This is a genomic window from Bifidobacteriaceae bacterium (assembly GCA_031281585.1).
Lineage (GTDB): Bacteria > Actinomycetota > Actinomycetes > Actinomycetales > WQXJ01 > JAIRTF01.
Window position 1 is genome coordinate 1 of sequence record JAITFE010000012.1, and the last position, 46378, is coordinate 46378.

Annotated in this window: 42 protein-coding genes and 1 pseudogene; 28 read left to right on the forward strand and 15 right to left on the reverse strand. The window is 69.2% G+C overall.

The genetic code is table 11. The features are described from left to right. Positions 1–65: 65 nt before the first annotated feature. Entirely contained in the window at positions 66–890 is an 825-nt protein-coding gene (locus LBC97_00640) for an RDD family protein (protein MDR2564567.1), read from the reverse strand. 105 nt (positions 891–995) lie between these two features. Here LBC97_00640 and LBC97_00645 point away from each other — a divergent pair, with 105 nt between their 5' ends. Next, positions 996–1967 carry a stage II sporulation protein M gene (locus tag LBC97_00645; GenBank protein ID MDR2564568.1) on the forward strand — a complete coding sequence of 324 codons (972 nt, stop codon included), beginning with the start codon at positions 996–998 and terminating at the stop codon, positions 1965–1967. Here the strand turns inward: LBC97_00645 and LBC97_00650 are convergent. From LBC97_00650 to LBC97_00670, 5 genes and pseudogenes are all read right to left on the reverse strand, one after another. After that, positions 1964–3256, reverse strand: coding sequence for a DUF58 domain-containing protein (locus LBC97_00650; protein ID MDR2564569.1), 1293 nt, complete (start codon positions 3254–3256; stop codon positions 1964–1966). The genes LBC97_00645 and LBC97_00650 overlap by 4 nt on opposite strands. Positions 3257–3261: 5 nt before the next feature. Next, positions 3262–4278, reverse strand: a complete 1017-nt coding sequence (locus LBC97_00655) for a MoxR family ATPase (protein MDR2564570.1) — start codon at positions 4276–4278, stop codon at positions 3262–3264. Next, on the reverse strand, positions 4275–5351 hold the full coding sequence (locus LBC97_00660; GenBank protein MDR2564571.1) for a DUF4350 domain-containing protein: 1077 nt from the start codon (positions 5349–5351) through the stop codon (positions 4275–4277). Before LBC97_00660 ends, LBC97_00655 begins: the two co-directional genes overlap by 4 nt. Continuing rightward, positions 5348–5980 (reverse strand): DUF4129 domain-containing protein, encoded by a 633-nt coding sequence (locus LBC97_00665; protein MDR2564572.1) that lies wholly within the window; start codon positions 5978–5980, stop codon positions 5348–5350. The genes LBC97_00660 and LBC97_00665 overlap by 4 nt, the downstream gene beginning before the upstream one ends. A gap of 980 nt (positions 5981–6960) precedes the next feature. After that, positions 6961–7050, reverse strand: a pseudogene (locus LBC97_00670) (TM2 domain-containing protein). A 285-nt stretch (positions 7051–7335) separates the two neighbouring features. Between LBC97_00670 and LBC97_00675 the strand changes: the two are divergent. The 12 genes from LBC97_00675 (at position 7336) to LBC97_00730 (ending at position 17034) form a co-directional block, all read left to right on the forward strand. Beyond that, the gene (locus LBC97_00675) at positions 7336–7977 is read left to right on the forward strand and encodes a threonylcarbamoyl-AMP synthase (protein ID MDR2564573.1); all 642 of its coding nucleotides are present in this window, start codon (positions 7336–7338) and stop codon (positions 7975–7977) included. Further along, positions 7974–9143, forward strand: a complete 1170-nt coding sequence (locus LBC97_00680) for an undecaprenyl/decaprenyl-phosphate alpha-N-acetylglucosaminyl 1-phosphate transferase (protein MDR2564574.1) — start codon at positions 7974–7976, stop codon at positions 9141–9143. Before LBC97_00675 ends, LBC97_00680 begins: the two co-directional genes overlap by 4 nt. Beyond that, positions 9127–9606 (forward strand): hypothetical protein, encoded by a 480-nt coding sequence (locus LBC97_00685; GenBank protein ID MDR2564575.1) that lies wholly within the window; start codon positions 9127–9129, stop codon positions 9604–9606. Before LBC97_00680 ends, LBC97_00685 begins: the two co-directional genes overlap by 17 nt. A gap of 122 nt (positions 9607–9728) precedes the next feature. After that, entirely contained in the window at positions 9729–10556 is an 828-nt protein-coding gene (atpB, locus tag LBC97_00690) for a F0F1 ATP synthase subunit A (protein MDR2564576.1), read from the forward strand. 52 nt (positions 10557–10608) lie between these two features. Continuing rightward, positions 10609–10839, forward strand: a complete 231-nt coding sequence (gene atpE / locus LBC97_00695) for a F0F1 ATP synthase subunit C (GenBank protein MDR2564577.1) — start codon at positions 10609–10611, stop codon at positions 10837–10839. A 2-nt stretch (positions 10840–10841) separates the two neighbouring features. Further along, positions 10842–11387: a F0F1 ATP synthase subunit B gene (locus tag LBC97_00700; GenBank protein ID MDR2564578.1), complete on the forward strand. Its 546-nt coding sequence runs from the start codon at positions 10842–10844 to the stop codon at positions 11385–11387. Then, positions 11387–12199 carry a F0F1 ATP synthase subunit delta gene (locus LBC97_00705; GenBank protein MDR2564579.1) on the forward strand — a complete coding sequence of 271 codons (813 nt, stop codon included), beginning with the start codon at positions 11387–11389 and terminating at the stop codon, positions 12197–12199. Before LBC97_00700 ends, LBC97_00705 begins: the two co-directional genes overlap by 1 nt. A 28-nt stretch (positions 12200–12227) precedes the next feature. Then, on the forward strand, positions 12228–13856 hold the full coding sequence (atpA, locus tag LBC97_00710; protein MDR2564580.1) for a F0F1 ATP synthase subunit alpha: 1629 nt from the start codon (positions 12228–12230) through the stop codon (positions 13854–13856). Positions 13857–13860: 4 nt separating this feature from the next. After that, positions 13861–14811, forward strand: coding sequence for a F0F1 ATP synthase subunit gamma (locus tag LBC97_00715; GenBank protein ID MDR2564581.1), 951 nt, complete (start codon positions 13861–13863; stop codon positions 14809–14811). Positions 14812–14849: 38 nt separating this feature from the next. Beyond that, complete coding sequence (atpD, locus tag LBC97_00720; protein MDR2564582.1) at positions 14850–16328, forward strand: F0F1 ATP synthase subunit beta; 1479 nt, start codon at positions 14850–14852, stop codon at positions 16326–16328. 1 nt (position 16329) lies between these two features. Continuing rightward, positions 16330–16602 carry a F0F1 ATP synthase subunit epsilon gene (locus tag LBC97_00725; protein MDR2564583.1) on the forward strand — a complete coding sequence of 91 codons (273 nt, stop codon included), beginning with the start codon at positions 16330–16332 and terminating at the stop codon, positions 16600–16602. Between the two features lie 15 nt (positions 16603–16617). Then, positions 16618–17034, forward strand: a complete 417-nt coding sequence (locus LBC97_00730) for a DUF2550 domain-containing protein (protein MDR2564584.1) — start codon at positions 16618–16620, stop codon at positions 17032–17034. On the opposite strand, the gene LBC97_00735 is transcribed toward LBC97_00730, so the two are convergent. Further along, on the reverse strand, positions 16963–17613 hold the full coding sequence (locus tag LBC97_00735; GenBank protein ID MDR2564585.1) for a cob(I)yrinic acid a,c-diamide adenosyltransferase: 651 nt from the start codon (positions 17611–17613) through the stop codon (positions 16963–16965). The genes LBC97_00730 and LBC97_00735 overlap by 72 nt on opposite strands. Positions 17614–17661: 48 nt before the next feature. On the opposite strand from LBC97_00735, the gene LBC97_00740 reads away from it, so the two are divergent. From LBC97_00740 to LBC97_00755, 4 genes are all read left to right on the forward strand, one after another. Then, entirely contained in the window at positions 17662–18822 is a 1161-nt protein-coding gene (locus tag LBC97_00740) for a beta-glucosidase (GenBank protein MDR2564586.1), read from the forward strand. Further along, positions 18822–19517 carry an endonuclease NucS gene (nucS, locus tag LBC97_00745; protein ID MDR2564587.1) on the forward strand — a complete coding sequence of 232 codons (696 nt, stop codon included), beginning with the start codon at positions 18822–18824 and terminating at the stop codon, positions 19515–19517. The genes LBC97_00740 and nucS overlap by 1 nt, the downstream gene beginning before the upstream one ends. Before the next feature lie 98 nt (positions 19518–19615). After that, positions 19616–20269 carry a hypothetical protein gene (locus LBC97_00750; GenBank protein ID MDR2564588.1) on the forward strand — a complete coding sequence of 218 codons (654 nt, stop codon included), beginning with the start codon at positions 19616–19618 and terminating at the stop codon, positions 20267–20269. Between the two features lie 56 nt (positions 20270–20325). Next, complete coding sequence (locus LBC97_00755) at positions 20326–20625, forward strand: hypothetical protein (protein ID MDR2564589.1); 300 nt, start codon at positions 20326–20328, stop codon at positions 20623–20625. Here the strand turns inward: LBC97_00755 and LBC97_00760 are convergent. From LBC97_00760 to LBC97_00770, 3 genes are all read right to left on the reverse strand, one after another. After that, positions 20622–22244, reverse strand: a complete 1623-nt coding sequence (locus LBC97_00760; GenBank protein MDR2564590.1) for a carbohydrate-binding domain-containing protein — start codon at positions 22242–22244, stop codon at positions 20622–20624. The two genes, LBC97_00755 and LBC97_00760, sit on opposite strands and share 4 nt — an antisense overlap. Then, complete coding sequence (locus LBC97_00765; GenBank protein ID MDR2564591.1) at positions 22241–22852, reverse strand: DUF4956 domain-containing protein; 612 nt, start codon at positions 22850–22852, stop codon at positions 22241–22243. Before LBC97_00765 ends, LBC97_00760 begins: the two co-directional genes overlap by 4 nt. Before the next feature lie 93 nt (positions 22853–22945). Next, positions 22946–24292 (reverse strand): glycosyltransferase, encoded by a 1347-nt coding sequence (locus LBC97_00770; GenBank protein ID MDR2564592.1) that lies wholly within the window; start codon positions 24290–24292, stop codon positions 22946–22948. Positions 24293–24401: 109 nt separating this feature from the next. Here LBC97_00770 and LBC97_00775 point away from each other — a divergent pair, with 109 nt between their 5' ends. From LBC97_00775 to LBC97_00790, 4 genes are all read left to right on the forward strand, one after another. Further along, a complete protein-coding gene (locus tag LBC97_00775; protein ID MDR2564593.1) occupies positions 24402–25664 on the forward strand; it encodes a glycosyltransferase family 4 protein in 1263 nt (420 codons plus the stop codon). A gap of 384 nt (positions 25665–26048) precedes the next feature. After that, complete coding sequence (locus LBC97_00780; GenBank protein MDR2564594.1) at positions 26049–27335, forward strand: alpha-glucosidase; 1287 nt, start codon at positions 26049–26051, stop codon at positions 27333–27335. A gap of 281 nt (positions 27336–27616) precedes the next feature. Next, positions 27617–29143 carry a transposase gene (locus LBC97_00785; GenBank protein MDR2564595.1) on the forward strand — a complete coding sequence of 509 codons (1527 nt, stop codon included), beginning with the start codon at positions 27617–27619 and terminating at the stop codon, positions 29141–29143. A 41-nt stretch (positions 29144–29184) separates the two neighbouring features. Continuing rightward, a complete protein-coding gene (locus LBC97_00790) occupies positions 29185–29622 on the forward strand; it encodes a DUF3459 domain-containing protein (GenBank protein MDR2564596.1) in 438 nt (145 codons plus the stop codon). A 20-nt stretch (positions 29623–29642) separates the two neighbouring features. Here LBC97_00790 and LBC97_00795 read toward each other — a convergent pair whose 3' ends face one another. Then, on the reverse strand, positions 29643–31736 hold the full coding sequence (locus LBC97_00795; GenBank protein ID MDR2564597.1) for a hypothetical protein: 2094 nt from the start codon (positions 31734–31736) through the stop codon (positions 29643–29645). Positions 31737–31834: 98 nt separating this feature from the next. On the opposite strand from LBC97_00795, the gene LBC97_00800 reads away from it, so the two are divergent. From LBC97_00800 to LBC97_00820, 5 genes are all read left to right on the forward strand, one after another. Then, positions 31835–35191, forward strand: coding sequence for a hypothetical protein (locus LBC97_00800; protein MDR2564598.1), 3357 nt, complete (start codon positions 31835–31837; stop codon positions 35189–35191). Positions 35192–35308: 117 nt separating this feature from the next. Beyond that, positions 35309–35905 carry an acetyltransferase gene (locus LBC97_00805; GenBank protein ID MDR2564599.1) on the forward strand — a complete coding sequence of 199 codons (597 nt, stop codon included), beginning with the start codon at positions 35309–35311 and terminating at the stop codon, positions 35903–35905. Next, the gene (locus tag LBC97_00810) at positions 35902–37002 is read left to right on the forward strand and encodes a DegT/DnrJ/EryC1/StrS family aminotransferase (GenBank protein MDR2564600.1); all 1101 of its coding nucleotides are present in this window, start codon (positions 35902–35904) and stop codon (positions 37000–37002) included. Before LBC97_00805 ends, LBC97_00810 begins: the two co-directional genes overlap by 4 nt. Before the next feature lies 1 nt (position 37003). Then, positions 37004–37990, forward strand: a complete 987-nt coding sequence (locus LBC97_00815) for a Gfo/Idh/MocA family oxidoreductase (GenBank protein MDR2564601.1) — start codon at positions 37004–37006, stop codon at positions 37988–37990. Continuing rightward, positions 37987–40725: a hypothetical protein gene (locus LBC97_00820; protein ID MDR2564602.1), complete on the forward strand. Its 2739-nt coding sequence runs from the start codon at positions 37987–37989 to the stop codon at positions 40723–40725. Before LBC97_00815 ends, LBC97_00820 begins: the two co-directional genes overlap by 4 nt. Here the strand turns inward: LBC97_00820 and LBC97_00825 are convergent. Further along, entirely contained in the window at positions 40710–41486 is a 777-nt protein-coding gene (locus LBC97_00825; protein MDR2564603.1) for a polyprenol monophosphomannose synthase, read from the reverse strand. The two genes, LBC97_00820 and LBC97_00825, sit on opposite strands and share 16 nt — an antisense overlap. Positions 41487–41560: 74 nt before the next feature. Between LBC97_00825 and LBC97_00830 the strand changes: the two genes are divergently transcribed. Together LBC97_00830 and LBC97_00835 are read left to right on the forward strand one after the other, a co-directional pair. Continuing rightward, positions 41561–42496, forward strand: a complete 936-nt coding sequence (locus tag LBC97_00830; protein MDR2564604.1) for a glycosyltransferase family 2 protein — start codon at positions 41561–41563, stop codon at positions 42494–42496. Positions 42497–42500: 4 nt separating this feature from the next. Beyond that, entirely contained in the window at positions 42501–42980 is a 480-nt protein-coding gene (locus tag LBC97_00835) for a GtrA family protein (protein MDR2564605.1), read from the forward strand. Here LBC97_00835 and LBC97_00840 read toward each other — a convergent pair. The 3 genes from LBC97_00840 to LBC97_00850 form a co-directional block, all read right to left on the reverse strand. Then, positions 42977–44707: a ubiquinone-dependent pyruvate dehydrogenase gene (locus tag LBC97_00840; GenBank protein MDR2564606.1), complete on the reverse strand. Its 1731-nt coding sequence runs from the start codon at positions 44705–44707 to the stop codon at positions 42977–42979. The genes LBC97_00835 and LBC97_00840 overlap by 4 nt on opposite strands. 110 nt (positions 44708–44817) lie before the next feature. Continuing rightward, the gene (locus LBC97_00845) at positions 44818–45996 is read right to left on the reverse strand and encodes an ATP-binding protein (GenBank protein MDR2564607.1); all 1179 of its coding nucleotides are present in this window, start codon (positions 45994–45996) and stop codon (positions 44818–44820) included. A 43-nt stretch (positions 45997–46039) separates the two neighbouring features. Then, positions 46040–46378 (reverse strand): YbfB/YjiJ family MFS transporter (locus LBC97_00850; protein ID MDR2564608.1); only part of this gene is annotated, 339 nt, incomplete at its 5' end.

A 46378-nucleotide genomic window follows, 5' to 3' on the forward strand; every position in this document is an offset into this window, starting at 1 on the left:
CCCCTCGTCCGAATCCCCCGCCGCCCGATGCCGTCCGCCCAGGTCTTGGGAACCGTGGCGGCAGGTCAGTTGGCTGGGTCGGGGATGTTGTACGGGAGGCGGCGGACGGCATCGGACAACGACTGGGCACGAGCCGACCGCGCGGGCGCCGAGGCGAGTTCGCGGTTGCGACGCTCGCAGAGGACCGCGGCCAGGTACCGTTCGGGGTGGGTGCCGGGCGGCGGCGGGGGAGCGGTCTGGGCGCCGACCTCGGCGGCCAGGGACGCGCCCAGCTGGTGGCGCGACTGCGGGGACAGCGAACCGGCTCGCAGCAAGAACTGCCGGGCCCTCAAAGCCAGCCCGTCGCTCAGGGCGCCGATGTCCGCGATCTGGGCCCACGGCGCCAACTCGGGGGGCATGGGCAGGGAAAGCACCTGCATGCGAACCCCTCGGGTGCGCATCGCGTAGGTTCCCGCCAAGAAGTCGCCGATCCGCTTGCCCCGGTCGTTGAACAGCATGGTCAAGAAGGCTGGAATCCCGGAGGTGACCCAAGTCTCGAAGACGGCGGCCAAAGCGCGCGTGAGCGCCTGCCGAAGCCTGATGGGACTGCCGTCGTCTTGGACAATGCGGATGCCCGTCGCCAACTTGCCGACCGACCGCCCCCGGCTGAGCGTCTCCACGGCGGTGGGGATCACCACGAAGAGGAGCGCCACCCCAATGGAAATGGCGGCGGCCTGGGCGGCCCCGTCCCAAGAGCCAATGCCAAGCAGATCCGCCAGCATGGCCAACAAGAAGCCCCCGGCCACCAGGACGCACAGGTCAAGAAGAAAGCCCAGCAGACGGATGCCGAACGAGGCGGGCCGCAATTCCAGCTTGACGGCCTCGCCGATCACGATCTCATCGCCGCGCATGGCTGCCTGCCGCTAGGGCTTGGCCCGCCCGCCAAGGCCGACTGCGGGGCCAGCCGCACAGCCAAGATGGGCTAAGGGAGCAGGACACTCCACTAGGGTAGCGGCGTGGACATTGAGGCGTTCGCCGCAGAGCGGGGGGCTGCGTGGGACCGGCTGCGCGCCCTGGCGGGCGAACGCAGGCTCACGGGCGCCCAGGCCGACGAACTGGTTTGGCTGTACGAACGGGTCGCCACCGACTTGTCGCAGTTGCGGTCCGAGGCCCCCGACCCGTCCTTGATCTCTGAGCTTTCGGCCCGCCTGGCGGACGCGCGGGCCAGGATCCTGGGCGCGCATGACACCTCCACCGGCGCCCTGCGCCGGTTCGTCGAGTTGACCATGCCGGAAGCCCTTTACCGCCTACGGTGGTGGGCGCTCGCCTGCACCGTCCTCAGCGTCGCGGTGGCCGTCGCCGCCGGCGTCTGGGTGGTGGTCCACCCGTCGGCGCTGGCGATCATGGGCACGCCCGAAGAGCAGGAGGAGTACGTCAACTCGGCCTTCGCCAACTACTACTCCGAATACGCGCACTCCAGCTTCGCCGCGTCGGTGTGGACCAACAACGCCCGGATCGCGGCGCTGTGCGTGGCGGGCGGCATCACCGGCATCTTCCCGGCGTTTGTGCTGTTCCAGAACGCAGTGTTGGTGGGCGCCACAGGCGGCATGATGGCGACCCACGGCGCGGCGGGCGTCTTCTTCAGCCTCATCCTGCCTCACGGACTGCTGGAGCTGACCTGCGTTTTTGTCGCCGGAGCGGTGGGTCTGCGCCTGTTCTGGTCCTGGGTGGCGCCCGGCCTGAGGACGCGGGCGCAGTCGCTGGCGAACGAGGGCAAGGCGGCCGCTGCGGCTGTGGTGGCTCTCAGCGTGGCCCTGGCCGTCAGCGGCCTGGTCGAGGGCTTCGTGACGCCGTCCGCGCTGCCCAGCGGGGTCAAGATCGCCATCGGCGCGCTGGTTTTGGCCGCCTTCCTCGCCTACATGCTGCTGGCCGGCCGCCGCGCGGCGGCCGTCTTGGCGGCGGAACGCGACTATTCGGCTCCCGTCTAGAGCCGGCCGGCCGCCTTCAGCGCCAGGTAGCGGTCAGCCACGGCGGGGGCCAGTGCCTCCGGCAAACCGGCCACCAACTGCGCGCCCACCGCCCGCAACCGGGTCTCCATGGCCCCGACCGCCAACTCCCTCCGTTCGGCGGCGGCCGCGTCGAACACCGCGTCCACGTCCTGACGGCCCGCGAGCATTTCGGCCGTCTGCGGGTCCCGAACCGTGGCGATCATCACCACGTGGCGGCGCAGCAGCGTGTCCAAGACGGGCGTGAGGCCCACCTCGACCAGCGCCGGGTCGGTGCTGGTGATGAGCACCACCAATGCGCGCTGGCGGACCCGGGCGCGAATCTGCCCGGCGATCAGCGTCCAGTTCGCCTCCACCAGCGCGGGTTCCACCAGGGCGAGTTGGTTGGCCAGTTCGGCCAACGCGGCCGAGCCGACAGCGGGCGCCATCCGCCCGCGCACCACCCTGTCCGCCGCCAGCAACTCAACCCGGTCGCCGCCGGCCGCCGCCAAGGCGCCCAGCAGCAGTGCCGCCTCGATCCCCGCGTCCAGCCTGGTCTGGTCGCCAACCCGCCCGGCCGCCCATCGGGAGGTGTCCAGGAAGATCAGCACCCGCCGGTCCCGTTCCGGCCGCCACGTGCGCACCATGACGTGCTCCGCGCGCGCTGTGGCGCGCCAGTCGATCGACCGCACGTCGTCCCCCAGGGCGTAGTCCCGCAGCGAGTCGAACTCGGTGCCCTCGCCCCGCACCTGCGAGGCCGCCCGCCCGTCCAGGTCCCGCAGCCGGGCCAGACGCGACGGCAGGTGGCGCCGCGACCGGAACTCGGGCAGCACCCGCACCCGCCCCGGCACCGCCACCGACCGCTGCCGCCCGGCCAGTCCCAACGGCCCAAAGCTGCGCGTCGTCACCCGGTCGGCTTCGAAGTCGCCCCGCCGCCGTGGCCGCAAGACCACGTCCATGCGCCGAGCCTCGCCCGCCGGCACCGCCAGGTCCTGGATCTCCCGTTCCGCCCCCGCCGATGCCGTCCACGCGTCCCGCACTTTCAGCCGCGCCTTCCGCCCGCTTGAGTTGGCCACCGTCAGGGTCGAGGTGGCCATCTCCGTCAAGCGGACCGCGCCGATCGGCTCGCGCGTGACACGCAACGCCTTGGGACTGGCGGCCAACGCCAGGTCGGCCAACGCCAGCGCGACCACCATAGCCGTCCACGCCAGCACCAGGACGGGCGCGGGCGCGAGCACGAGCGGGACAACGCCCAAAGCGAGCGCCGCGGGAAACCGCCAGGTGACCGCCATGCCGGTCAGCGGGGGACCGGAACCGTGGCCAGAATGGAGCCCAGGATGGTCTCCGCGCTGGCCCCCTCCGTCTCCGCCTCGACCCGCAGTTGGATGCGGTGGCGCAAGGCGGGCAAGGCGAGCGCTTTGACGTCATCGGGCGTGACGAAGGCCCGGCCCGCCAGCCAGGCCCAGGCGCGGGAGGCGGCCATCAAAGCGGTCGCGCCGCGGGGCGAAACACCCAACGCGACCGACGGCGCGGTCCGGCTTGCCCGGCAGATGTCGACTATGTAGCCCAGGACCTCCGGGTCCACCCGCACGCTGGCGGCGGCGGCGCGGGCTGCGGCCAGGGAGTCCGGGCCGGCGACAGCCCTGAGGCCCGCCCCCGCGAGGTTCCTGGGGTCGAAGCCCAGCGCGTGGCGCCCGACCACTTCGATCTCCTGGTCGCGGGGCGGCAGCGGCAACGTCAGCTTGAGCAGGAACCGGTCCAACTGGGCCTCGGGCAGCGGATAGGTGCCCTCGTATTCCACGGGGTTCTGCGTGGCGATCACCATGAACGGGCTGGGCAGCGGCCGGGGCTCGCCTTCGACGGAGACCTGGCGCTCCTCCATGGCCTCCAGCAGCGACGCCTGGGTCTTGGGAGGCGTGCGGTTGATCTCGTCGGCCAGCAGCAGGTTGGTGAACACCGGACCCGGCCGGAACTCGAACCGCGCGGTCCGCGAGTCGTAGATCAGCGATCCGGTGACGTCGCCGGGCATCAGGTCCGGCGTGAACTGGATCCGCTTGGCTTCCAGGTCCAGCGCCGCCGCGAGCGAGCGCACCAAGAGCGTCTTGGCAACTCCAGGCACGCCCTCAAGCAAAACGTGGCCGCCCGCCAACAGGCCGATCAGCAGGCCGGTCACGGCCGCGTCCTGACCCACCACGGCCTTGGCGACCTCGCCTCTGACCAGCCCCAACGCCGCGCGCGGGTCGGCTACGGCAGACCCTGGGAAGGGCGGGTTCGGCGGGGCGGGCCAGGCCGCCTGGGGGATCGGTTCGCTCATGGCGAGAGCACCTCTTTCTCCAATTGGTCCAAGTCCCGAGCCAAGGCGGCCAGTTGGCCGGCGGAAACCGGCGCGGGACCGTACAACAACTCGCGCACGTTCGCCTCGGGGCGGCTGGTGGCCTGCGCTATGCCGGCCACCAGCGTAGCGGGCTCGCTGCTCCAGCCCAGACCCAGAGCGGCGCCGGCGCGGGTGGCGGCGCCGGCCCGCAGCGCGGCTGCGGCGTGGCCCACCGCTTGGCTGCGCCGGTAGAGGCGTCCCAGGCCCACCGTCACCTCCGAGGCGGGCACCGTCACAGGCAGTTCGTCCGGCACGATCCGTCCCATGCGACGGCCGCGCCAAAGCGCGGCCCCGGCCGCGGCGATCACCAGTTGCAGCGTCGCCAGCTCCGCCCACGGCGGGAGCAAGCCCCACATGCCGGTCGGGGTTCCGGAGTCGTCTTCCCACCCGGCCACGTTCCAAACCAGGCGGCGGTGCCCGCCCAGGGCGCGCAAGGCGGTCGCCGCCCGGTCCCCGTCGGTGATGCCGCCGTTGGTGAACACCTCGGCGTCCTCGTAAACCCTCAAGCGCTCCTCAGGGATGCTCGACTCCAGGTATTCGCGCAGATACGGGTCGGGTTCTATAAGGACCACGTCGCATTCCGCGGTCGCGTACAACTCCTGTTGGGTGTCGCTGACCTCCGCCGAGCCGGCGATCGCCAACGTGGTGTCGCCAAAGGACTGCGCCACCGCCTCAGCGGTCGAGGGGGCCGCGATCACCGTGACGCCGTTCCGGCCGAGCACCTGGGCGACGGCCCTGGCCCCGTCCGGCGCCGGGTTGCCCACGCTCAGCCAGGTGTCATCCGTGGGGACCGTCAACAGCGCCGTCATGGTCAGCGCCAGTCCCAACGGGATGCCCAGGCCGAGGATCCAGGCGACGGCGGCGCGCCCCTTGCGGGGCCGGCCGGGATGGCGGCGGGCCCCCGGCGGCACGGGGAAACCGTTTGGGCCGGGTACTGCGCCCGCCGCCGGGGACGGAGGCGCGGCGAACGGGTCGGTGGCGTACGGATTGGCCGGCGCGGGCGAACCGGTCACGCCGCCACGACCTCGGCCAGCGGCTTGGCGGCGTCCGCCTGCGCGTCCAGATCGACGAAGAACTGGTACACGCGCTCGTCGCCGCGGGCGTTCCCGTAGGCGATCGCGTCGAACTGGTCGGCCGCGCTCCCCAAAGAGGCGGCCAAGGCTGGGAGGAGGCGAGCGGCATCGGCGGCCAACTCGTCGGCGGTGCGTCCCGGCCGGCGGTCCAAGATGACCCGGTCCTCCAAACGGCGGGCCATCGCCTGGAAGGCGAGAATCGAAGCCGCGCGCCAGTCGCCGGCGGCGGCCCGCTCACGGGCGGCGGCCCGCAACTCCTGGGCGCTGCGCTGTTCTTCGCCCAAGACCGGACCGGGGGCACGGGCGGCGATCCGGCGGCGCATCGGCCCGGCCACCCGCCACGCGATCAGCACGATCACCGCCACCGCGGCCAGCCCGACGGCGAACGCCTGCCACGGCGGGAGCGCCCCGAAACCCGGCATTTGGTCGAACAACCCCTGGACCCAATCTATGAGCCGTTCCAGCAGCGAGGGCTGACGGTGGTAGATGTTCTTGGACAACTCGTCCTCCAGCCAGCGCCGGGCCTCGGATGGGTCCGGGTCGAGGGGCGGGACCGCGAACAGCCTCATTGGGGCGGTTCCTCGGCGGCGCGCATCAGCGCCAGGTCCAGGCCCTCGGTGCGAATCCGGGCGTCAATGTAAAGCAGCGCCACAACGGAGGCGGTGAAAGGAGTGGTGATCAGCCCGGACAGGGCGGTCGCCAGCGCCAAGATCACCGCGGACAGCGCCGGGTTGTCCATTGCGAAGAAGACCGAGATGAAGGACGCGGGCGTGGCGAGAATCCCGGAGATGACCCCCACAATCAGGGAGGCGAGCAGGTAGATGCCAAGGCTCCGCCAGAACCGACCGCGCGTGAGTCGCCAGCCACGTTTCAGCGACGCGATGACGCCTTGCCCCTCCAGCACCAGCGTGGCGGGCGCGAGCAGGGTCCGGATGGCGATCCAGCCGACAGCGGCCACCATGCCCAGCCCGCCAAAGAAGATGAGGAGGAGTCCCACCGGTCCCATGGCGTCTTCGGCGATCGCGACCCCGGCCCCGACAATCATCGCGATCGGAATGATCATCGCCCCGAGCATCATCAACGCGATCAGCAAGGTCAGCCCGATCAGCCTGGGCACCCGCCCGCCAATCGCCCGCCAGGCCGAGGCGATGGTCACCTTCCGGCCGATCGCGCCTTGGGCCACGGCCTGGGTCAGCATGCCGCTCAGGATGGTGGTCCCCAGGAAGCTCACAATGTAGCCGATCCCGCTGCCGAGCACCGCGTTGAGCTCGTACGCGAAGGCGTTGCCGTAGCCGCTGGTCGGCGCCATCGACACGAAATAGGTCGGCACCGCCTGCGCGGCGGCCGCGATGATCACCACCACGGCGGTCAGGCCAAACATGACCGAGGGGGCGAACCGGATGGAGCGGAACGCGCCGTCGAAGATGTCGGCCAGGCGCAGCGGCCGCAGCGGAATGGTGCCGGGTCGGCTCACAAATGGGGCAGGCGCGCCATAGGGCGGCGGCGCGAACGGCGGCTGCCCGTACTGCGGGGCCCCATATTGCGGCGGGCCGTATTGGGGTTGCCCGTACTGCGGTTGCCCGAATTGGGGCGCCCCATACTGAGGCGGCCCGTACTGCGGGGCCCCATATTGCGGTTGCCCGTACTGCGGCTGGGTGTATTGGGGCTGGGCGTACTGAGGCGCGTCGTACTGAGGCTGCGCGGCGGGCGGCGGATACGGCGTGGGCGGAGGATCGCCAAAAGTGCCGAACGGCCCTTGCTGATAGGGCCCTTGCTGCGGGTTGCTCGGTTCGCTCATGTTTCCAAACTCCGGTGCCGGTGTCTGGACCCACCATAGCCGCCGCGACCGCTCCCAAGCACCCGCCGGGGCAGGTACACGGCTTCGACGAGGAGTCCCGAAGGGCCAGGCCGTAGAATCACCTCGATGCTTGTTACCTCGACCGATACCCCCGCGACCGGAGACTTGAGCGATGCCGCCGCCGCCGTCGCGCGGGGCGAGTTGATCGTGATCCCGACGGACACGGTCTACGGTCTTGGGGCCAATCCCTTTGACGCGGCCGCGACGGCCCGTTTGTTCGCGGCCAAGGCGCGGCCCACGGACATGCCGCTGCCCGTGCTGGTGGCGGACCTGGCGGCGGCGCGGACCCTGGCGGCCGAGTGGCCGCAAGCCGCCGAGCGCCTCGCCCAGGCTTTCTGGCCGGGTCCCCTGACCATCATCGTGGCGGCCGCGCCGTCGGCCGGCCTGCGGCTGGGCGGGTCCGGCCGGACCGTCGGCCTGCGCCAACCGGACCACCCGACCGCGTTGGCGTTGCTCAAAGCGACGGGCCCGCTCGCGGTCACCTCGGCGAACCGCTCGGGGGAGCCCCCGGCCACCACCGCCGCCGATGCCGTGCGTCAGCTTGGCCCCGCAGTCGCCGTCTGCGTTGACGCCGGCCGGGCGCCGGGAGAAGTCCCGTCAACGGTCGTGGACCTGAGCGGTCCGGAGCCGCTGGTGCTGCGGGAAGGCGGGATCGGGCAAGCCGAATTGCGCGGGGCGCTGGGCGGCCGGGCTGGGCGGCCGGCGTGAGGACCTACCTGATTCTGGCCGGGATCGCGGCGGTGGTGACGGCTTTAATGGTGCCGTTGGTGCGGCGCCTGGCGTTGGCCACGCGCGCGGTCACGCCTGTGCGCGCGCGAGACATCCACACGGTCCCAACGCCTCGGCTGGGCGGCTTGGCCATGCTGGTCGGCATAGCCGTGGGCCTGGCCACAGCCTCGCAGGTGCCGTTCTTGGGCCCGGTTTTCACGGACTCCGCGCCCTGGGGGGTGGTCGCGGCCGCGGCTTGCGTGTGCCTGCTGGGGGCGCTTGACGACTGGTTTGAACTGTCCTGGCCCACTAAACTGGCGGGCCAGGTGCTGGCGGCCGGGTTCTTGGCCTGGCAGGGCGTGCAGTTGATCACACTGCCGGTGGCGGGTCTGACGATCGTCTCTTTTCGGGTCAGCTTGGTGGTCACCATCATCGTGGTGGTCGCCACCATCAACGCGATCAATTTCGTGGACGGGTTGGACGGCCTGGCGGCGGGCATGGTGGCGATCGGCGGCGGCGCCTTCTTCATCTACTCCTACCTGTTGTCCCGCCAGTCCGGCGCGGCCAACTACGCGACTCTGGCGGCTCTGATCCTGGCCTTGACCGTGGGGGCCTGCATCGGCTTTTTGCCCCACAACCTCAACCCGGCCCGGATTTTCATGGGCGATTCGGGCTCAATGCTGTTGGGCCTGCTTTTCGCCGCCGCCACGATCTCCGTGACGGGCCAGATCGACCCCGGGGCGGCCAAGGTCACCCAGGGGCAGGCCCTTGGCGCGTTCGTGCCGATCGTCCTGCCGTTCGCGGTGCTGGCCCTGCCGCTGCTGGACATGCTGATGGCGGTGGCGCGGCGCATGCGGGCGGGCCAGTCACCCTTTAAGGCGGACCGCATGCACCTGCATCACCGTCTGCTTCGCTTGGGGCACACCCAACGCCGCGCCGTCGCGATCATGTACGTGTGGACGGCGGTCTTGGCCTTCGGCACGGCGGGGCTGGCCGTCTTCCACACCCGCCAGCTGGCGGTCTTCCTGGCCGTGGGCGTGATCTTGGCCCTTGTTCTGACCTTGGCGCCGCACCGGCGGCGGCGTCCCGCGCACAAGGCGTCCGGACCGTCGGCGCCTCGCCCCGAACCCACTTTGGAGGAGAATCCCGATGAACGCAGCGAATGACCCCAAGACGAACCCCGTTCCGGAGGAGCCCGGCGGCGCGAACCCGGTCGGCTCCGGCGGGATCGACTATGGCCGCGTCGGGGTGCAACTGGGCGTTCTGGCGGCCGTGCTGGCGGTGGGCGGCGGCGTTCTGGGCTACCTGCTGGCGGGAGGCAAAGGCCTGTGGGGCGCGCTCATGGGGGCCGTCATCGTCGGGGCGTTCTTTGGCGCCTCGGCGGTGGTGATGCACCTGTCGAAGACCGCCGAGTCGAAGGCGCGGAACCTACTGATCGCCTGGTTCGCCAAGCTGGTGGGCCTGTTCGTCATCATGTTGGCGCTCAATCAGGCGACCTTTATCAGCCGCCCGGCGCTGGGAATCACCATTCTGGTGGGCGTCATAGGGTCGTTGGTCCTAGAAGGTCGCGTGGTTTGGAGTGCACGCATTACCCCCGGACCGGGCCAAACGCCCGGCCAGCGCCCCTGACCAGACGGCCGTTGGTCCCAATTGTGGTAGGTTTGTGACGGCCCACTGACCATTCACCTGCTCCGGCAGGCCATAGCCGTTCGGCGAAGAAGCGACTATGGAAGAGACCCCTTCTAGGAGTCATGGACTTGTCCTCCATCTTGAGCGAGCCGGCGGCCCTGCTGAGTTCCAGCGGCGGCGAAGGCGGCGGAATGCACATGCCTACCCTCGACGAGCTTTTCCCGGCTCCGTTTTGGCGGATCGGGGACTGGTTCGAGTTCAACCGACTGGACCTGATCAGGGTCCTCGCCACCGTGGCGTTGGTGGTGTTGATCTACCTGGGCGCCCGGCGGACCCGCCTGGTCCCCACCCGGGGCCAGTCGACGTTCGAACTGGCGATGGGCTTTGTCCACCACCAGATCTGCGAGGCGGCCATGTCCCCGGCCATGGCGCGGAAGTACCTGCCGTTCATCGCCACGGTCTTCTTCGGCGTGCTGGCCTTGAACATCACCGGCGTCCTGCCGTTCTTGAACATCTCCTCCAACGGCCTGGTGGCGGTCCCCATGATCCTGGCCGTGTGCGCCTGGGTCGCGTTCGTGGCCCAGGGCATCAAGTCCCACGGCCTGGGCCACTACCTGGCGGACAACCTCTTCCCCAAGGGCGCCCCGAAGCTGATGTACATTCTGCTGACCCCGATCGAGTTCCTCTCGACCTTTGTTCTGCGGCCGGTCACGCTGACTGTCCGTCTCATGGCCAACATGATCGCGGGACACTTCCTGCTGACGGCCTTCTTCGTGATGACCAGCTACCTGGTGATCGACGGCTCCGGGGTCATGAAGGGCCTGGGCATCCTGACCATCGCCGCGTCCTTCCTGTTCGTGGTCTTCGAGATCTTCATCGCGGGCCTGCAAGCTTTCATCTTCGCCATACTCACATCCGTCTACATTGGGCTCGCCAGCGAAGAGCACTGATGTGAACCAGCCGGCCCAAGTCGCTTGGGCCGGCCAGCACCAACCGAAAGGAATAACTGTGGACGTACTAGCCGAAATCAGCGGCAACCTGAATGCCATTGGCTATGGCTTGGCGGCGATCGGCCCCGGCATTGGCGTGGGCATCTTGGTGGGCAAGACCCAGGAGTCGATCGCCCGCCAGCCCGAACTGCGCGGCTCTTTGATGGGCACCATGTTCATTGGCGCCGGCCTGGCTGAAGCCCTTGCCCTGCTCGGCTTGGTGGCCGGCTTCCTGTTCACCTGATCATGTGGCTCGCAGAAGGCGCACCGAAGGGGATAGCCCTGTTCATCCCGCCGTGGGATGAGGTCATCATCTCCGCCCTCTGCCTGGGCGTGATCGCCTGGGTGATCGCTAAGTACGGCGTGCCGCGCTACCTCCAGGTGCTGGACGAACGGGCCCTGGTCATTGAGGGCGGCATCAAGCGGGCGGAAGAGGCCGAGGCGGAGATAGCCCAGATCAGGTCCGGTTTGGACAATGAGAAGGAAGCCGCCCGGCTTGAGGCGGCGCGGGTTAGGGAGGACGCGAAGGCGGACGCCAACGCCATCGTGGCGGAGTCCAAGACCAAGGCGAGCGACGAGGCCCGGCGGATCGCCGAGGCCGCCCAGCGGCAGATCGACTCCGAACGGCGGGCGGCGGAAGTCTCCCTCCGGCAGGACGTGGGCGCCCTGGCGACCGAACTGGCGGAGAAGATAGTCGGCGAGTCGCTCAAAGATTCGGCCCTGGCCGGCCGCGTGATCGACCGCTTCTTAGCGGATCTTGAGAGCCAGGCGGCAGCCGGAAAGAGCGCGTGATGCTGGGAGGTAGTGCCGCGTCGTTGGCCCAGGCCAAGAAGTGCCTGGCCGGCGTGTTGGCCAAGCAGCCGAAAAAGGCTTCGCGGATCGGGGACGAGTTGTTCGCCCTGACGGACGCGCTGGACGGCGATCCGGCGCTCGCCAGGGCGTTGACCAACCCGAACCGGGAGCCGGCGGCGAAGCAGTTGCTGGTGCGCCAGGCGATGGCGGGCCACTTCGAGCCGGCCGTGGACCTGGCGGCGGTCACGGCCGCTTTGCGCTGGTCCAAGGACGGCGACTTGGCGGACGCCCTGGAGATCATGGCGTTCGACGCCAACCTGGCGGCCGCGCAGGCGGAGAAGCTGCTCAAGCAGGTCGAGGCGGAATTGTTCGACGTGGACGCGGTTCTCCGCAACAACCGCGACTTGCGCACCGCCTTGGGCGACCTGGTCGCGGAGCCGGGCGCCAAGCAGCGGCTGGTCGAACGGGTCTTCGCCAAGGCGGTCCTGCCTCAAACCCTGGACCTGCTGCGTCGGGTGGTCTCCCATCCGCGCGGCCGGGGCATCCGCTACTCGCTGCAGTACGTGGGGTCCTTGGTGGCGGAACGCCGGAACCGCCTTGTGGTGGCGGTCACCAGCGCGGCGCCGCTGAGCGGCAAGCAAACCGACGCGCTGGCGAAACTCCTGGCGGCCAAGTACGGCCGCGACATTCAGCTGAACGTGTCAATTGACCACTCGGTGATAGGCGGCCTGCGCGTGCGTGTCGGCGACCAGGTGGTCGACGGCTCGCTGCTGACCAGATTCACCGACCTCAGGCGCGACTTGGCCGCGTGACCCGACAAGATTTCGAAGGAAAGAGAACATGACTGAGCTGAGCATTCGTCCCGAGGCCATTCGCCAGGCGTTGGACGAGTTCGTCGAGTCCTACAAGGCGGCGCCGGCGGCGACCGAGGAGATCGGCCGCGTCACCATGGCCGGTGACGGGATTGCCCAAGTTGAGGGCCTGCCCGGCGTGATGGGCAACGAGTTGCTGCGTTTCGCGGACGGGACCCTGGGCATTGCCCAGAACCTGGACGTGCGGGAGATCGGCGTGATCGTGCTGGGCGAGTTCGCCGGCATCGAGGAGGGCCAAGAGGTTCGCCGCACGGGCGAGGTGCTGTCCGTGCCTGTGGGGGACGCCTACCTGGGCCGGGTCGTGGATCCGCTGGGCGTGCCAATGGACGGCCTGGGTGAGATCGAGACCCACGAGCGCCGCGCGCTGGAGCTGCAAGCGCCCACGGTCATGCAGCGCCGCTCGGTCCACGAGCCGCTGCAGACCGGCCTCAAGGCGATCGACTCCCTGATTCCGATTGGGCGGGGGCAGCGCCAGTTGATCATTGGCGACCGCGGCACCGGCAAGACCGCCATCGCGACGGACACCATCATCAACCAGAAGGCGAACTGGGACAGCGGGGATCCGAAGAGGCAGGTCCGCTGCATCTACGTGGCCGTCGGCCAGAAGGGTTCCACCATCGCGGCGGTCCGGGCCGCCCTGGAAGACGCGGGCGCGCTTGAGTACACCACCATCGTGGCGGCCCCGGCGTCCGATCCGGCGGGCTTCAAGTACCTGGCCCCGTACACCGGCAGCGCGATCGGCCAGCACTGGATGTACCAGGGCAAGCACGTCTTGATCGTGTTCGACGACCTGTCCAAGCAGGCCGAGGCCTACCGGGCCGTGTCTCTCCTGCTCCGCCGCCCGCCGGGCCGCGAAGCCTATCCGGGCGACGTCTTCTATCTGCACTCGCGCCTCCTGGAACGCTGCGCCAAGCTGTCCGAGGCGATGGGCTCCGGCTCAATGACCGGTCTGCCGATCATTGAGACCAAGGCCAACGACGTGTCCGCGTACATCCCGACCAACGTCATCTCCATCACGGACGGCCAGATCTTCCTGCAGTCGGACTTGTTCAACGCCGACCAGCGCCCGGCCGTGGACGTGGGCATCTCGGTGTCCCGCGTGGGCGGGTCCGCCCAGGTCAAAGCGATGAAGAAGGTCGCGGGCACGCTCAAAATCGACTTGGCCCAGTACCGCGACCTGGAGGCGTTCGCCATGTTCGCCTCAGACCTCGACGCGGCCTCGCGGCAACAGCTGACCCGCGGCGCCCGCCTCATGGAACTGCTCAAGCAGCCGCAGTACACGCCCTACCCGGTGGAACGGCAGGTCGCCGCGATCTACGCCGCCACCAAGGGCTACCTGGACCGCGTGCCGCTGGACAAGGTCCACGAATACGAGCGCGACCTGCTGGACTACCTGGACCGCCGGACCGAGGTCCTGGCGACCATCGCCCAGACAAACGACCTGGCGCCTGAGACGGAGGCCGCGCTGAAGGCAGGCGTGGAGACCTTCACCAAGGAGTTCCTGCTCACTATTGGCGTGCTGACGTCCCCGGAGGAAGTCGAGCCGGGCGAGGCGGACTTGGAGCAGGAGCAGATCAAGCTGAAGAAGCGGGGCTGACTCGATGGCGGGTTCGCAAAGGGTTTACCGGGCGCGCATCAAGTCCACCCAGTCCCTGAAGAAGATCTTCCGGGCAATGGAGTTGATCGCGGCCAGCCGGATTGGCCGGGCGCGTGACGCGGCCGCGCGCCAGCGGCCCTACGCCGCCGCGCTGACCAGGGCGGTCTCGCTGGCCGCCACCCACGTCGGCGAGGAGATCCGGCACCCGCTGCTGACCGAGCGGCCGGATGTGAAGCGGGTGGCCCTGCTGGTCATGGCGGCGGACCGGGGCATGGCCGGCGCCTACACCGCCAACGTTCTGAGGGAGGCGGAGGCCCACGCCGCCGAACTGGCGGAGCAGGGTTTCCAAGTGGACCGCTATGTGGTGGGCCGGCGCGCCTTGAGCTACTACGAGTTCCGGGGCGTCCCAGTCCGCCGGGCGTGGCTCGGCTCCTCCGACTCGCCCTCCTTCCCGGTCGCCAAGGAGATCGCGAGCACGCTTTTGGCGGCGTTCACGGCGCCCGCCGAAGCCGACGATGCCGTTGGGCAGCTTCACGTTGTCTACACCCATTTCAAGAACATGGTTTCCCAGGCGCCGCGCATGGTGCGGATGCTGCCGCTGGAGTTCGTGGAGGACGTGGCGGACCCGGAGGCGATCATCCAGGTCGAGGAGCGGGTGACCGCCCAACTCGCCAAGGCCGAGATCTTCCCCCTGTACAGCTTCGAGCCCAGCCCCGCCGGAGTGCTGGACGCGCTGCTGCCGCGCTACGTGCGCAGCCGCATCCTGGACTGCCTGCTGCAGGCGGCGGCATCGGAACTGGCGAACCGGCAACGGGCCATGCATACCGCCACGGACAACGCCGAAGACCTGGTGCGCAAGTACACGCGGCTGGCCAACCAAGCCCGCCAAGCCGACATCACGCAGGAGATCAGCGAAATCGTTTCCGGCGCGGACGCCCTGGCGGCCGGCCGATGACCACAAACGGACCAACCAAACCGGAGGAAGACCAAGAGATGACCAGCACCACTGTAGAAGCCGAGGTCACGCGCAACCCGGCGCCCACCCAGGGGCGGGTGGCACGGGTGATTGGGCCCGTCGTGGACGTCGAATTCCCGGGCGACGCGATTCCCGAGATCTATAACGCCTTGACCACCGAGATCGAACTGGAGGAGGAGGGCGCCGGCAAGCGGCGCATCACCGTCACCCTCGAGGTCGAACAGCACCTGGGCGACAACCTGGTCCGCGCCATCGCCATGAAGCCGACTGACGGCCTGGTCCGCGGCGCCGTGGTCCAGGACACCGGCGGCCCCATCTCGGTGCCCGTGGGCGACGTCACCAAGGGCCACGTGTTCAACGTGATCGGCGACGTGCTCAACCTGGAGCCGGGCGAGGAGCTCAAGGTGACGGAGCGGTGGGGCATCCACCGCGACCCGCCGCCGTTTGACGAGCTGGAGGGCCGGACCCAGATGTTCGAGACCGGCATCAAGGTGATCGACCTGCTGACGCCGTACGTCCAGGGCGGCAAGATCGGCCTGTTCGGCGGCGCGGGCGTCGGCAAGACGGTGCTGATCCAGGAGATGATCTACCGGGTGGCCAACAACCACGACGGCGTGTCCGTGTTCGCCGGCGTGGGGGAGCGCACCCGCGAGGGCAACGACTTGATCGCGGAGATGACCGAGTCCGGCGTGATCAAGCAGACCGCGCTGGTGTTCGGCCAGATGGACGAGCCGCCGGGCGTGCGCCTGCGGGTGGCTCTGTCCGCTTTGACCATGGCGGAGTACTTCCGCGACATCCAACACCAGGACGTGCTGTTGTTCATCGACAACATCTTCCGTTTCACGCAGGCTGGCTCGGAGGTCTCCACCCTGCTGGGCCGCATGCCGTCCGCCGTGGGCTACCAGCCGAACCTGGCAGATGAGATGGGCGAGCTCCAAGAGCGCATCACCTCGACGCGCGGCCACTCGATCACGTCGATGCAGGCCATTTACGTGCCGGCGGACGACTACACCGACCCGGCCCCGGCCACCACGTTCGCGCACCTGGACGCCACCACCGAACTGTCCCGCGACATCGCCTCGCGCGGCCTGTACCCGGCGGTGGACCCGCTGGCCTCCACCTCCCGCATCCTGGACCCGCGCTACGTGGGCGAGGACCACTACGCTACCGCCACCAGGGTCAAGCAGATCCTCCAGCGCAACAAGGAGCTCCAGGACATCATTGCCATTCTGGGCGTGGACGAATTGTCCGAGGAAGACAAGATCGTGGTTAACCGGGCCCGGCGCATCCAGCAGTTCTTGTCGCAGAACACCTACATGGCCACCCAGTTCACCGGCGTGGAGGGCTCGACAGTGCCTTTGGGGGAGACTATCGAGGCGTTCCGGCGCATCGCCGACGGCGAGTTCGACCATGTGGCCGAGCAGGCCTTCTTCAACATCGGCGGCCTGGAGGACCTGGAGCGCAACTGGGCCAGGCTGCAGAAGGAACTTGGCTGACATGGCGGCGCTGAACGTCGAGGTCGCGGACTGGGAGGGCCAGGTCTGGCAGGGGCTGGCCAGCTTTTTCACCGCGCCCAGCGTGGATGGCTCGATCGGCGTCTACCCGCGTCACGAGCCGCTGCTGGCCATTCTGCGCGAGGGCGAGGTCAAGATTCTGGCCGTCGACGCGCCGGAGGCGATTGTTCGCATCACCGGGGGGTTTCTGTCCGTCGATTCCGATATTGTGACCGTAGTCGCGGACGAGGCGCGACTGATGACGCCAGCCAAATAGCCTCTGGAGGGAGTAATGCCGCAAGCGCTAGCCGTCACGCTGGTTGGCGCGCTAGTTGTGGCGGTCGGCCTGCTCGGCTTGGTGTGGCTGCGCTGGCAGTACCTGCGGGCCCGCCCCGGCTACTTCCCCTGCACGGTCGTCGAGGGAGAGGGCGCGAAGCGCCGCGAGCGCACCGGCCTGGCGGCTTTTGGGCCGCTGGCGTTGGATTGGTTTGCCCGCGACTCGCTCAGCCCCGCACCCGCGCACCAGTGGCCCAGGCGCGGCCTGACCATCAAGACGCGCCCTTTAGACGACTCCTCAAGGGGCGGCTGGCAGGTCGTCAACCTCAATTCGGACGGCACGGGTTACCTGTTGGTGATCTCACGCGGCGCCTCGAGCGGGCTCTTGTCCTGGATCGAGGCCGGTCCCAGCCGCTCTGACACCGCCCCCTGACTCCGGCCGCCAGAGCTCGCCCTCCCCGCCGGCCGCGCGCGCCAACTGGAACAGCAGGTCGGACAGCCGGTTCAGGTAGCGCAGCGCCTCGGGGTTGAGACCGCCTTCGCCGCCGATGCCGTGCGCCCCTGCAGCGTGCCAGGCCGCCCGTTCCGCCCGCCTCGCCACCGTGACCGCCAGATGAAGGTGGGCGGCGGCCGGCGGCCCACCGGGCAGAACGAACGAGCGCAGCGGTCCGAGTTCCTCGGCCAGGTCCTGGATGACCTGGTCCCAGGCGGCCGTCCGGGCCTGATCGACGCGGGGGACGCTCCGACGGCGCGACCGGACGGGACAGGCGGCGGGCAGCGGCGTGGCCAGGTCGGCCCCCAGGTCGAACAATTCTTGGAGCAACTGTTCGGCCCAGCGGTCCAACCGGGGCGCCAGGCCGAAGGCGCGGGCCACCCCGATGGCGGCCGCGGCCTCGGCGACCGAGCCCACGGCCTCAATCCGGGGGTCGGTCTTCGACACGCGGCTGAGGTCCCCCAACTGGGTCAAACCGTCGTCGCCGGCGCGGGTGGCGATCCGAGACAACACAACCATGCGGGCCAGCCTAACCGCCCCGGCCGGCGGGGCGGCCATAATGAACTGGTGCGGAGAGTGAATCGGGTGGTGGCCGTCATGGCCGCCTTGGCGGTGGCGGGCGGTTGCCAGCTTGTGGGTCAGGGAAGCGGAAACCCCTCCGCGGCGCCCACAGTCGGGCTGGAGGAGGCCCGGAAGCAGGCCGCGGCGGTGGTCGCGGGGATGACCCTGGAGCAGAAGGCCGCCCAGCTGATCATGGCGCCGCTGCGGCCCGGCGACGACCCGGCCGTCCTGGCCAGTCGTCAGGTCGGGGCGGTGGTGCTGCTGGGCGACGGCTGGGATTCGGCCGCGAAGGTCAAGGCCGCGACGGCGCCCCTGCGCGAGGCGGCTGAGGAGTGGCCGGCCCGGCTCTGGATCGCGGCCGATCAGGAGGGCGGACAGATCCAACGGCTCCGGGGAACCGGCTTCGAGACCATCCCGGACGGGATCGGGCAAGGGAAAATGAAGCCGCGCGAACTGCGGGAGGCGGCGCAAACCTGGGGCGGCGAGCTTCTGGACGTGGGGGTCAACCTGGACTTGGCGCCGGTCGTGGACCTGGTGGACCCGGCGGATCGCCAGGCCAACGCGCCGGTCGGGTCGCTGCGGCGCGACTATGGCCTGGACGCCGCCGGGACGGCCGAACACGCGAAGGCCTTCATCGAAGGCATGAGGGCTGCGGGTGTGGGCACGGCGGTCAAACACTTTCCCGGGCTGGGCCGTGTCACCGGGAACACCGACCTGACCACGCAGGGGGTTGAGGACGCGGTGACGGACCGTGAGGCCGAGTCGGTCCAGGCCTTCGCCGACGTTTTCGAGGCGGGCCCCACCATGGTCATGGTGTCGGTGGCGACCTACTCGAAGATGGACCCGACCGGACCGGGCGCGCTCTCTCCGACCGTGATCATGGGGCTGCTGCGGGAGCAATTGGGCTGGCGGGGCGTGGTGGTCTCGGATTCGCTTTCCGCGGCCGCGGCCGCGGTCAATGTCTCCGGGCCGTTGTCGGTGGAGGACAGGATTCTGACGTTCCTCGGGGCCGGCGGCGACATCGCGTGCTTCGGCGTGGCGGACGAGGCGTGGGCGGCGCTGGACGGCCTGATCGCCAAGGCGCAGTCCGACCCGACCGTGGTGGAAATGATCGACCAGGCGGCCATGCGGGTGATCGCGGCCAAGGCCCAGGCGGGGCTGGTCTGATGCGGCTGGTGGTGGCGCACTGTGCGGTCGACTATTCGGGGCGGTTGGGCGCCCACCTGGACCCGGCCCGGCGCCTGCTCATGCTGAAGGCGGACGGCTCGGTCCTGATCCACGCCGACGGCGGCTCCTACAAGCCGCTGAACTGGATGAACCCGCCCTGCAGGCTGGTCGAGCTGGAGCCGGAGCCGGCCGAGGCGGAGGCCGGCGTGCAAGCGGTCTGGGAGGTCAGCCACCTCAAGAGCGACGACCGTCTGCGGATCCAGCTGTATGAGATCCTGCATGACATCGACACCCCCCTGGGGACCGAGCCGGGGCTGGTCAAGGACGGCGTGGAAGCGCACCTGCAGGCGCTGCTGGCCGAACAAGTCGAGGTGGTGGGACCCGGTCTGAGGCTGATCCGGCGGGAATACGCGACCGCGATCGGGCCGGTCGACTTGCTGCTGCGGGACGCGGCTGGAGGCACTGTCGCCGTGGAAGTCAAACGCCGGGGGGACATAGATGGAGTAGAACAACTCACTCGTTATGTGGAATTACTCAAACGCGACCCTTTGTTGACGCCGGTTCGCGGCGTGCTGGCGGCCCAGGCGATCAAGCCCCAAGCCCAAGTGTTGGCGCAGGACAGAGGTCTGGACTGCGTGATTCTCGACTACGACGCGATGCGGGGGATGGACGATCCGTCGACCCGCTTGTTCTAGCTTTGGCATAGCTTTGGCATAGTCGGGCCCCCGGCGGGCGGCGGATGCGGCATGCTAGACGGGTCACACGACCCCAACGTGTCGCTCAGGAGAGTGCGGTGTCCAAAGCAGTACCACAGCCACGGTCCTACCATGGCTCCCTCATCACTTACGTCGGTTGCCCCATAGAGATTTGGGATGATCCCGGCGACCCCCGCCCCCATGCCGCCACCCTGACGATTGACGCTCTCGAAGAGCTGGACCTTCCCCCAATCGCCGAGGTGGACGCGTGGGAGGCGGTGGAGGACCTCGAAGCGGAGGCCGCCGCCGTGCGCGGCGTCCCGCCGTGGAGCGCGCTGAAGGAGAACGCGGCCTCGCAAGCGGGCATTTCCCGCCCCGTCACCGTCTCGGTCGTGGCCGCGCTGCTGCTGATCCTGGCCATGGTGCATGGGCTGGGGGCTCTTGGGTCGCTGTCGCTGGGACTGCACGGGCGCGGCATCGGATCGGCGGTCATCGCCGGTTCGCTGGCCCTGATTGTCGGAGTGGGCGAGGTCGTGTGCGCGGTGCAGGTCTCCCGCGGCAAAGGCTGGGCGCGGGTCGTGGTCGCGTCGCTCGGCATGCTGGTGCTCTTGTGGCTGACCATGGCGCCATGGTCGCCGGGGACCATGACGGTGGTGGTGTTCGCGGTCTGGCTGGCCATCGGGGCGCTGCTGGCCCATCCGCTGACCTCTCGGTTCTTCGCCGCGACGAGCGCGGTACCGGCCGAGGTCTGATTCGGCCTTGGGCGCACGCCCGCGTGCGGGCGTCCCGCGCCGCTTAGGATGGCTTGGTGCCAAGGGGATCGCGGAGGGCCAAGTTGGCCGCGCGGCCGCCCCGGCCGCTTGACTTGGAGCGGGCCCGCGGCGGCCTGCCGACCCGCGCGACCGCCCGCGACGGACGCGAATTCTTCGTCTCGCCGCCCTCGCCCAGTCCCAAGGGCTATGTCTGCCCGGGCTGCGGCGCGGGCGTGGCCCCCGGCCAGACCCAGGTCACCGCGTGGGAGGCCGAATCGCTGCTGGGCGGGGAGGCGGCTCTGGAGTTGCGCCGCCATTGGCACCTGGCCTGCTGGCGAAGCTTCGCGGGTCGCTAGCCGCGCTGGCGACGGAACCGGCCCCGGTCCGACTCGGCCGGGGCCTGGCCCGCGGTGACGGCGGCGCCTTCGACCGTGTAGACCGAGTCCGCGACCACGTCCGGGCGGGAAAAGACCAAAGCGGACACGGATTGATCCGGGGTCAGCGTGGCGAGGACGGCGCCGTCCGGCCCGGCCACGGCGATGGGGCTGCCGCCCTCGCCGCCGCCGTCCAAGGTCGCGTAGAGCCAGCCCTGGGTCGATTCGGATTCGGGCGGCATGATCGAGCCCCGGCTTTGGCCCAAGCCGTACGCGATCACGGTTCCGCCCGTGACGACCGGGCCACCGTCGGCTATGTCGAACGGCCCGTTCATGCCGTTCGCCGGGGCGTAGACGGTGATTTCGCCCCCGGAGATGACGCCGGGCCCGTTGGAGTCGATCCCGTCCGAACCGGCGTGAACCGTCAGCACCCCTCCGGTGATGGTCAACTGCACGCCGTATTGCACGCCCATCGCGCCGCCCGGCCGACCGCCGCTTTGGCCCGGACCCGGCCCTCCCGGGGCGCGCGAGGGCCGGCCGCCGGCCCAGTCCCGCCGGCCGCCGCCCTCCTGGCCGCCTTCGGAGCTTTGACCGGCGGCGGCGTTGACGGCATCGTCGCTGGCGGTGATCGTGACCTCGCCTCCGGCCACCACCAGAACCGGGGCCTCCAGGCCCTCCTTGCAGTCGGTGACCAAGGTCGCGCCGCCGTCCACGACCAGCGTTTGGTCGCCGTGGATCGCGTCGTCGCCGCAGGCGAGTTCCGCCACGCCGCCCGTGACCAGTGCGGAGGTCGCCGCGTCGACGCAGTCCGTCCCCGCGTTGACCTTGAGTTCGCCGCCCTCCAGCAGCACGTAGCCAGCCCCCGGATCCTCCGAGTTGGTGGCTTTGAGGCCGTCGCCGCCGGCGTCCACCGTCAAAGAGCCGCCGGTCAAGCGCAGGTAGTCGCGGCCCTTGACCGCGTCATCGGCGGCCTTGACGGTGACGTTCCCGCCGGCGATCACCAGGCCGTCTTTGCCGGCTATGCCGTCCCCGGCCCGGCCCGTCACCGTCAACGCTCCCGAGCCGGCCAATGTCAGGTCCACCTTGGAGAACAGCGCGGCGTCCGGCTCCTCGCCCGCGTTCTGGTAGACGGCGGCGTCCGTCAGGGTGTTGGCCGATCCGTCGGCGAGGATGATCACGACCTCGTCGGCCTCCTCGATGTCGATTGCGCTGGACGTCTCCGATGTGATGTCGGCTCCGTCCAGAACAAGCTGGACCAGGCCCTTTTTCTCCACCTCAACCTTGACCTGGCCGTCCGCCAGTTTCCCGGCCAGGCGGTAGGCGCCCGGCTTTGTGATGGCGGCGGAGCCCTCGCTCAGGTCGATGAACTCCGGGTCGGCGTAGTCGGCGTCTTTGGGCGCCCAGTGGCTGGCGAGGGAATCCGCCAGCGCTTCGGCAACATCAGCCGGGGCGTCGGAGACGTCGCCGGAGGCGGTTGCCCCCGTTCCGCCGCCCGCGTTGCCGCCGCCAGTCCCGCCGCCTTGGCTCGGGGAACAGGCGGCGAGCGCGACCGCCAGGCCCGCGGCCAGAGCGGAGGCGGCCGTCGGCAGCAGGCGCCTCATGGCATAGCTGGCGGCACCGCCGCCGGGGCGTTTGCGGGAGGGGGCGCGGCGCCGGCCGGCGCGACGGCCGGCACCGGCAGCCGCACCGCGATGACGGTTTCACCGCGGACGGCGTCTAGTTTCCTCACCTCGGCTTTGGACGGCGCCGCGCCGAACACAGCCGCGAGGCGGGCGTCGAGGTCCGGCCCCGGCGCGGTCAAGCCGGGCAGGACCACTGTCACCGGCCGGGCGACGCGGGCGGCGCCCCGCCAGTCGGCCAGCCCCAGGACCAGCACGATCACCGCCATGAAGGCCACGGCCGCCCAGCCCATGGGCGCGGCCAGCCCGCCGATCAGGCCCAGGGCCAGACTGGCGAAGTAGTAGCCGATCTCATGCTGGCGCAATTCGGCGCTGCGCAGCCGGATCAGCGCCAACACGCCGAACAGGCCCAAGCCCAGGCCCACGTTCACGGAGGTGGCGGCGAGCGCCGCCGCGACGGCCAGAACGCCCACGTTGACCGCCAGGAAGGCGGCGACCAGATCCCGCCGCCGGTGCCGGGGGTAGTAGAGCCCCAGCACCAGGATGGCGATGCAGACCGCATCGGCTAACGGCAAAATGACGTCGAACATGGGCAGGCCTCGGCTCGTTTGGTTCGTCCAATTGTCGGGCCGCAAGCTCGGCGCTGGCTGGGATTCGGCTGTGGATTGGCTGAGAGCGCGGGATCAGGCGGCCAGAAGGTCCTTCAGGCCCGCGATCGCGGGGCCGAGTTGGCGTTGGCGGGAGAAACGCTGGCCGAAGGCCAACGCCTCGGCGGCGTCGGCCGGCGTCAGCCCGCGGACCAGTTCCGCCCCCCGGCCGAAGGCCGCCGCGACCGCGTCCACGTCCAGGCCGCCGGACAGCGCCCAGAGCGGGTAGCCGTCCAACACGCGGGAGGCCCCCGCCTCGGCCGAATGGAGCGACACCACCGGCTTGCCGGTGGCCACATATTCGTAGACCTTGCCGGAGGTGACGTAGCGGCCCGCCCGGATCGGCAGGACCAGGGCGTCCAGCCCGGCGTAGAAGGCGCCGACCTGGGCCTTGTCGACCCGCCCGACAAACTCGACGCCGTCGGCGGCCGCGCCGAGCACCGCCGCCGCCACCGGATCCCGCGCCGGATCGGGTTGCGCGCCGAAGTAACCCAGGTAGCCGCCCAGCTTGAGGACGGCGTCCCGCGGGATCAGGCCCCGCTCCTTGGCCGCCCGCCAGCCCGCGATCGCCTCCGGCATGGGGGCGTTGGCGGAGATGGTGCCCAGATAGCCGAAAGTCAGCGGCCGGGCGCCGGGGGAGAGGCTGGAACCCGGCCGGACGGCATCGGCGGCTTGGCTGTCGTCAAGGGCCAGCAACTCCGGGTCCCAGCCGTTCGGGACCCGCCGGAAGCGGCTGGCGGCGTGCGTATAACGGGCGGCGTGCCAGTCCAAGATGTCCTGGTTGATGAACCAGGCTTGGGCGGCGGTGTCCATCAGGCGGCGCTCCCAGCGGGCCGGACGGGAGCGGTCGGGGTAGATCTGCTCGCCGTCGAACACGCCCAGAAGCCAGGCGTCGCGGTAGTCGATCACATAGGGAACGCCCGTCGCGCGGTGGAATTGATGGGCGGCGGCGAAGGCGACATGCGGATTGCCGGTGGCGAGCACCAGGTCGATGGGGTGGCGGCGGTGGACGTCCGCCAGCGCGAGGCGCAGGGTCTTCAACCATTCGGCGTAGCCGACCTCCGGGAACACCGCTTTCTCATAGGCGGCGCGGACTTTGCGCCACAGGCCGGGTCGGAGGCGCCGGGCCAGCGACCAGGTCGACCGGTCGCCGTTCCGCAGCGGCCAGGCGAAACGGGTCCGCAGGACCCGGACGCGGGGGTCGACTCGCTCCTCGAGGGACAGGTCCGCCCCAGTGATCTTGGTGAACGCCGTCCGGTCCACGGTCACCACGGAGACCGACCAGCCCTCGGCCGCCAGCGCGTTGGCGGTGGCCAGCTGACGATAGGTGCCGCCGGAGCGGGACGGCGGGAAGCCCCAGGCGATGTAGACGACGTGCGGCATGGACTAGCTGATCCTTTACGCTGGAGGTTCGGCCCACCCTGGTTCGCCGGCGCCTTGGGCGGACGCGGCGCGGGATGAGCCGGTGGAGATAAGTCAGTGGAAGGGTAGCATGACGCGCCTTACGCCAATGCGGCGGGCTTGGTCCCAGGTGACGCGTTCGCGCCACCGGCTGCCGCCCAGCTTGGACGGGCTGGTGGAGCGCCTCAAGTGGTCCTTCGCCCGGGCGCCCGCCAACCTGAGGTTGGCCCCGGCCGCCGCCGGGCCGGAACCGCGCGTGCTGATCGCGCCGACCAACTTCGCCGGGCAGGGCCACGCCTGGGCGGCCGCGCTGACCAGGCAGGGTCCGGGCGGGGCCGTCAACTGGGCCTTCCTGGCCGGTCCGGGATTCGGGTTCAAAGCCGACTACATCCAGCCGATCAGCGTCAACTCGGCTTCCGGACGGTTCCAATCGGCGCAGTTCGCCAGGGTCGCGGACCACTGCCAGGCGGTGGTGATCGAGTCCGGCTGGCCGCTTTTTGGGCGGCTGTTCGGCTACTCCGCGGCGCGGGAGGCGCTCGCCCTTGAGACCGTGGGCCTGGCGGTGGCCGCGCTTTGGCACGGCTCGGACATCCGCCTGCCGTCCGAGCACCGGGCCGCCCACCCGCTCAGCCCCTACGCGCTGCCGGAACTGCGGTCGCGGGCGGCCGAGTTGGAATCCACCGCCCTGCGCCACCGCCGGTCCATGCTGCACCTGGGCCTGCCGCAGCTTGTCTCCACGCCCGATCTGCTGGACCAGGTCAAAGACGCCGCCTGGTGCCCGGTGGTGGTGAACCCGGACGTGTTCGCGGCGGGTCGCGCCGAGGGGGCCGCGCCGATCCTCGCGGGCGGACGCCCCAAGGTGGTCCACATCCCCTCCGATCCGCTGGTCAAGGGCACCGACTTGGTCGACCCGGTCCTGCGCCGCCTGGCGGACGCGGGCCGGATCGAGTACATCCGCGCCGAGGGCCTGACCGCCGCCGAGGTGCTCGCCCTGTACGCCCGCGCCGACGTGGTGGCCGACCAGTTCCGGATGGGCATTTACGGGGTCGCGGCGGCGGAGGCGATGGCCTTGGGGCGCCTCGTGGTGTCCGATGTCGACCAGTCGGTCCGCGCCTCCGTCGCCGAACGCACGGGGCTGGTTCTGCCGATTGAGCAGACGCCCGCCCAGGACTTGGCCGAGCGCCTGGAGCAGATGATCCGGGATCCGGTCCCGTTCCGGGCGCTGGCCGCGCGGGGCCCGGCTTTCGCGGCGGCGGTCCATTCGGGCGCCCGCTCGGCTGCGGCCCTGACCGCCGCCTTGGGCCTTGAGTGGCCAAGTCAGGCCCAGTTCTCCTCCTTGACCCCAGACGGGTAGACGGACCGCTGGATGGCGACGGCCGCGGCGCCGCGCGCCCACCGCGGTGATCGTGTGGGCGGACCCCCGACCAGGTGTTGCGTTATGGGTTTGTCGCGTCCTACCGCCCGCACGATGCCGTGGAGCCGGTGGTCGGACCTGGCGCTGATCGGGCCCTCGGGGGACCCCGAATCGCTGGCGGACTTCTTGTATCTGTTGGATCCCGCCGCCCAACGCTGGTTGGAGCACTTCGCGGCGGACCTGGCGCGCCTGGTCGCACGGGCGCGTCGCGGCTCTTGGAGGAGCTCTCCGGCCGCCCAGACGGCGACTTCGCCGTGTTCGCTTTGCCGCCGCTGGGGACCTGGCAGCTGTTGCTGGTCGAATTCGCTGACGGGAGGCGTTGCGATGACTGAGCCAGTTGCCGGGGCCGCCCCGGAGTGGTGGCGGCAGGCGACCGTTTACCAGATCTGGCCGCGCTCGTTCGCGGACGGCGATGGCGACGGGGTCGGGGACTTGGCGGGCGTCATCGGGCACCTTGGCTATCTGGCCGAACTCGGCGTGGACGCCTTGTGGCTGTCGCCGTTCTACCCCTCGCCGGGCGCGGACATGGGCTACGACATCAGCGACTACCAGGACGTCGACCCGCTGTTCGGCGACCTGGCGACCTTCGACGCGCTGGTGGCCGGGGCGCACCGGCGGCGTCTGCGGGTGATCGTGGACATTGTGGCCAACCACACCTCGGACGAGCACCCCTGGTTTTTGGAGTCGCGGTCCTCGCGCGCGGCGGCGAAACGCGACTGGTATTGGTGGCGGCCGCCCCGGCCGGGTTTCCAAGGGGGCGAGCCGGGGGCCGAGCCCAACAACTGGCAGTCCTTCTTCGGCGGCCCGACGTGGACCTACGACGGGGCCAGCGGCGAGTACTACCTGCATCTGTTCGACCGAAAGCAGCCGGATCTGAACTGGGAGAACCCGGCGGTGCGGGAGGCCCTTTTCGGGATGATGCGCTGGTGGCGGGACCGCGGCGTGGACGGGCTGAGGCTGGACGTGGTCAACCTGATCTCGAAAGACCCGGCCCTGCCGGACGGGGAAGGCGGTGACGGGTTCCCGTTCTACGCCAACGGACCCAGGATCCACGAGTTCCTGCGCGAGCTGCGCGCGGCGGTGGCGCCCGCCGGGAACCCCGGGGGCTTCGCGCTGATCGGCGAGATGCCCGGAATCAGCGCCGAGCAAGCCGTCGCCTACACCGACCCGGAGCGGCGCGAGCTGGACATGGTCTTCCCGTTCGACCACATGGACTTGGACCACGGCGCCGGCAAGTTCGACGTGCTGGAATTGGCGCCCGGCGCGCTGGCGGACCGCCTGGCCGATTGGCAAGAGCGGCTGGGGCGGACCGGCTGGGTGGGGCTGTACCTGTCCAACCACGACCAGCCGCGCCCGGCCTCGCGGTTCGGCGACGGCTCGCCGGCCGCGGCGAAGGCCCTGGGGCTCGCCATGCACCTCCAGCGCGGCACCGCGTTCTGCTACCAGGGCGAGGAGATCGGGATGGTCAACCCGGGTTTCACGGACGTGGGGGAGTTGCGGGACGTCGAGTCGCTGCGCCACCTGGAGGCCGGGGGGTCCCTGGCGGGCGTGGCGGCCATGGGCAGGGACAACGCCCGCCTGCCCATGCAGCCTAAATCCCGCAGGTGTTGACCATATACGGGTCGGTTGAGGCGCCGCCGAACGGTTCCCGGTGCGGTGGCTGGCCCGGTCACGCTCCCGTATGCGCTGGCCGGTGCCTGTTTCCGTCCCGCGTCGCGTTTCTGCGCCCTGATTCCGCAGTCGTCGGCGTGTCGCCTCGGCAACACCTCGCGTATGTGGTTGACTAGCCATATACGCGAGTTGGAGGAGGCCCGCATGGCCCTGTCGAGAAGGACGATGGTCCCCCTGCCGCCCAGCGGCGTGATCGTCAGCCGCGCCCCCGGCGCCCGTACGTGTACAAGGTCCTGAAGACATACAGGAACGCCAAGGGCCAGCCCACGAACGACCGCCGCTCGATCGGTCGGCTCGACGAGGCGTCCGGCCTGCTGATCCCGAACGACTACTACTGGGAGGCCTACCCGGACCGGGCGGTGGAGACCCTTCCCAACCCGGACGCGGTCCGCTCGGTCGGGGCGTCCTTCCTGGTCGCCAAGACCCTGGAGGGGCTCGGCGTGGCGGGGATGCTGGAGGCGGCGCTCGGGGCGGCCAGGGCGCGGGGCGCGCTGACCGTGGCCTGCTACATGGCAAGGCGCGGCAACGTCGTCGACGGGATCTCCGACTGGCAGGAGACGTCGACCCCGTCCGGGGAGGTGAGATTGGACCCCAGGTCCGTGTCCCGCCTGTTCGCGTCGATCAGCCACGCCGACAAGATGGCGTTCTTCCGCGCCTGGGCGACCCGCCGGGACGGCCCCCAATACCTCGCCTACGACGTGACCTCGTTCTCCACCTACGCGCGGGGAGTCGGCGACGCCGAGTGGGGCCACAACCGGGACGGAGAGAGGCTGCCGCAGATCAACCTCGGCTGCTATCTTGACCAGGCGACCGGGCTGCCGGTCTTCTACACCACCTACCCCGGATCGATCATCGGCAAGTCCCATCTGTCCTCGATGATGGCCTACAACAAGGACCTCGGAGTCAACCGGGTCACCTTCGTGATGGACCGCGGGTTCGCGTCCACCGCGAACATCGGCTACATGCGCCGCCACAAGCTGTCATACGTCCTCGGCGTGGAGGCGCGCTACAAGGCCGCCCGCCAAGCGGTCGAGGAAGTCCGGGCAGGTGTCTTCGAGATGCCGAACCGGCTCGGCTCCGGTGTATACGCGAAAGCCGTCAAAGGCGTCTTCTGGGGGCAGGAGGCGACCCTGCACGTCTTCTACGACCCGGTGCTCTGCGAGCAGCGGCGGAACGAGCTCACGCGCGAGGTCGACGCCGAGGCCGAGGCCCTCGCCCAGTTGGACCAGCTCACCAAGAGGCAAGCCAAACACCACAGCCGCCGGCTCAGGATCGACCTCGCCGACGACGGGACGTTCGCCTTCGAGCGGGACTGGGACAAGATCGCGGCCGCCGGCCGGGACGCCGGCTTCTTCTGCGTGCTGACCAGCACCGCCCTCACCCCCAAAGACGTCCTCGCCGTCTACCGCCGCAAAGACGCCATCGAGAAAGCGTTCGACGACCTGAAGAACCACACCGACATGAAACGGCTGCGCACCCACAGCGACGAGACCACCAGCGGGAAACTGTTCTGCGCGTTCATCGCGCTGATCGCCTGCTCCGAGATCCAAGCCAAAGTCGGGCCCGCGCTCAAAGCCTCCAAACAGTCGGCGTCCAAGAAGGACGTCCTCGCCGAGATGGACAAGATCAAGATCGTCGACGCCGCGTCCGGCAGGCGGCTCATCAACCCCGCCACCAAACTCCAACGCGGCATCCTCGAAGCCCTCGGCCTCACCGAAGAACGCCTAAAGTCCTACGCGGCGGGATAAGGCAACCAACCCGTATATGGCCAACACCTGCGGGATTTAGGATGCAGTGGACGGCGGACGGGGGCTTCAGCGCGGGCCGCCCCTGGATCGGCCCGCCGCGCTGCGGCGCCGAGGTCAACGCGGCCTCGCAGTTGGGCGACCCGGACTCGGTGCTGTCCCTCTACCGGGCGCTGATCGCGCTGCGGCGGGAGCACCCCGCCTTCCGGGGCGCGTTTCGCCGCCTCGAGGCGGGCCACCCGGCGGTTTACGCCTATGAGCGGGGTGAGCCCGGCCCCGCGGCCGAGACGCTGGTGGTGGCGGCGAACCTGTCCGGCGCCCCCGCCCGAACCTCCCTGGCCGCGCCGGGCGAGGGCCAGGTGGTCCTGGCCACCGGGCCCGTCGCCCCAGACACCCCTTTGACGCTGCCGCCTTGGACCGGCGTGGTCTTCCGGCCCGGTTTTCGGGTTCCCCGCAGGGCGGCGCGAGCGTCGGGAGGCTGAGTCAGGTAGTCGTCTATCGCCTATTCGACCCAGGGGATTTTGGCGGGGTGGCGGCGGTCGGGGGCTTGGAGCCCGGTGCCGAGTTCGCCGTTGTTGTTGCTTCCCCAGGCGCACATGGAGCCGTCGTCGGCCAGCGCGAGCGAGTGGTGTCCGCCGGCCGCGACTTGGGTTATGCGGAGGTCTTCGGGGAATCCGGTGACGCGTATGGGCCGGGTGGCGAACTTGACTTGGGCGTCCACCCCGAGTTTGTGGAATTCGTTGTAGCCCCAGGCGTACAGGGCGCCGTCTTCGGCGACGGCGAGCCAGTGGTCGTCGCCCGCGGACATGGTGGCTATGCGGGTGTCTTTGGGGAACTGCCCGAACCGGGCGACGTGGCGCAGCCCCGGTTTGGGGTCGGGTTCTTTGGGCGGGGTGCCGAGCGAGCCGGCGAGGTAGACCTTCCCGGACGCGGTGACGACAGTTGTGGACATGATTGACGGGTGCGCCTCGATTATCGGGTCTCCTTGCGGGTACCCTGTGGCCGGGACGGGGGTGGCCCGGTTTTGGTCGGTGCCGTCGCCGAGCTGCCCGTGGCTGTTCGAGCCCCAGGCCCACAGCCGCCCTGTTTCGGTCAACGCGACCGAGTGGCCCCCGGCCGCGGCCACCCGGGTGATGCGTTCTCCTTCCGGGAGCCCTGTGACGCGCACGGGCTCCCGTGCGCTGTCCTGTGTGCCGTCGCCCAGTTGCCCTTCGCGGTTGTGGCCGATTGCATAGACGGATCCGTCCTCGGCGAGGGCGAGGATGTGGGCTGCGCCGGACGACACGTCCTTGATCCGCGCCCGGCATGGGAACCGGACCGGTTCGAGGCGCAGCCGGTCCGGGTAGGGGCGCTCTTGGCGCATCCGCTCCAGCATGAGGCGGTTCCAGAGGTATAGCCTCCCGTCCGTGGTCAGCGCGGCCAGCTTGTGCCATCCGGCGCTGATCTTCGCGAACCGGTCGCCGTCTTGGAACAACAGCACCTGGTAGGGGGTCCAGAAGAATTTGCTGCCCCCGCCGGGCTTTTCCATGCCCTCCGACCCCCACAGGTAAACCCGCCCGGCCGCGTCCAACGCCATGGAAACCAAGGCACCGGCGTCGATCCGGGCCACCCTGGACTGGCCGGGGGCAGCGTCCTCCGCGGCGGCTTCCGCCTGGGGTCTGAACTCCGGGCGGCGGTCCGGGTAGCCGGGCGTGATCCACGCCAGGGTTCTGGCGTCGAGTTCAGGAAGCGGGGCGGGTCGCAGCCGCTCCGGCGGCTCGGGTATGACCGGGTCGGCGTCCTCGTTCCGCACCGGCCCGTACTTCAACGTCTTCAAACCCTGCCCCGCCCCGACATACGCCTCCGGCTTTGTGGTGTACATCGGCACCTTGTAGTACGCAGCCGTCGCCGCGCACAACAAATCTGTCCGACTCAACACATGCGGGTTGTCCGAAGGCATGTTGAACGCCATCGTGCTGTACCACGCCTCTACCGTGCCGTCCAGGGGCACCGGCGTCGACAATGACCATGAAGCGCCCCGGGAACGTGCGCCGCGCCCTTCTCGGCGTTCCATCAGGGTACGGTAAAGCGCCGTCTCCAACGTCAGGGCGGCGGAGACGAACAACGCGTCGTCGGGCCGGAACTTCGCCGGGCGCAGCCCCTCGATCAACACGGATGTGTCGATCGTGACCGCCCGGTCGGTGGCTGGGTCGGCGAAGACCGGTACCCTCGTCTCATCCGCGTAGTCCATCGGCTCACCGAAGACGAGCTTGAGTACGCCCGACGGCTCGTCGCGGGTCACCTCGACGACGCTGTACGGCCACTTGAAGCTCCACTTCGGTGGCTTGATCAAGTAGCGGTTCGCGCGGGCAAACGCCACCTCCACCGGGTTGCCGTCCTCGTCCGCCACCGTGTACGCCCACGGTGTCCTCGCGTCCAGCCCGCTCGTTGACAAATCCGGGATACCCCCCGCCCGCACAACTGGCGCCGAAGGGAAATCACGGGCCTGTCCCGACGATGGGGGATCCGGATCGGTTCTGGGCAATCCCGCCCACAAATACGCCAATGGGGAAATCACCTCCGAAGCGGCCTTCCCCTCATTCTCATCCAGCCACATGGGCCCAAGCCTAGTCGTTTAACGGTTGGAATAGAGGTCGGGGTCTCTCTGATATTCTGGCGCCGATTAATCCTCCGACTTCGAAGGAGTATGGGATTATGTTGACCATCCCCGAGGTCCGGCCCAAGCGGATCACTTCTATCATCGCGGCGTTCTCTGTCGCGGCCGTCGGCGTTGTGGCGGTGCCGTCGGCCGCCGTGTCGGCCGTACCCGCAGCGGCGCCGACCCAGGCGATTTCAAAGGGTCCGGTCCAGGTCGGCCTTTGTCCGCCGCTCTACGAGGCGGACAACAAAGATGGACTGCGCTGCCTGGTTGACTGGGACCAGGTCCGGGCCCGAGGCTTCAACAGGTGCTTGGAGAACTACCGGGTGAACAACCCGATCAACAGGACCTATCTTCCGAGCCAATGCTATGGGAATAAAGCCGAAGACCTTGAGGACCTGGACCCGGAGGACTCGGGCCCGGAGCCCGAGGACGTGAAGCTCGGCCGCCTTTACGCGGAGGCAATAGCCCAGGCGCGCCTTGTCCAGTTCTACAACCAACTGTTGGCAACCGTGTCGCCCGGAATGGGGGTCGCCCCGGGCGGTGATCCTCTCGTGGCGGCGTCTGTTCAACGCCAGGGCGTTGTTGCGTCGCCGATCCAGTGGGAACTGCAGACCAAGGTTTGGGCCAAGAAGCGCGCTGACGTGGCGCTGATCGATTCCGACTGGGGGAGCCCGGCAACCAACAGGGTCCAGCTGATCGAGCTCAAGCTGCTTGAGCCGAACGACAGCCGGAAACGCGCTCAAGAGCAGGTTCAGGGTTACGCCGACAACCTGAGAAGCGAATTCGGTTGGCTGAACGCCGCGCCTGCAGACATGACCGGCTACCTGGACAGGTTCTACGTGGTCAACCAATGTGACGGCCCCGGCGGTTCAACGGCATACGCCACGGACGAGTGGGAAGCCAAAGGCGAGGCGAAAGGCGTCGTCGCGGTTCGAAAGATTGACGAGCACGATTGCGTGGAAGCGCTCAGGGAGAATCAGATCGAGTTTACGAGCGCCGCGCAGTTTGCGATGGCAAATGTCGCGGTGCCCCTCGACGATAACGTGCGTGTTCCACCCCACGCGCCGGCGCCCTCGGTGCCAGCACCGCCGGAGCACCCGTCTGACGCGCCCTCGCTTTCGGAGGTGGGGATCGGGGCCGCAGAGACGGCGGAGGCAATAGTGAGACTTGTGGTCACCTTGCGGCGGTTTGACGCGGTCCTGAACATGGTGTGCCTGGCCGTCATCAACCCATTGACAAGGGGGTTTAATCCGTACGACGGTTCCCTGACCACTCCGGCGGCGGCTTGCCTGGAAGCTAAGAACGCGGCGGCGTTCATATTGGCTGCGAGTCTTGCGGGAGTTGTCTTTACTCCCGAGCAGAAGAAACAGATTAGGGACGCTCTGGTCTACGGTGACGACGAGATGGTGATAAGCGCGTCTGGCCCGTACGGCGAGGGAATTGGACCGGGCGGCGGTTCCGGTGGCGGCGGTTCCGGTGGCAGCGGAACCAGCGGCGGGGGTGGCGGCGGGGGTGGCCCCGAGGACACCGGCGACGAAGGCGATGGTCCTCCTGACGCGGGTAGCAAGAACGCGAAGAAGGCTGACAACGGGTACACCGGCAGCCAGACGCAGCCCCAGGCGTCTGACCCGGTGATTGTGGATGTGGCCGGTGACGGGTTCTCGCCGACCACCGCCGAGGCCGGGGCGTACTTCGACTTGGATGTCAACGGGTACGCGGAGCGGATCAACTGGGTTCAAGACGATGACCGGGTGTTGGCGTGGGACCGGAATGGCAATGGGCGCATCGACAACGGTTTGGAGGTGTTCGGGGACTCGACCAAGTTGACCACGGGCGCTGCGGCGGGGTCCGGTTATGTCGCGTTGGGCGAACTCGATTCGAACGGGAACAACGCGGTCGACCCGGAGGATTCGAGTTGGGAGGACTTGGTTCTTTGGGCCGACACGGCGAATCTGGGACGCACAGATCCGGGCGAGTTGCAGTCGTTGGACGATTTGGACGTGAAGTCGATCTCTTTGGAGGCCCGTCCGCTAGACCAGACGGTGGAGGTGGGAGTCGTGTTGGGGCAGGGCTCCCAGGTGACGTTCGGCGACGGGCTGGTGCACCTGGCGGCAGAGTACTGGGTGAGCACTGTCAGTTGGGACACGATCGAGCCTGATCTGGACGACGAGGCGGGTGTCCCGGAGGATGTGCGTCGGTTGCCGAACGTGCGGTCTTGGGGTTGGGTGCCGTCGTTGCATCGAGCGGTGATGGGCGACGCGAGCGGGCGCGTGAGGGAATTGATCGAGGGATTCGCGACGGCCGCGGACACCGCCGCCCGTGAGGCTCTGGTGAAAGAGTTGGTGCTCAGTATCACCGGCGCGGACAAAGTCGCTCTCGGGAGCCGCGGGCCGAACTTCGACGCGCGGAAACTGGCCGCGATCGAGGCGATCCTTGGCAGGAACTTCAACGGTGTTTCGGGCCCAAACCCAAATACCGGAGCGGCCCTGATTCTGGAGGGTGTGTGGACCCGGCTGTATGAGATCTACTATTGCGAGTTGTTGTACCAGACCCGCTTGGTGGCGATCCACGACCTACTGAACTCGGACTTGGTGGAGGATGACCGGCTCGACGTGTCGGGGCTGGTCGGGCTTGCGGGACTCTTGGAGGCGGCTGGCGCCGCAGGCGACGCCTTCTTGGCTGACCTTGGACGGTACATGTTCTATCTGCAGCAAGGCGGAATCGCGGGGCTGGATGAACTCTCGGCTGCGCTGGGGCCAGCAGGTCTGGGGCTTTACCGGGACATGCCGCAGATCGGCTCAATGCTGTGGTTCGGAACGGAGCGCAACGACACCATCACGACCACTGCGGGTTGGCCTACCGCCTACGGCATGGGAGGCAACGACACTCTGAACGGCTCGGCCTCCGCAGACGAGCTGTACGGCGGCGCGGGGAACGACAGACTGTACGGAAACGCGGGCGACGACTTCTTGGACGGCGGGAGCGACAACGACACGTTGGACGGCGGCGCCGGCGACGACCGGTTGGTGGCGGGCACTGGGAATGACACCGTGTATTCGGGGGTTGGCGAGGATTTTCTCGTCGGGGGTGCCGGGGACGACTGGTTGGACGGCGGCGCGGGGAAGGACGTGTACGACCTGGCCGGGGGCGGCGTGGACGTGGTGGCCGATTCGGGCAACGCCACCGTGGTGGTGTTCCCGGAGGGCGTGGTCCCGGAGGACTTGACGGTTTCGAAGTCCGGGAGCGGCTTGGTGTTTCATTATCCGGGTGGGTCGTTGGAGTACCGGGAGTGGTATTCGTATTCTCCGGGGTCGGCCGGGTACGACCTTTACTACAAGCCGGCGGCGTTCCAGTTCGCGGACGGGACCCACTTGACCGCCGCCCATGTGAAGGCGATCGCCCCGCATTGAGCAGCCCGGGTTGGAACGTCCGGGAAGGTCCCGGCCGGGTCTGACGGGCACGGGACCGCGCCTGGGATAGTGTGGTGCGCGGCCAAAACAACTTCTTGACGGGGAGAGAATCGCAAAGTGGGATATTTCGCCGCGCCCAGCGCGGATGTCGACGAGCGCGCGTGGATTGGCGACGGATCGAAGATCTGGCACCTGGCGCAGGTGCGCGAGGACGCCGAGTTGGGCGAGAACTGCATCATTGGGCGGGGCGCCTACATAGGCACCGGGGTTCGCCTGGGCGAGAACTGCAAAGTGCAGAACTACGCCTTGGTCTACGAGCCCGCGAACCTGGCGGACGGCGTGTTCATAGGCCCGGCCGCGGTGTTGACGAATGACACCTACCCGCGCGCGATCAACCCGGACGGGACGTTGAAGAGCGGCGAGGACTGGGAGTTGGTCGGCGTGACGATCGGGCGGGGCGCCGCGATCGGCGCAAGGGCCGTGTGCGTGGCCCCATTGACCATTGGGGCCTGGGCCACGGTGGCGGCCGGGGCGGTGGTGGTCAAGGACGTGCCCGCCCACGCCCTGGTGGTGGGCGTGCCCGCCCGCCAGGTCGGCTGGGTCGGCCGGTCCGGCCAGCCGCTCAAACGCGAGGGCGACATCTGGGTCTGCCCCGCCACCGGCCAGCGCTACGAAGCAAACGGAGACACGATTCGAGAAATGGAGCAGCCATGAGCGCGAAGTTCATTCCCCCGGCCAAGCCGATCATCGGCGACGAGGAGCGGGCCGCGGTGGACCGCGTACTGCGCAGCGGGATGATCGCCCAAGGCCCCGAGGTGGCGGCCTTCGAGCAGGAATTCGCCGCGCAGCTGGTCCGAGGGCGCCAATGCGTGGCGGTGTCCTCCGGCACCGCCGGGCTCCACCTGGGGCTGCTGGCGGCCGGGATCGGACCCGGCGACGAGGTCATTGTGCCCTCCTTCACCTTCGCGGCCACCGCCAACTCGGTCGCGCTGACCGGCGCCGCGCCGGTCTTTGCGGACATCGACCCGGACTACTTCTGCCTTGACCCGGCGGCGGTCGAGGCGGCCATCACGCCCCGCACCAAGGCGATCATGCCCGTCCACCTTTACGGCCAGCCGGCCGACATGACGGGGTTGGCGGCGATCGCCGAGCGGCACGGGCTGGCCCTGTTCGAGGACGCCGCCCAGGCCCACGGGGCCGAACTGGACGGCCGGCCGGTCGGCACGTTCGGCGTGTTCGCCATGTTCTCGCTCTACCCGACCAAGAACATGACCTCCGGCGAGGGCGGCATGGTCAGCTGCGCCACCGAGGCCCAGGCGCGCGGCGTCCGCCTGCTGCGCAACCAAGGCATGGAGAAGCAGTACGCCAACGAGGTTGTGGGCCTGAACGAGCGCATGACCGACATCCACGCCGCCATTGGGCGCGAGCAACTGAAGAAGCTGGCGGCCTGGACCGCCCAGCGCCAAGCCAACGCGGCGTACCTCAACGCCAACTTGGAGGGCGTCACCGTCCCGCCCACCCGGCCCGGCGCGACGCACGTCTACCACCAGTACACCATCCGGGTGGGGGAGGACCGCGACGGCATGGTGCGCGCCTTGCGCGAAGAGCACCAGGTCGGCTCCGGCGTCTACTACCCCATCCCGAACCACCAACTGGCCTCGTTGGCGAAGTACGCGCCCGGCCTGGAACTGCCGGAGACGGCCAAAGCCGCCGCCCAAGTCATCTCGCTGCCGGTGCATCCCTCCTTAAGCCAAGAGGACCTCGACCGGATTGTGGGGGCCGTGAACGCCGTCGCCAAGGCGGGAGCCTGAGATGGCGAACCTGCGGGCGGGCGTGATCGGGATCGGCTCGATGGGCCGCCACCACGCCCGCATCATGCGCGAGATTGACGGGGTGGACCTGGTGGCCGTCGCGGACCCCGTGGGCGACCGGTTCGGCGTGGCCCGAGACCTGGAAGTCGGCCGGTCGGTCGAAGACCTGATCGCGGCGGGTTTGGACCTGGCGGTGGTGGCCGTGCCGACCACGTACCACGAGGAAGTCGGCTTGGCCCTGGCCGAGGCGAAGGTGCCGACAATGTTCGAAAAGCCGGTGGCGGCATCGGCGGCCGCAGCCTCACGCCTGGCGGAGGCCTTTGGCGCGGCGGGCGTGACCGCCTGCGTGGGACACGTCGAGCGTTTCAACCCGGCGATCTCAGAGATGCGCAGCCGGATTGGCCAAGGCGAACTGGGCGACGTTTACCAGGTGGCGACCCGTCGGCAGGGGCCTTTCCCGTCCCGGATAGCGGACGTCGGCGTGGTCACCGACCTGGCCACACACGACATCAACTCCACCCAATGGCTGGCGGGCTCCGACTACGCCGCGATCAGCGCCCAGGTCACCCACCGGGCGTTGCGGGAACACGAGGACATGGTTCTGATCACGGGCCGAATGGAGAACGGCGTCCTGGTCAACCACATTGTCAACTGGCTGTCCCCCATGAAGGAGCGGGTCACCATTGTGACCGGCGAACGCGGCGCGCTGGTGGCGGACACCGCCGCCGTCACCCTGACCTTCTGGGCGAACGGCTCCGTGCCCACTGAATGGGAGCAGTTGCGCCAGTTCCGGGGCGTGTCAGAGGGCGACACGATCCGCTACGCCATCCAGACGCGCGAGCCGCTGAAAGCCGAGGACGAGGCGTTCCGGGACGCGGTCCTCGGGGTGCGCCATGACGTGGTCTCGCTCGCGGAAGGCTGCAAGACCCTGCTTGCGGCCGAGGCGGCGCTGAAGTCTGCTGCGACGGGTCAGACCGTGCGGCCGTGAAAACGCGCCAGGGAGGGCGGCTGTTCGCCTCCGACCGAACCGACCCGACGGTCTATTGGTCGATCCTGGCGGTCGCGTTCTTGGTGACGCTGCGCGGAGTGTTCAGCGTGCGCCGGCTGTTGTCCACGGACTCGCTGTTCTACTACGGCCGGGCGTTGCTGTATTCCGGCTACAGTCGCGAGGAGGCCTTCGCCAAGGCGAACGAGGCTGGCGACACGATTGGCTTCAACGTCCCATCGGTCGAGCGGATGTTCGACTGGAACCTGGTTGAGCCACGCGTCGTCTATTCGCTGCTGAGCGCACCGTTCGTGCGGTTGATGGGTTGGCACGGTCTGCTGGTCGTGTCGATTGGCGCGGTCGCTTTGCTCTTCGGGTTGATGGGCTGGGCGCTCCGGCGCCGCTACGGCACTGTTGTGGGCCTGGCCGTCATGTCGCTTGTCTTGTCCTCCGGCACGTGGTTCTTCTTCGGGGTCGCCGCGCTGACGGAGTCGCTGAGCGCCCTATGGTTCGCCTTGGCGCTGGGGGCGGCGTGGCGAGCTCGCGCTGCGGGCGGGCGACGGAGGCGGGCTTGGTTGCTGGCCGCCGGCGTGGTGACCGTCCTTTTCGCGTTCACCCGCCAAGCGATGCTCATCCCGGCCGGCGCCTTGTTCGCGGCATGGCTGGGGGAGTGGGCCAAGACCAAGACGCCCAAGAACTCGTGGGCCGGACCGGCGGCCGTGATCGTTGGAGTCGCGGCGGCGTGCCAGGTTTTCCAACTCCTTGCCTTCCCCTACAGCCCCAAGGCGGAGTGGCTTGTGCAGACCGGTTCGGACACATGGACTCTGAAGCAATCGCTGTTCAACGGGTTGCGGGCGGTCTACCTGTCGCTCACCGCCTTCAGCGGCTCCGATGCCGCCATGGCCGTGCTGATTGTGCTGTTGGCGGCGTCTTTCGCGGTGTGCTGGCGTCGGGTCGAGGTCCACTTGGCGGCCGGGGCCCTCGCCGCCGGAATGGTGTACCAAATACTAAATGGCGCCGCTCAGGTCAGACTGCGCTACTGCCAACCGGGCTGGTTCGCCTATGTCCTGGCAGTCGGCGCGTTGCTGGGTTGGCTCGCGACCCGCCCCAGGGCCGCGGCGACAAGGATTGCCCGTCCGGCGCCGGCGGCCAAGGCGAGCGAACCCGCGTCGACGGGGGCGCGGCGAGCTTGGCGAGAATGGGCGCCCGTCGCCCTGCCGGCGGGCGTTGCGGCGGGCTTCTCGACTTTCACATACTTCTTCCCGGCCGCCAACGGGAGCTACGGCTACCAGGCTGGGATCGCCGCTGGAATTGGCTGGCGACTCAACCAAGGCGAGACCCTGTACCTCGACGTGTGGGAGAACAAGGGGCCGCTGTATTACCTGATCAACGCCCTGGGGGTGAGGCTCGACTACTGGCACGGCGTCTACGTGCTGGAACTGATCGCCCTCGTTGCGGGGGCGGTCCTGATGTACAGGCTGGCCCGGATGCTGCTCAACCCCTGGCTGGCGTCCGTCGCCGCGACCGTGGCGTTGACCCAACTGGCGAAGACTTTGGTGGGAGGGGACCTGGTTGAGGAGTGGGCCATCCCCCTTCAAGCGTTGGCCGCCCTGGCGGCCTTCCGGGCCGTGACCGAGATGGGGACGCGGCCGGTGCGGCGGGGCCTGGCCCTGGGCTTGACGATTGGCGGGCTCTTCGCGCTGCGGCCCAACCTGGTCGCGTTCGCGGGCGTCGCCGCCTTGGGGTTGGCCTTGTACCTGGCCAAAAGCCGCGCGTGGTCCCGGCTGTGGCGGCTGGCGGGAACCGCGTTGGCCGCCTGCGCCGCGGTGCTCGGGGCGCTGGGGGTTTGGCTGGCGGCGGACGGCGCCCTGGGCGCCGCGCTTGAGGCGGCCTACTTTGACGTGGTCCACTGGCAGCATTCGCCAGAGGAACTCGAGGCCAGTTCTTGGAAGATGCTGGGGTTCGCCTCGCCAGCGGTTTTGATGGCTCTGGGGCTCTTCGGCCTGGGCGTGGCCGGCCTTGTCGTCCGCCGGTTCTGGCGCCAAGTCGAAGGCGGGGACACCCGCGCCGTGGCATTGACGGCGCCGGTGCGCTGGACGGCTCTGGTTTGCGCCGCCGGGTTGGCCGCCAACTGGTTGGCCAACCGAGTCTCCGGCAACCCCGATCCCAACTACATGATGTCCTTCGTGCCGCTGATGGCCTGGCCCGTGGCGTGGCTGATCGCCAAGGCGGTCCAGGGGCTGAACCAGGGGCTGGGCCTGCGGCCGCCCTGGCCCGGGTTGATCGCGGCCCTGTCGGGAATGGTCCTGGTGGCCGCGTCGGCGGGTCCGGCGGTCGCGGGGCGGGACAAGATCTGGTCTGACAGCGCCTCCAGCGAGTCCGTTCGGGATCTCACGGCTTTTGTGCGGGAGCACACGGACCCTGATGACGAGATCGCCTTGTTCGGAGTGTCCCCGACCGTCTACTACGCGGCGCAGCGCGCGCCGGGCACCGCCCGCCTCTACGAGCCGATGTCCCGCTTTGACGCAGACTTCAAACGGAGGTGGTGCGATTCGCGGGCCGAGGAAGTCCTCGCGGGCCGGCCCAAACTCGTCATTCTTGGCTATGAGGACTCTTCGAGCGGTTGGACGGCAGGGTGTGTCAGCCCGGATCTGGCCAACAAGGTGCGCGCCATGCTAGACCGCGACTACGAAGCCGCGGACAACGACCACGGCTGGGCGGCCTATCTTCGCCGCTGAGGTGCGCGTCTGAACAACGACGCCCAACGCCTGGCCAGGCCCCACTTGGTGACCAGCCACATGGCCTCCCGCACAATCGAGCCGCTCATCTTGGAGACTCCCGCCTCGCGTTCGGGGAAGCTGATCGGCACCTCGACAATGCGCGCGCCCGCGTCGCGGACCGCCATTGACATGTTGACCTGGAAGCCATAGCCGTGGGCCTCAACGGTGCTCAGGTCGATTGAGCGCAGCAAAGACGCTCGGTAGGCCCTGAAGCCGGCGGTCGAGTCCTTGATCCTCAGCCCCATCATGATGGAAACGTAGGCGTTGCCGCCCCGCGAGAGGAGTTTGCGCCGCCTCGGCCAGTTCAGGACCTCGCCGCCTTTGACCCAACGGGACCCGATCGCCAGGTCCGCGCCGCGGTCCAAGGCGGCCAGCAAGTCGGGGAGTTGCTCGGGGCGGTGCGACCCGTCCGCGTCCATCTCCACCAGGGGGTCGAAACCCCGCTCCAGGCCCCAGGCGAAGCCCGCCAGATACGCCTTGCCCAAGCCTTCCTTGGCCGACCGGTGCAAGACGTGGACGTGGCTGTCGGCGGCCGCGGCGGCATCGGCCCACTCGCCGGTGCCGTCCGGGCTCGCGTCGTCGGCGACCAAGACGTGGGCGGCTGGGACGGCCCGGCGCAGGCGTTCGACCACGCCGGGGAGCGATTCGCGTTCGTTGAAAGTCGGGATGATGACCAGCGGCGCCGGTGTGGCCGGGCTGGTCGGCGTCTCCGAGGGCACTCAGGCACGCTACCAGAGGAAACGCCATCCGGCGGTCGACTGGCCGGACCGCGTCGCCTGGTAGCCTGGGCGGCGTGTACAAGGGGCTCAAAGTGGGTGTCGTGGTGCCCGCCTACAAGGAGGAAGCCCACATTGAGACCGTCATCAAAACCATGCCGGAGTTCGTGGACCGGATAGCGGTGGTGGACGACGCGAGCCCGGACAACACCGGCGAGGTCGCCAGAGCGGCGGCGGACCAACGCACCGAGGTCGTCACGCACCAGGTCAACCAAGGGGTCGGCGGGGCGATTGTGACCGGTCACCGGCGCATGATCGAACTCGACATGGACGTGTCGGTGGTGATGGCGGGGGACGCGCAGATGGACCCCGCCCACCTGCCGCGCCTGCTGGACCCGATCGCGGAGGAGGGGGTCGGTTTCACCAAGGCGAACCGTTTCTACTCCTCGACGTCTTTCGAGGGCATGCCGAGGCACCGCATCTTCGGAAACATGATCCTCACCCTCCTGACCAAGGCCGCCTCCGGCTACTGGAATTTGGTGGACCCCCAGAACGGGTACACGGCCTGCACCACCGAGGTGCTGCGCCGCCTGCCGCTGGGCAAGGTGCACAAGCGCTACGACTTTGAGAACGACCTGCTGATTTGGCTGAACATCTTCGACGTGCGGGCACGGGACGTCAACATCCCGGCGGTTTACGGCGCGGAGACCTCGACCATGAACCTGGCCAAGGTCGCCCCGCGCATCATGGGGACGCTGATCGCGGGCGGCTGGCGCCGGCTGTGGCGCAAGTACATCCTTTGGAGCTTCTCGCCCATCGCGTTGCTGCTGTTGGCGGGCCTTGCGCTGACCATCTTTGGGCTCGCCGTGGGCGCCTGGGCCACGGTCTGGTCGCTCAGCCACGGCGTGTCCGCCTCGACCGGCACCTGGCTGTTGGGCGTCGCGCCAACCATTGTGGGGATCCAGTTCCTGGTCCAGGGTTTGGTTTTGGACATCCAGGCCACCCCCAAGTAGCACGATGCCGTCTGCCCCGCCGCCCTCAGCCGACCCCCCCAGCCCTGCCGGACCCCCAGCCGGCCCTCCCGGCGGTCCCCTGGGCCGGTCCCTGGGCCGATTCCTGGGACCGGACGGTTGGCGGCGGCTGGTCCTGTTCGTCCTGGTTGGCGGCGCGAGCGCGCTGGTGGAGTTCGGGGTGTTCATGGCGTTGGCCGCGCTGGGCCTGGTCGCATGGGCGGCCAGCGCCATCAGCTTCGTGTCCTCGTTCGCCGTCAACTACCGGGGGAACCGCGACCTGACCTTCCGGGCGGGGGCGGTGCCGGGGGCGATCCGCCGCTACGTCACCCTGGTGGCCGTCAACCTGGTCGCCTCGACCGCCCTAGTGGCGGCGCTGACCTGGTGCGACGTCCCCGGCTGGATCGCCAAGCTGATCGCGATGGCCCTGGTGGGCCTGGTCAACTTCGTGGTCCTGCGGGTCTGGGTCTTCCGCCCGTCCGGCTAAAGGATCCGGGCGTTGTCGGCCGCCTCGTGGACCAATTCCGGCAACTCGCCGTGGAACACCCGCTTGATGCTGGAAAGGGTGAAGCCCTCGGCCGTGGAGGTCGGCAAGTGGGACGGCATGGACAGCGCGGTCGGGTCGACCACCACGTCCAACACCACCGGGCCGCCCTTGTGAGCCAGGGCCTCCGCGACCGCGCCGCGCACGTCGCCCGGCTCCTCGACCCGGATCCCGTGCGCGCCCAGGGCGGTGGCCACCGCCGCCAGATTCGGGTTGGGCATGTCCGTGCCGAACGGGATGTAGCCGGCCTCCTGCTGCTCAATGTTGACGAAGTCGAGTTGGCCGTTGTTGAAGATGACGTTGACCACCCGCGCCTTGTGCTGCACCTCCGTGATGAGGTCGCCCAAAGCCAGCATGGTGAAACCGCCGTCGCCGCACATGGCGATCGCCTGGCGCCCCGGCGCGGCCAGCGCGGCCCCAAAGCCGTACGGCGCCGCAGACGCCATTGACGCCCAGGTCAGCGATCCCATGAAGCGGCGGTCCCGGCCGGCGCGGACATGCCGGGCGACCCACATGCACGGCGTGCCGGTGTCCGCGAAGAAGAGGGCGTCGTCGTCGGCCAGGTCGGAGATGGTGGCCGCCACGAACTCCGGGCGGATCGGCTTCATGTCCGGCCCGCGTTCCACGTAACGGCTCAGCTTGCCCAGCCAGCGCTCCGTTTGGCGGACGTGGTGGTCCAGGTGCCCGCGGTCGGCGTGGCGCTCCAATCGCGGCAGCAACTGCGCCACGGTCTGGCCGACGTCCCCGACCACGCCCAGTTCGATCGGCATCCGCCGTCCCAGCCGCCGCGGGTCGCGGTCTATCTGGATGGCGGGCGTCCCCGCCGGCAGAAAGTTCTGGAAGGGGAAGTCGCAGCCCAGCATTAGCACCAGGTCCGCGTCATGGAGCGCGTCGTAGGCGCCGCCCCAGCCGAGCAGGCCGGTCATCCCGACGGCGTTCGGCGTGGCGGCCTCCAGCCACTGCTTGCCCCGGAACGAGAACGCCACCGGCGCGGCCGTCAGTTCCGCCAGCGCCGCGACCTGCGGCGCGCCGTCGCGGCAGCCGTAGCCGCCCATGATGGTGATCTTGCGCGCCTGGTTGATCAGGTCCGCCATGGCGGCGAGGTCCGCCTCGGGGGCCGGGGGAGGGGCGGTGTCGAGGCGCGGCAGCTTGTAGCGGCGCTTGGTGGACTCCTGTTTGGCCACGTCGCCGGGCAGCGAGATGACGGTCGGCCCGGCCTCGAGCAAGGCCGTGTTGATGGCTTGGTTTATCACCGCGCGGGCCTGGTCCGCGTCCACGATCCGGCCCGTGTAGAGGGAGGCCGTGCGGAAGAAGTCGTACGGGTTCAGCTCCTCCAGCCCGTCGGTGTCCATGATGGTCCGCTCGACGTCACCGGCCACGGCGATCACCGGCGCGCCCTCGTGTTTCGCGTCCAGGAGCCCGTTGATCAGGTGCGCCACGCCGGGACCGGCCGTGCCGCAGACCGCGACCGGCCGCCCGGTCAGCTGCGCCTCCGAGGCGGCCGCGAACGTCCCGTATTCCTCGTGCCGCACGTGGATGAACTCCACCCGCCCGTTCCGGCGCAACGCGTCGATCACGGGGTTGAGCGCGTCTCCCACAATTCCGTAGCATCGCGCCACCCCCGCGTCCGCGAGCATCTGCCAAAGTTGATCGGCCACATTGTGCGCCATTTCATCGCCCCCTCTTTTCTGGTTTCACACCTTGGGGGAGGCTATGCCGCCCGTTCCATCCGGCCGGGTTCCGCGCCCGTTCGTTCCGCCAGGCGGACGGTTTGGGGCGGTCAGCGCTCGGAGCGGCGCTGGATGAAGGCGGCGATGCCGGGAACCGTGAAGGCGAGCCGTCCGCGTTCGGGCGCGTAGACGAGCCCCTTGGCGATCAGGGCGGCGCGGGTGGTGGAGAGTTGGCTGGGACTCTTGCCCATCCGCGCGCCGACTTGGCCGACAGCCACCGCGTCCACGCCCGGGTCGGGGCTGGACGCCGGAGGGAGCATGGCCTCGAGGAAGGTCCGTTCCGCCTTGGTCGCGCGTTCCCATCGGCTGGTGAAAAAGCCGTCGTCGAGTTCGGCCCAGCCGTCCTCGATGGCTTGGCGGGCGTCCGTCTGGTCGATCTCCGTGCCTTCGGCCAGCCGCCAGGCGTGATATCCGAAGGTTTGCAGAAAGAACGGGTAGCCCTGGGATTCGCCTGCGATGAGATCAAGGCCCGCGCTGTTGAAGCGGACGCCCAACCGCTCGGCCGGTTGTGCGAGGGCGGCCCGCGAGGACTCGTGGTCCAGTTTGTCCACCACCGTGTAGCTGAAACGCTCGGCGTAGGAGCGCACGGCGGCCAATTTGCCCCGAACGGACGGGAGGCCCGCGCCGACCAGAATGAACGGCCACCCGCGTTGCGCGGCTCGGTGCTGGGCGGCGATCACAGCGCCGGTCACGGTAGGGTCAAGGTCCTGCAACTCGTCGATGAACAGAGCCAATCCAGTTCCGTCTTTGGCCAAACGCGGCCCGAGCGTGTCCACCACGTCGAGCAACGCCAGTTCGAGGTCAACCGGTGATTGGCCGGGCTCATGGCGCCCGATCGCGATGCCGCCTCCCGTCAGCCCGGCGTTGAGCGAGAACGAGTCGATCGCTTTTACGGCTTCGGCGAAGCCCCGGCGCCGGACCACCTTGTGGCGGACGCGCTCAAGTTCGCGGGCCAACCGCCGACCGGCCGATCCGAGCTCCGGGTCCGCGCCGGCCGCCTCGAGGTTCATGGTCTGCCAGTGAGCATCCTCGGCCCGCGCCTGAAACGCCTCGAGCAGCACGGTCTTGCCCACGCCGCGAAGGCCGAACAGAACCAAAGGACTTGAGGGCAGGCCGGTTGCGGACCTCGCCATCATGGCTTCGAAGTCTGCCAGCTGCTTTTGACGACCGGCCAACTCCGGCGGCCGCAGGCCGGCGCCTGGGCTGAAAGGGTTGGAACGCTGGTCCACAATGGCAAGTATAGCGATCTATACCCGTGTATAGCAGAATCTCCTATACACGGGTATAAATCACTATAGATGTGCGGCCGGTGGCCGCCGCAGCCGCTCCGACCAGCGCGAACGCGGATCCGATGAACAGGGCCGGGCGGTAGCCCGTGCCGGCCACGGCGCCGGCCAGGGCCGGGCCGACAATCTGGCCCAAGGCGTAGCCGGCGGTCAGGATGGCGACCGCGCGCCCAGGGGCCAGGGCGCGGCCGGCCGCCATGGCCAAGGCCACCGCGCCCATGAAGGTCCCGCCGAACAGGACTGCGGCGGCGCCGGCCGCCCAGGGGCCCTCGGCCAGGGCGGGCAGGGCCATCCCGAGGGCCTGGATGGCCAAGGCGCAGGCCAG

Excerpts from the sequence above, each read along its gene's own strand:
- LBC97_00640 (MDR2564567.1), bottom strand. The coding sequence starts at position 890 with ATGCGCGGCGATGAGATCGTGATCGGCGAGGCCGTCAAGCTGGAATTG.
- LBC97_00650 (MDR2564569.1), bottom strand. The coding sequence starts at position 3,256 with ATGGCGGTCACCTGGCGGTTTCCCGCGGCGCTCGCTTTGGGCGTTGTC.
- LBC97_00655 (MDR2564570.1), bottom strand. The coding sequence starts at position 4,278 with ATGAGCGAACCGATCCCCCAGGCGGCCTGGCCCGCCCCGCCGAACCCG.
- LBC97_00665 (MDR2564572.1), bottom strand. The coding sequence starts at position 5,980 with ATGAGGCTGTTCGCGGTCCCGCCCCTCGACCCGGACCCATCCGAGGCC.
- LBC97_00675 (MDR2564573.1), top strand. The coding sequence starts at position 7,336 with ATGCTTGTTACCTCGACCGATACCCCCGCGACCGGAGACTTGAGCGAT.
- LBC97_00685 (MDR2564575.1), top strand. The coding sequence starts at position 9,127 with ATGAACGCAGCGAATGACCCCAAGACGAACCCCGTTCCGGAGGAGCCC.
- atpB (MDR2564576.1), top strand. The coding sequence starts at position 9,729 with ATGGACTTGTCCTCCATCTTGAGCGAGCCGGCGGCCCTGCTGAGTTCC.
- LBC97_00700 (MDR2564578.1), top strand. The coding sequence starts at position 10,842 with ATGTGGCTCGCAGAAGGCGCACCGAAGGGGATAGCCCTGTTCATCCCG.
- LBC97_00705 (MDR2564579.1), top strand. The coding sequence starts at position 11,387 with ATGCTGGGAGGTAGTGCCGCGTCGTTGGCCCAGGCCAAGAAGTGCCTG.
- atpA (MDR2564580.1), top strand. The coding sequence starts at position 12,228 with ATGACTGAGCTGAGCATTCGTCCCGAGGCCATTCGCCAGGCGTTGGAC.
- LBC97_00715 (MDR2564581.1), top strand. The coding sequence starts at position 13,861 with ATGGCGGGTTCGCAAAGGGTTTACCGGGCGCGCATCAAGTCCACCCAG.
- atpD (MDR2564582.1), top strand. The coding sequence starts at position 14,850 with ATGACCAGCACCACTGTAGAAGCCGAGGTCACGCGCAACCCGGCGCCC.
- LBC97_00725 (MDR2564583.1), top strand. The coding sequence starts at position 16,330 with ATGGCGGCGCTGAACGTCGAGGTCGCGGACTGGGAGGGCCAGGTCTGG.
- LBC97_00730 (MDR2564584.1), top strand. The coding sequence starts at position 16,618 with ATGCCGCAAGCGCTAGCCGTCACGCTGGTTGGCGCGCTAGTTGTGGCG.
- LBC97_00735 (MDR2564585.1), bottom strand. The coding sequence starts at position 17,613 with ATGGTTGTGTTGTCTCGGATCGCCACCCGCGCCGGCGACGACGGTTTG.
- nucS (MDR2564587.1), top strand. The coding sequence starts at position 18,822 with ATGCGGCTGGTGGTGGCGCACTGTGCGGTCGACTATTCGGGGCGGTTG.
- LBC97_00760 (MDR2564590.1), bottom strand. The coding sequence starts at position 22,244 with ATGAGGCGCCTGCTGCCGACGGCCGCCTCCGCTCTGGCCGCGGGCCTG.
- LBC97_00765 (MDR2564591.1), bottom strand. The coding sequence starts at position 22,852 with ATGTTCGACGTCATTTTGCCGTTAGCCGATGCGGTCTGCATCGCCATC.
- LBC97_00770 (MDR2564592.1), bottom strand. The coding sequence starts at position 24,292 with ATGCCGCACGTCGTCTACATCGCCTGGGGCTTCCCGCCGTCCCGCTCC.
- LBC97_00775 (MDR2564593.1), top strand. The coding sequence starts at position 24,402 with ATGACGCGCCTTACGCCAATGCGGCGGGCTTGGTCCCAGGTGACGCGT.
- LBC97_00780 (MDR2564594.1), top strand. The coding sequence starts at position 26,049 with ATGACTGAGCCAGTTGCCGGGGCCGCCCCGGAGTGGTGGCGGCAGGCG.
- LBC97_00790 (MDR2564596.1), top strand. The coding sequence starts at position 29,185 with ATGCAGTGGACGGCGGACGGGGGCTTCAGCGCGGGCCGCCCCTGGATC.
- LBC97_00795 (MDR2564597.1), bottom strand. The coding sequence starts at position 31,736 with ATGTGGCTGGATGAGAATGAGGGGAAGGCCGCTTCGGAGGTGATTTCC.
- LBC97_00800 (MDR2564598.1), top strand. The coding sequence starts at position 31,835 with ATGTTGACCATCCCCGAGGTCCGGCCCAAGCGGATCACTTCTATCATC.
- LBC97_00810 (MDR2564600.1), top strand. The coding sequence starts at position 35,902 with ATGAGCGCGAAGTTCATTCCCCCGGCCAAGCCGATCATCGGCGACGAG.
- LBC97_00815 (MDR2564601.1), top strand. The coding sequence starts at position 37,004 with ATGGCGAACCTGCGGGCGGGCGTGATCGGGATCGGCTCGATGGGCCGC.
- LBC97_00835 (MDR2564605.1), top strand. The coding sequence starts at position 42,501 with ATGCCGTCTGCCCCGCCGCCCTCAGCCGACCCCCCCAGCCCTGCCGGA.
- LBC97_00840 (MDR2564606.1), bottom strand. The coding sequence starts at position 44,707 with ATGGCGCACAATGTGGCCGATCAACTTTGGCAGATGCTCGCGGACGCG.